Here is a 43,181-nt window from a genome sequence, read left to right as displayed (position 1 = left end):
GCCCCGACGAGGTCGCCGCTCTCGGCGACGCGGTCCTGACCAGCGCGTTCACCGGCGACTTCGCGGTGGCGCTGGAACGGGCGGCCGCGTTCTGCCGGGTCGTCGCCGCCGGCCGGGCCCACGCCGCGGACGACCTCCCGCACGAGGACGGCCAGCGGCAGACCCGGCTGGCGAAAGGCAATCTGCGCATGGCAGAGGAGCTCGAACGCGCCGCCGCGCTCTGGCGCCGCAACGAGCTCCACTGAACCCTGCCGCACCCCTGCCGGCCCGCGATCCTCCCGCCTGCCGCGGTCATCTCGCGTGTGGTCGAGTGGCCGCGAACGCCTGCATCGCGGTCGCAGCGTCCCGAAGCCGTTGCGCCAGGTGCAGGGCGTGCTCCACGGTCAGCTCGTACTCGTCGATCGCCCCGCCGATGTCGGTCAGGTGGACCCGCAGCAGGCCGTTGTGGTGCAGGCCATGGACGGTGGCGGGCGTATGTGGATCGGTCGAGTGGGATCGCAGCAGCGGGGACGGGTTCGGGTCCATTCCGCGCGCCACACCAGGTCGGTGGTCGCCGGAGCGAGTCCGGGTCGACGCTTGCACGCGAGTATCGTGAAGCCAGGGGTCAGCCCTTGGGGGTTCCGGCCTCCGGCCCAGCGCCACGACGTTCTCGGGGTGCTCCGCGCGCCCGGGAAGCACAGGCATCGAATCGAGCGAACTCGCGGCCGCGAAAACTTCGACAACCGCGGGTTCGGTCGCGCTCGAACTGCTCATCACCGGCCTCCAGTGGGCACCCGGACTACAGCTACCCGACATCCTCGTGAAGGGACGGCGGCGTGACATCGCCGTCAGCAGCCATCTCCACCCGTGGCCAGCAGCAGTCTGATGATTCCAGCTAGCAGGTAGACGGATCGGGGGTCTGCCAGGACGACACCGCGGGTCGCCGGGCCCGATCATGCAAGCAGCGCCATGGCGTTCGTTCGCCAGTGCGGCGGGGAAGGAGCGGCCGGCATGAGTGCTCGGTGCAGACCCGAGGATTCGGGCGTCACCGCGACCGGTGACGCGTTCGAGCGGCAGGCGCTCACTCTGCTGCCCTGCGTCTATTCGACGGCGCTGATCCTCACCGGCGATCGCGGTGCCGCCGAAGACCTCGCGCTGCGCGGCTACTGGCTTGCGACGGATCGGTTCCGCACTCGGGCGACCCACGGCTTGCGAACTCGGCTGCTGCAAGCGGTGGTCGACGTGTCCGGGTGGGTGTTCCAGGGGGCCGCCGAGGCAGCCGCCGCGGTCGATCCCACGACGATGCGGCTGGTGGACTCGCCGACCCCGGATCACGTCAGCGCGGCGGTAGCGGCTCTGCCGCCTGGCTTGCGGCTGCCGATCTGGCTGGCCGATCACGAACGCGTACCGCGGGCACAGCTCGCGCAGATCCTGCGCGTGCCGCCGAATGCGTTACCGGCGGTGTTGCGAGCCGCACGGATGTTGCTGCTCCGCCGCCTGACGACTGCGGTCAGTCGGCGGCCATGATGCCATCGGTGAGTGGGAGCTCGGCCCGCACCGATGTGCCGGCGCCGCGTGGGCTCTCGACGACGAGGCGGCCCCCGAGCGCCTCGACCCGGTCCCTGAGACCGAGGAGGCCCGATCCGGACGTGGCATCGGCACCTCCGACGCCGTCGTCGCGGACGGATACGCGCAGGTATTCATCGGCCGTCTCGACGTCGACGGCAACGGTGGTCGCGTTCGCGTACTTGACCGCATTGGCGAGCGCCTCCGAGACGACGTAGTACGCCGCTACCTCCACCGGCCCCCGCGGGCGGCCCTCCAGACGCAGGTCGAGGTGCACCACCATCGGGCAGCGTCGGGTCAGCATCCTCACCGCAGGTCCCAGACCGCTCTCGGTGAGGAGCGCTGGGTGGATGCCGCGGGCGAACTCGCGGAGCTCGTCGAGCGCATTCGTCAGACCTGCGGCCAGCGCGTCGAGTTCGGCGGCCAGCTCACCGAGCTCAGGCGGCACCGTCTCCTGTAACGCGCGCAGCTGCAGCGCGAGCGTGACCAGCCGTTGCTGGGCGCCGTCATGGAGGTCGCGCTCGATTCTGCGCCTGGTTTCGTCAGCAGTGGCGACGATGCGTGCCCGCGACGCGGTCAGCTCGGCACGTGCCTCGGCGTTCGCGATCGCGGCCGCCACGAGTTCGGCGAATGCCGAGAGACGCTCCTCGGTACCCGAAGGCAGACCGGTCTCCCGTGAACTCGCCACCTGCAAGGACCCCCAAAGGCGTCGCTCGACGGTGATCGGCGCGCCGACCACGGACAGCAAGCTGATGTCATGAGTGTCGTCCGTGGTAGCGACGGAGTCGCCGGTCGGTCGCCCGTCCAGGCGTGCCGGACGCCCGGTCTGGAAGACGATGGTGGTCACGTGCTGACCGACAAGAGCCCTCCGGAGCCCCACCCGGGATCGCTGTCCCGTGGCGCTCCATGAGCCGACCCACGTGGCGGCGCCGTCGGCGTCGAACCGGACGACGCTGGTCGCATCGGCGGCGAACAACCGGCCGACCTCCTCGGCGACGACAGCGAAGACTCCTGTCGGTGGCACCCCACGAGCAACCAGGGTGGCCACATGACGCAATGCTGCCTGCTCGCGAGCCAGTCGCTCGAGTTCCTCGCGCGTCGCACGTTCATCGGCGAGGACACGCCGCATTCTCATGGTCGTCGACGCGACGCGTGCCATCCCGTGAAGCAGGCCCGTCTCCTGACGCGTCAGGGCATCGGTCCTGGCGACGAGCAGCGTCGCACCGATTGGATACTCGAGCGTCGCCGTCGCCGTCATGCACACGCCGACCCCTGGAACGACGAGCTGGGTCTCCGCAGCGCCGGGCTGCACCCGAGCGAGCTCGGCGACGGGCACGTCACCTTGCGCGTACCCGACCGCGGCGACGAGATCGTCCCCGCTGACGATGGCCGCCACGTCCGCGTCGAGTGCCTCGGCCGCTCTCTCGACGGATATCCGCGCGGCCGTTGCCTCGCTGCCGGCGATGGAGATCGCAGCTGCGAACTCCGCGAGGTACTGAGCGGACCACTGCGACACGTCCATCTCATGCGACCGCGAGAACGACCAGGGTCTGGTTGTGGAATCCATGCAAGCCGCGGACCCGCGCGATCTCGCCGTAGGTGTAGAACCCGGCCACCGGCGCCCCGGAGGCGATCGTGGCGATCCTCTCGATCTCGGTCCGGATCCCGGCGGAGCCCAGGACGCCACGCCGGGCGATGCAGTCGAATGCGAGCATGCCCAGCGGCGCCTGCCCGTCGAGTGCCGCCAGCGAACCACGACACGCCGTGTCAGTCGCTTCCAGGACCGACTTGGCATCCCCCTCCATGATCCATACCAGCGCGCCGTTCGACACCTCGGCGGCGCAGGAGAGCGAGCGCTCTGAGAAGTCGCCACCTGTGATGAATCGGACGTGATCTTCGCCGCTCGCCCGCCGGAGCCCGAGTGGATGCGTGAGGGCGATCCGCGCAAGCCACTCCTGATCGGAGCCGGTGGGCTCGTCGAGGCCCAGGTGATCGAGGTAGACGTCGATGGCCGGGCGGTCATCGAGTGTGAAGACGCGGTTACCGGCACTGGCCGTGACGAGCATCGGTTCGCCGACCCGCCGCCAGCCGTGGTGGACACCGATCCCTAGCGGTGCATCGGACGCGATGCCTGCGGCAACGACCGCATCGGTGAGCACGCGGTCGCCGTAGAGCTGGAAGGTCGTCGCCATCTTGAGATCGTCGCCGGCACAACCGCCCACGAGTGGCACGGCGGCTCCCAGGACGCCGTAGGCGCCGCGGACCAGTTCCTGCTGATCGCCCGCAAGACCGTCGCTCAGGAGCAGCAGCACACGGTGAGGAAGATCCGGCCGATCGGGAACACACTGCGCCACGAGTGCACCGGCCCTTCGCAGGTCTTGCGACGCATGGGTCGCGACGGCCGTCTGTATCGCGAACCCGGGTCCACCGAACACGGCGACGACGACGCTCGCATCGTGCGGGCCCGCTGTCGCGATCTCGCCCCCGGTCGTGCATCCGATCAGTGGCGCGCCCGCCGACCGCGACCGGATCTCGCGCAGCAGCTCCGGGAGATTCTGCGACGGGGAGCAGAACACGAGGACCAGCTTCGGGTCGCCAGATTGCAACGCATCATCGAGCGCTCGTGCTCCGGAACCCCGTCCGGTACCTTGAGCCGAGCCCACTGCGAACCAGCGATCAGGTTGCATCCGCAACCCCCCAAGACGTGCGTATGCAACGCTACTCCGAGCTCGATCGACCGCCAACCAGCGGGTTTGGGACGGTGCCGACCGCGGCGACGACGGGGCGTTCGGGGTCGTCGGCGTAGCCGCGTTCGAACAGCCGCAGCCGGTTGAGGCAGAGCTTCGGGAACGTCGGCGATTCGAGGTCGAACATGGTGAAGCGCTCGGCCAGTTCGTCGCGGAAGCGGTCCTGGTAGGCCGTCAGTACTGCTCGTGCCGAGTCCCAGAATTCATGTTCTGGTACGCCGAGTCGATCGGCCGTGATCTCTGACAGGTAGCGATAGACGCAGATGAGTAGGCCGTTCTGCAGATACTTGCGCAGCGTCTTGCCGTCGAGGATGACGTCGGCCAGGGCGGCCCGGACCGGGGGCGTCAGGCCGGCGTGTTCGGGGATGGACTCGGAGCAGATCGCGAGGTCATCGACGAAGTCCTTGACGACCAGTCGCGTTGGGATGCCGTCGCGGTGGACGATCAGGCAGTTCTGGCCATGCGGCGAGAACATCGCGCCGTACTTGTACAGGACGTGGAGTAGTGGCGGCAGGATCGCCTCGTGCAGCCGCCGCACCCAGTCCGCCGGCGACAGTCCGCTGCGTTCCACCAATGCGCCGGCGAAGGTGCCGCCGGAGGGGTCGACGTGCAGCAGCGCGGCCAGCGAGACCGCCTGCTCGCCGTCGCGCAGGTACGGCTGCACCGGCTCGCGCCAGATCGCGCCCAGCAGCTCGGTGTATTGGTACGGCACTCCGGGCAGCCCCGAGTACACCGGGTGGGCGACGCTCACCCCGGCCACCTCGCCGAGCAGGATCAGCCCGGTCTCGCGCAGGAACTCGTCGCCGTCGACGACCGAGGAGAGCCACGACGTCAACGCCGGCGCGGCCAGCGTCCGCTCCCGCGGCAGCCCGCGATAGACCGACGTGTTGAGGATCGACAGCGGCAGCTTGAGGTAGCGCCGTGCGGGGTCGTCGAGGTCGGTCATCGTGCGGATCGCCAGCTGCGGCCGATACCGCGCCGGCCCCTCGCCGAGGAACACCAGCTCGCCCCGCGCCAGTTGCGGCGCGTGCAGCGGAAGGATCCGGTGCGCCCACTGCCACGGGTGCACGGGCAGGTAGACGCAGGTGTCCGGGTCCAGCCCGCCCAGCTGCGCCCCGGCCCTCAAGGCCTCGAACCCCGCCTCACCGACCTGGTCCCGCACCACCGCGTGATGGTCGAGCCCGACGGCGTCAGCGATGACCGGCGACGCGGCCAGCCAGAGCAGCCGGACGTCGGCCCGCGCCTCCGGCGGGTAGGCGAGCAGGTCGTCGGCGCCGAACCCCACCCGGCCCTTGTTCGCGACGATCCACGGGTGTCCGGTCAGCTCGGCCTCGACCAGCACCGGCTCGAGGTCGACGAGCTCGGCCGCCGGCCGGGCGGCCGCCAGCTGCCGTGCGTCGGTGAGCAGCGTCGACGAGAGCTCCGACACGGCCCCCGCGACGGTGGACGCCTCGGCTCCCGCCGCACCCAGCACCGCGGTGAAGATTTCGACGGCGTCGGGCAGCGGTCCGCCGCCCTCCATCGCCAGCGACGACGGATCCACCCGCCACCAGCCGAGCGCCCGCCGCACCGCCCGGCCGGTCAGCGTCCCGCCAGGCTGCGGCACCGTCAGCACGCCGTCATCCGCGACGTCCAGCGCGATGATCTCCTCGTAGCCGAACTCGGTGAGCAGCTTCGCGATCAGCTCGCGGTTCGCCCGCTCCCACTGCTCCAGGTCAGGTGCGGTCATGCGGACGGGCCTCCTCGGGGACGCCGAAGCTCTGGTAGACGGTGCGGTCGCGGACGGCGTAGACCTCGCGGCCGGCGAGCGCGTTGACGATGACGGAGTTGCGGTGCGCGCCCAGGCCCAGGTCCGGTGCGCCGACGCCGTGGGTGTGCAGTTCGGCGTTCTGCGCGAACAGCGTCGACGGCGCGCCGGACGTCAGCGCCAGCCGGTAGTCCAGCGACACCTCCGGCCGGCCGAGCGCGTCGACGGCCACGACTCCGGACGCCACCGGCAGCGGCGCCGGCTCGTGACCGGTCCCCAGCACGACGACGTCGGTGTCGCGGGTGAACCTGCGGTCCTGGTCGCGGTGGTGCCAGGTGAGCCGCCACCGACGTCCCGGCACCGGCGACGGCTCGATCGCCCGCAGCTCGCAGCCGCCCCCGTACACCACCGGCGGGTCGGCGCGGTCCACCGTCGCGGCGTACAACAGGTCGTAGATCCGCTCGCTGGTCTCGGCCGACAGCCCTTTGTAGAGCAGGTCCTGACCGGCCCGGATCTCGTCGCGGGTCGACGGCGGCAGCCCGTGGAAGTACGCGGTGTACTCGGGCGTGAAGTGCTCCAGCCCGAGCTTGGAGTACTCCATCGGCAGGAACCCGCGCGACCGCGTGAACCAGTCGACGGTCAGGCCGCCGGGCAGCCCGGCCTCGAGCAGGTCGGCGACCACCTCGCCCGCGCTCTGCCCGGAACCGACGACCGTGACGGCGGACGCGGTCACCGCCTTCTCGCGGTACGTGAGGTAGTCCTCGGTGTGGAAGACGTCCGCACCCAGGACGTCGCGGGTCACCGGCGGCACGGACGGCCGGGTGCCGACGCCGAACACCACCGAGCGCGCCTTGTGCTCCTCGACGGCACCGTCGGCGGTCTCGACGCCGACCCGCCAGCCCCCGCCGGCCGCAGGTGCCACCGTCGTCACCCGCGTCCCGAACCGGCAGGACGGCAGCGACTCGGCGACCCAGCGGGCGTACGCGTCGAACTCCGCTCGCGGCACGTGGAACCGCTCGTAGAAGTAGAACCGGTACAGCCGGCCGCGCTCGTGCAGGTACTTGAGGAACGACCAGCGGCTGGTGGGGTCGGCCAGCGTCACCAGGTCGGCGAGGAACGGCACCTGCAGCGTCGTGCCGGGCAGCATGAGGCCGGGGTGCCAGGCGAACCGCGGCGCGGCCTCGAAGAACACCGCGTCCACGTCGGACACCGGCTCGAGCAACGCCGCCAGCCCCAGGTTGAACGGCCCCAGCCCCACGCCGACGACGTCGTACTCGCTCATGCTGCTGACATCAGTCGGTCGGCTCATGCGGCGCCGCCTCCTTCGCTCCAGTCGGCGAGCGGTCTCGACCGACGACTCGGCGGGACCTCCGGCCCCGCGTCGCCGGAGGTGCCGCATGAGCCTCCCTGGTCACCCCCACGGCAGCGGAGACGGCCGCGCGGTCGCCCGGCCAGCGCGCGTCGAACGTCGTCCGCTCGCAGGCCAGCACCGCCGCCCGCTTCTCCGGCAGGTCGGCCTCGCCCAGCGGCGTCAGCCCGAGCCGGTCGCAGTAGGCGAGCATCCGGCCGTTGCGGACGTCCGGCTCGCAGACGGCGCGGTCGCCGTGGTTCAGCAGCCAGGCGAGCACCGCCCGGCCCATCAGCCGCGGCACCCCGGTCCCGAGCATCGACAGCGGCCCGACCAGCAGGTGGAACCCCTGGTCGTCGGCGCGCGCCGGGTAGTAGCCGGCCAGCGGGTCTGCCGCGACGACGTATGTCTCGACGTAGCCGAACGGAACCCCGTGCGCCGACACCAGCCACGGCCGCAGGTGCGTCAGCCCGGCCAGGTAGGCACGGATCTCCGCCAGCGACACCCCGAGCTGCCACCATGGCACGACGTGCGACCGGTTCATCCAGTCGTGGATCAGCTCCGCGTCCGCGTCGACGCGGACCGGCGCGAACGTCAGCTCGGCGGTCGCATCCGGCAACGTGACGGACCAGGCCGCGCTCACGCGCCCACCCCCAGCAGCGGGTTCGGCAGCGTCACGTACACCGACTGCGTCGCGATGTCGCCGACCAGCTCGTCCATGTCGTGCGCCCGGGTCAGCAGGTTCGCCTTGCACGGCCAGCGATCGTCGTCGAGCAGCCGGTCCAGCAGAGTCGCCGGGTACCGCCCGCCGCGCGACCGCTCCTCCGTCAGCACCCGGCGCAGGTCGCCGAGCAGGACGGTTTCGTCCACGCACGGGCCGAGCGCATTGATCACGCCGAGCGTGAGGTTGACGAACAGGTAGTAGACCAGCCGCTCGTCGGCCAGCTCCTCCGGGAAGATCGACTCGGTGACCTCGCCCAGCCCGGGCACGACGGCGACGAGGTCACCGTGCGCGGCCTCGCGGTGGAAGTAGCCCTGGCTGTCGCGGTACACGCCGCGCACCGGCCAGCCGTCCTCGAGCTCGACCAGCGTGTTCTGCTGGTGCGCCTCGAAGCACAGCCCGACGTCGAGGTAGAGCCGGACCAGCGCGCGCACGACGACGTCGCAGAACCGGCCGAACCACTCGCGGGCGACGGCGTCCTCGGTGCGGCCGTGCCGCGCGGCCAGCGCCGCGACCAGCGCGACCAGCCGGCTGCTGCCGCCGTAGGGGTGGTCCTGGCAGAGGGTGGTCAGCGCGCTGACGTCGCGCGGGCCGCCGTCGGCCCACCGATTCTCCCGCAGCAGCACCGAGAAGCCGTCGAGCACCTCGCCGTCGCGGGCCACCGTCAGGTAGGCGGGGTCCTGGACGAGAACGAAGTGCGGCGCGGCCTCGCGGGTGCGGGCGCCGACGACAGTGCGCGCCAGCGCCGCCGACTCCACCGCGCGGTCCAGCTCCTTCGGCAGCGTCACGCGCATCGAGTTCGTCACTCGCACATGCAGCGAGAACTTCAGCTGCCACGGCGCGTCCGCCCGGTACACCGTGCGCACGGACGTCGTCGGCAGGAACGGCGCGCCCCACGCACCGAGGTCGACGACGGCGCCGGTGTCGAACAGGTCCGCGGTCAGCGGGTCCGCGGCGAGCCGGTCCGCCTCGTACGGGTGCGCCGGCAGCAGGATCCGGTCGCCGCCAACGGCGTCGCGGGTCGCCCGAAGCGCCGCCTGGTCGACGGCGGGATCGTCGCGCAGCAGCGCCTCGGCCAGCTCGGGCGCCGACGTGTCCAGGGCGCTGCCGTGCCGCACGACGTCGCGGTCGACGGCCAGCCAGCGCACCGCGAACCGGCCGCCGGTCTCGGGGGAGAACCGCTGCCGCTCGACAGCGCCCAGCTCGCCGCGGCTCTTCGGCGTCGGGTGGACCGGGTGGCCGAGCAGCAGCGCCTGCTCGGTCTCGGCGAACGTCAGCGGCGCGGCGGACCAGAGCCGGTCGATGTCCCGCGCTCGCCCGTCGAGATAGCCGGCGACCGCTGCGGCACTGTCCAGGACGCGGGTGAGCAGCGGTTCCGTGCGCAGGCCGGTCCCGGGAAGGGCGTCGGCCAGCAGCACGGCCAGCTGCGCCAGCCCGACAGGGCGCGGCGAACCGCCGGCGATCTGGACCAGCGGCGGCAGCTCCAGCTGGTGCCGGAAGGTCGCCGACGCCCGGCGGACGCCGACCAGCAGGCGGGCGTTCCAGTGCGGCAGCGGTATGACGATGCGGCCGGCGCCCTCGTCCAGCGTCCAGCCGGGCACCTCGCGCAGCCAGCACGACAGCAGCGCGTGCGCGGTCGCGTCGTCCGCCGCCTCCGTCGGCGTCGTCGCGGTGGTCTCGAGCAGGCCCGTCATGACATCAGTCGATCGGCCCATGCAGCGATGCCTCCCTCGCACCATTCGGCTTTCGGTCTCGACCGACGACTCGGCGGGACCTCCGGCCCCGCGTCGCCGTCGGTGCTGCATGAGCCTCCTCGGCCGCCTCCTCGAGTCCGGCGGACGCCTCGGCGGCGACCGCGGCGAGCAGCGCGGCAACGTCGTCGTGGTTGGTCAGCGGGTTGGTGAAGGTGAGCTTCAGGGCCACCCGGCCGCGGTACCGGGTCCGGCCGACGACCGCCCGCCCGGACGCCAGCAGCCGCCGCTGCACGTCGACGTTCAGCCCGTCCAGCCGGTCCTCGTCGACGCCGTCGGGACGGCAGCGGAACAGCACGGTGACCGTCTGCGGCGGCGCCAGCAGCTCCAGGTCGGGGTGGCGGCGGACCGCCTCGCCGGCCTTCGCGGCGAGGTCGACCAGGTGCTCGACCAGCCCGGCCAGCCGACGCCGGCCGGTGGCCCGCAGCGAGACCAGGATCTTCAGCGCGTCGAACCGGCGCGACGTGTCCAGCGACCGGTCGACCAGGTTGAGCACGTCGTCGTCGGTCCGGTTGAGGTAGTCGGCCGGCTCACGGACGCTCCGCAGCGCGGCGGCGTCGCGGACCAGCAGCGCGCTCGCGCCGATCGGCTGCCACCACAGCTTGTGCAGGTCGGCGGTGATGGAGTCGGCCCGCTCCAGGCCGGCGACCAGCGGTCGCAGCCGGTCGCTGAGCACCAGCGCCGACCCCACGGCCGCGTCGACGTGGAACCACGCCCCGACGGCGGCGGCCCGGTCGGCCAGCGCGGCGAGCGGGTCGACGGCGCCGGTGTCGGTGGTGCCGGCGGTCCCGACGACGGCGATCGGCACCGCCCCGGTCTGTGTCAGCTGGCCCAGCGTCCGGTCCAGTGCGGCGACGTCCATGCGGCCGTCATCGTCGGTGGTGACGGCGACGACGGCGTCGCGGCCCAGCCCGAGCACGGCGGCGGCCTGCCGGACGCTGACGTGCGCCCCGGCCGACGCCAGGATCCGCCAGCGGCCCGCGCCGGCCGGCAGCCCGCTGAGGTTCGCCCCGCCGGCGGCGTGGTCGCGGGCGAGCAGCAGCCCGAGCAGGTTGGACGCCGTCCCGCCGGAGGTCAGCACGCCGGAGCCGGTGGCCGGCAGCCCGATCAGCTGGTTGAGGCGGCCGATCAGCCGGTCCTCGACGTACGTCGCCATCGGCGCCTGGTCGTAGGAGTCCATCGACTGGTTCGTCGCGGCGATGGCCAGCTCGGCCGCGGCCGCGGTCACCAGCGTCGGCGGGTGCAGGTGGGCGGCGCACCACGGGTCGGTGACCCGCGCGCCGTGCGCCAGCACCGTCCGGCCGACGTCCGCGAGCACCTCGCCGAGCGGCTCGGCATCGTCGGGCAGCGGTTCGATCGCGGTCGCCGTCTCGCGCAGCCGGGCCGCGCCGGCGGACGGGAACGGGCCGCGGTCGTCGGTGGCGGCCAGGACGGCGAGCACCTCGGCGACGGCGGCCCGCAACGCCTCGTGCGCGGCCGGGCTGCCGTCGAGGAACAGCGGTCCGGGCGCCGGGGTCATCGGTCGTCCCCTTCGTCGGCCTCGGCGTGCACGCCCCGCAGCGCCGCGCCGAACGCGTCGACCACCCGGTCGATCTCCTTGTCGGTGATGACCAGCGGCGGCAGGAACCGGACCACGGCGTCATGCGTGCCGCCGACCTCGACGATGACGCCACGGCGCAGCATCTCGCCCTGCACCTTGCCGGCCAGCCAGCCGTCCGGCACCGGGACGCCGTCGGCGTCGACCACGCCTGGGTCGACCAGCTCGGCGCCGGTCATGAGCCCGCGGCCGCGGACGTGCCCGACCCGCGGGTCGTCGGCCGCCACCGCGAGCAGCCCTTCGGTGAGCCGGCGGCCGGCCTCGCGCGCCCGCTGCGCCAGTCCGGCGCGGACGACCTCACGGATCGTCGCCGCCCCCGCGGCCAGCGCCAGTGTCTGGCCGCGGAACGTGCCCGCGTGCGCGCCCGGCTGCCAGCCGTCCAGCTCGCCGCGGTGGATGATCACCGCGAGCGGCAGCCCGCCGCCGACCGCCTTCGACAGCACCAGCACGTCCGGATCCAGCCCGATCGCCTCGCTGGCCCACAGGTCGCCGGTGCGGCCGAGGCCGGTCTGCACCTCGTCGGCGATGAGCACGGTGCCGGCGGCTTTGGTGGCGCGCCGGAGAGTGGCGGCGAACGCGGCGGGCATGGGCTGCACGCCGCCCTCTCCCTGCACCGGCTCGGCGATGACGGCGGCCGGCGTCGCGATGCCGCTGAGGTCGTCCGTCAGTGCCCACTCGACCAGCCGCCCGGCCATCGCGGCGCCGTCGTCCAGGCCGAACGGCGATCGGAACGCCGTCGGGAATGGCAGATGGTGGACGTCGGGGAGGAGCGTGCCCAGCGGCTCCTTGACCGCCTTGCGGCCGGTGAGCGCGAGCGCGCCCTGCGTCATGCCGTGGTAGGCGCCGCCGAACGCGATCGATCCCGACCGGCCGGTGGCGGTGCGGGCCAGCTTGACGGCCGCCTCGACGGCGTCGGCGCCGGTCGGCCCGCAGAACAGGATGCGCCCCTCGCGCAGCGGCTCCGGCATGACGGCGAACAGCTGCTCGACGAACCGGTCCCGGATCGGCGTCGGCAGATCCAGCGTCGACAGCGGCGTGCCCTCGTCGAGCACGTCGCGCAACGCCTGTACGACGACGGGGTGGTGGTGGCCGAGCGCCAGCGCACCGGCGCCGGCCAGGCAGTCGATGTACTCGCGGCCCTGGCGGTCGCGGACGGTGGAGCCGCGGCCCTCGACCAGCGCGATCGGCAGGCGGCGGGGGTAGGAGCGGGCCGAGGATTCTCGGAGGCGCTGGCGTTCGAGCAGGTCGTCGGCGGTTTCAGCGGATCCGGTTGCCGGCGGTTCGGCGAGCCTGACACCCTCGTGGTACGCCACGGGCGCGGTCCTTTCACGGAGAATGATCTGCAGTCAACTAGGTTTGCCTAACCTAACTCAGACCGCAAGTGACTCCGTCAGGTACCCGGTCGCTCCGTGAGACTCCCGGTGAGCGTGCCCTCCAAGGCGACGGCGATGCAGACCATCGTGCGGTCCTGCGGCCAGCCGAGTTCGTCCGGGTAGAGATAGAAGAGGCCGACGTTCTGGTCCTCGTACGCCCGCGTGGAGTACGTGAGCAGCGCCTCGGCGCAGCGTTCGTCCCCCTGGGCGACGATGCCGTCGACGCCGGGGTAGTCGTCCCCGGTCAGCTCGAACGACGCGTAGACCTCGCCCTCGTGCGGCTCGGTGCACGGGACGGCGGGCAGCGATGTGATCGCGGCGTCAGCCTCGACGTCGCGCAGCCCGTTGAGGCAGTCGCCGATCTCGACGTCGTAGGTCGACAGCTCGCCCTCCTCGGTGATCCGGCCGCTGTCGTCGCGATCGGGCTCGGCGACCGCGGCGTAGACGCCGGCCGCCACCATCCCCGTCAGCCAGAGGCCGGCGCAGACGAGCCCGGCGACGGCCATGCCGCGGCCCTGCTGCCGGCCGTTCGCCGTCCGGCCGAGGGCGATGACACCGAAGATGATCGCCAGCGGGATGCCGCCGATGATGCCGAACACCAGCGTCGCGACGGCGAAGCCGTTCGTGCCCTGTATGCGCTCCGGCTGTGGTGTCACCGGCCACGGGTTCGGCGGGCCGTACGGCTGCTGCGGCTGGCCGCCGTACTGCGCGTAGGCGCCGAACTGCGGGTACGGCTGCTGTGCGGTCGCGGCCCGGTGCTCGTCGTACGAGGGCGGCGGCATGGCCGGCGTGGTGGCCGGCGTCGCGTACGGGTTGGGCTCGGCCGGCGGGGTGGGCGCCTCGGGCTCGGACATGGCGGGAAGCTATCGCGACGCCCGGACTCAAGTTTCCTTTCCCTTGTCGGGCTCGCCGCCGCCTGGGACCTCGCGGTCGGCCTTTGGCCGCGTAGCAACGTGACATGCCATACCTCTCGTGCGAAACGTAACGAAGCGATAACCTCGGCGCGGCTCGGCCGATCTTGACTTGGTCCTGCCCTGCCCCTGCCGGTACTGCGGAGAGGAACGCGTTCATGAGGCGTACTGATCGCTCCCGTCCGAGTCGTCGCACCGTCCTGCTGGCCGCGGCCGCCGTCCTGGCGGTGCCCGCGGTCGCCGTCCCGGCCGCCGTGGGCGCGGCCGAGCCGTCCCCGTCGGCCGCGGCCGCCGGGCTGCCCAGCGGCAACACCGCCTACCGGACGCTGGCCGACTACGAGGCCGACCTGGCGGAGCTGGTCGCCGACCACCCGGACCTGGTCAAGCCGATCACGCTGCCCTACCCGACGACGTCGGGGCGCACCGTCCGCGGCGTCGAGATCAGTACGAACGTCGACGCCGACGACGGCAAGCCGGTCTTCGTCGACGTCGGCATGCACCACGGCAACGAGTTCCCCAGCGGCGAGCTGACCATGGAGTTCGCCATCGACCTGGTCGAGCGTGCCGCGGCCGGCGACCCGTACGTCACCGGCCTGCTCGGCCGCGCCCGCGTCGTCGTCGTGCCCGTCGTGAACGTCGACGGGTTCGTGCGCGCGCGCCGGCAGACCGACACCAACACCGACATGAACCGCAACTACGGCATGGGCTGGCTGCCCATCACCACCGGCGGTGCCGCGCCGTGGTCGGAGCCGGAGACGCGGAACATGGAGTGGCTGCTGTCGACCCGCCAGGCGGTCGTGTTCAACACCCAGCACACGTGCATCCAGGTCGTGCTGTACCCGCCGCTGCAGCTCGAGGCCGGCCCCGCCCAGGACGTCGACCGGCTGCACGCGCTCGCTTCCGAGGTCGCGTCGATCTATGGGCCCGGCTACGACGCGCTGCCGTCGGCCGAGGACTACGAGACCACGGGCGAGGCGATCGACTGGGCCTACTACGCGACCCGCGGCCTCGCCCTCACCACCGAGACCTGCCCCGACGCCGGTGTCGAGCGCACCTACCAGACCCAGGTCCTCGACGTGTACGACGAGCACCGTGAGGCGATGCTGACGATGCTCGAGACGGCCGCCGACCCGGCCCAATACGCCGTCATCGCGGGCAAGGGGCCGAAGGGCGCCGTTCTGCGGATCACCAAGGCGTTCGACATGTACACCAGCCCCTACCTCCAGCCCGACGGCAGCACCCGGCCGTCGTCGTTCACCTCCACGCTGACGTCGGACCTCGACGTCGACAGCCGCAACGGCAAGTTCGAGTGGGCGGTGAACCCGTCGTACCGGCCGATCCCGGCGTACCAGGAGGACGGGATCCACGGTTTCCAGACCGGGTTCTACGAGGAGCCGTGGATCCTCACCTGCGAGCGCCCCGACGGCACCGTCCTCCAGACCGTCCCCGTGAACGTCGACCTCGGCGAGCGGGTGACCGTCGACCTCGAGGAGTGCCGCCGCGAGTTCCACCAGGCCCGCCCGTGACCCTCGCCCGATAGGTCAGCAGGTTTCGACCCTCCGCGGTCATGGGCCGGCGTGGCACCGTCGGCCCATGACCACCGGATCGACGACCTTCCCGGTCGTGTTCGAGAGCAACGGCGCGCTGCTCACCGGGCGCGTGCACCGTGTCGCGGACGACCTCGTCGAACGGCAGCCCACCGTGCTGATCACTGGCTCATGGCTGACCGTCAAGGAGCAGATGGCCGACCGCTACGCCGCTGAGCTCGTCGCTCGCGGCTACACCGCCATCACGTTCGACTTCGCCGGCTTCGGCGAGAGCGGCGGCGAACCCCGTCAGTTCGAGCTGCCCAGCCGCAAGATCGCCGACATCGTCGCGGCCGCCCGGTTCGCCTCGTCGCTGTCGTTCGTCCGGCCGGGCGCCCTCGGCTACGTCGGCGTGTGCGCGAGCGCCCAGTACGCGCTGGCGGCGATCGCGGCCGGTGCGCCGATCGCCTCGTTCGGTAGCGTCGCCGGCTGGTTCCACGACACCGAGTCGGCCGCCCCGTTCTACGGCGGTCTCGACGGTGTCCGTGGCCGGCTGGAGCGGGGAGCGGCGGCCCTGGAGGCCTTTCACGGGGACGGGACGGTGGTGACGGTGCCCGCATACGAGCCCGGGAACGACCGCGCCGGCATGTTCTTCGAGATGGATTACTACGCGAACCCGGCGCGCGGCGCGGTGCCGGCCTGGCGCAACGAGATGGCCGAGGCGAGCTGGCTGCCATGGCTGACGTTCGACGGGCTGTCGGCGGCGGACGCGGTGTCGGTGCCGACGGTGTTCGTCCACTCGGACGGCTGCGTCTTCCCCTCGCACGTCGAGGCGCTGCGGTCGCGGCTGCGCGGGCCGGTGGAGATCGCGTGGGGCGAGGGAACCCAGACCGACTTCTACGACCAGCCGGCCCAGGTCTCCTTCGCCGTCGAGGCGCTGGACGCGCATTTCACCAAGACGTTGCGGGCCTGATCACGACGGGCTACGCGACTCGTAGTAGCGGCGGGCCTTGTCGCGGCTGCCGCAGGTGGCCATGCTGCACCAGCGGCGCCGCCCGTTCTTGCTGGTGTCGAGGAACAGCCAGTGGCAGGACGGGCAGTCGCCCAGCCGGTTCAGCGGGCCGTGGGTGAGCAGCCCGACAGCCGACGCCGCGACTTCCCAGAGCAGCACCCGGAGCGTCTGCGGCTCCCCCCAGGACAGCCGGAACGTCGCGCCGTCCTCGACGAATCGGCCGCACGCGACCCCCTCGGCGTGCACCGCGTGGATGCTGTCGAGGTCGTCGGGCGAGGGGCGCTCGCCGTGCGCCAGCGGTTGGAACACCCGGAACACGGTCTCGCGCAGGTCGCGAGCGACCGGGAGCGTGAACCGCAGGCTCGGATCGTCATCGACGGGGTGCCCGGCGGCCCGCGCCCAGATCACCGCCTCCTCCGGCGTCGCCAGCCAATCGCGCTGGGCGACCGGCCGAGCGTTGACGGTGTTGGCGAAGTCGAGGCAGAGCGCGTTGCCGACAAGTTCGACGTCGGTCATGCTCTCGAGAATATCTCACCGTTCATCGAGCGTTGACAGGTGAGACGGTTGTGTGCCAGAACTACAACCAGCAAAACGCCGATGAAGGGTGAGAATCCGATGCGCGTGCTGCCGGTGTCGCTGGGCCGGTCGTTCAACGGGTTGTGGTTCGGGACGGGGGCCGCCAACCTCGGCGACGGCATGGCGCTGTTCGTGCTGCCGCTGCTGGCCATCGCCGTCGATGCGTCCGCGGGCGGCGTCGCGGCGGTGACGGCGGCGCTCACCCTGGCGTGGCCGCTGTTCGGGCTGCACGCCGGCTGGATCGTCGACCGCGTGGATCGGCGGACGTTGCTGAGCGCCGTGAATGCGGCGCGCGGCCTGGTGCTGGGCGGGGTCACGGCCGCCTTCCTGGCCGATGTGCTGTCGCTGCCGCTGATCCTGGTCGCGGCGGTGCTGCTCGGCGTCGCCGAGACACTGGTCGACACCGCCCTGACCTCGACCATCCCGCTGGTCGTCGACCCGGTCGGGCGCAGCCGGGCCAACGCGCGCATCGAGGCGACCATCAACGTGGCGAACCAGCTGGCCGGTCCGCCGCTCGCCGGTCTGCTCGCCGGGGCGACGCTGGCGCTCGCGACCGGCGCCAGCGCGGCGCTCTACGTCCTCGCGGTCGGCGGGGTGCTCGTGATGACGGTGCGCCGGCCGGCGGCTGCCTCAGCCGATCCGCCCGCGGCGGGCCGACGACGCGGCGAGCTGGTCGCCGGGTTCCGGTTCCTCTGGCGGCAACGGGTCGTGCGGACGTTGACGCTGTTCACCGCCGCGATGAACGTCGTCTGGGCCGTGGCGGTGTCGCTGCTCGTCGTCTACGCCGTCGACCCCGGGCCGCTGGGGCTGACGGCCGCGCAGTACGGCCTGCTGCTGACGGGGATGGCGGTCGGCGGTCTCATCGCGTCGGTCCTCGTCGAGCCGCTGCGCCGGTGGATCGGCACGACCCGCCTGATGATCGCCGATGCGGTCGGGACGGTGCTGTTCGTGGCGCCGGTGGCCCTCGACGCCGGGATCTGGGTGGTCGCGGCCGGCGCCGTCGTCGCGGGGGCGGGGTCGAGCATCTGGCGCATCCTCGCGGGGACGATCCGGCAGAACCTGTCGCCGCCGGAGCTGCTCGGCCGCCTCTACTCCGCGTCGCGGATGATCAGCTGGGGCGTCATCCCGGCGAGCGCCGCGCTGGGCGGCATCGTCGCCGAGCTGTGGGGGCTGCGGACGGCGTTCGTCGCGGCGACGGTGCTCGCGGTGCTGGTGCTGGCCGCGTTCGTGCCGTTCGCGCTGCGCACCGACCTCGAAGCCGCCGTCCGCGGCCCCGCCGACGACGAGGCGCCGGTCGTGGCCTGAACCGCGCGGGTGTCGGACCCGCGTGCCAACATGACTGCCATGAGCGACGACACCGCGCCGCGGCGGTTGCGCCGGCCGGAGGCGTCGGCCGCCGTCGAGCACCTGGGCTGGCGCTACCTCCTGGCGCGGTTCCACACCGGCGTCGCGGTGGGGTCGCCGGCCGAGGCGGCCGACGTGACGGCGACGGCGGTGCGGGCGGCCGGTCCGGCCGACGGTCACCTGCGCGCCGACCTGCGGCCGGGGCGGGTGCTGCTCAGCCTGCAGGACCCCGCGCTGGCCGACGTGACGAGCGAGGACGTCGAGGCGGCGGCCCGCATCACGACGGTATTGCGCGCGACCGCGCACACCACCTCATCGGGGCTGACGTCAGACCGTGCGGTCGGCCCCCAAGCGACTGACCCGGCTGTCGCGACGGCTGTGCCGCGGGCCGAGCAGTCCCTCGAGATCGCCATCGACGCGCTTGACATCCCGGCGGTGCGCCCGTTCTGGAAGGCCGTTCTCGCCTACACCGACGAGCCCGGCCAAGACGGCCCGGCCGACCCGCTGGTCGACCCGCTCGGGCAGGGGCCGGCGGTCTGGTTCCAGCAGATGGAAGCGCCGCGGCCGCAGCGCAACCGCATCCACTTCGACATCAGCGTCCCGCACGACGAAGCGCAGCGGCGGCTGGCGGCGGCGCTCTACGCCGGCGGACGGCTGGTGAACGACGGACGCGCGCCTGCGTTCTGGGTGCTCGCCGATCCGGAGGGCAACGAGATCTGCATCTGCACCTGGCAGGGGCGGGACTGACGCCATGACGACGCTCGGCTTGCTCGGCGTGCCGTCCAGCGCGGCCGCGCACTGGCCCGGCCAGGAGCGGGCGCCGGCCGTGCTCCGGGCCGCCGGCCTGGTCGAGCTGCTGCGGCGGGCCGGCCGCGACGTCGCCGAGCACGGTGACCGTCCGGTGCGGCGCTGGGCGGCGTCGCCCAGCGGCACGCTCGACGGAGGGCCGAACAACCTCGACGCCGTGCTCGACGTGCTCGGCGACACCCGCGACGCCGTCGCCGGCATCCTGGCCGCCGGCGAGACCCCGTTCGTCGTCGGCGGCGAGTGCACCCTGACCATCGCCGTGGTCAGCGCGTTCGCCGCCGCAGGCCAGGACGTCGGCCTCATGTACGTCGACGGCGGGCAGGACCTCATGACGCCGGCCGACCACCCGCACGAACCGATCGCCGACGGCATGGGCGTCGCGCACCTGCTCGACCTGCCCGGCACCGCGCCCGCCCTGAGCGGCTTCGGGCCGCGCCGCCCGCTGATCACCGCCGACCACGTCTGCTTCTTCGGCTACGCCGACGACGAGGAGGACGTCCACGGCCGCGTGCCCAGCTGGCGCTTCCCCGCGTCGTCCGTCGCGCCCGACCCGGCCGCCGCGGCCGAGCTGGCGCTGTCCGCCCTCACCTCCGTCACCGAACGGTTCGTCGTCCACCTCGACGTCGACGTCGTGAACTTCCTCGACCTCCCGGCCGCCGACGTGCCGCAGTATCGCGGGCTCACGCTCGACCAGGTCATGCGCGCGGTGACGGTGCTGACCCAGCACCCCGGCTTCGCCGGCCTCGTGCTCACGGAGTTCAACCCCGACCACGGCGAGCCTGACGGCTCCACCGCCCGCCGGCTCGCCGAAGCGGTCGCCACGGCGCTGGCTCAGGAGACACTGGGTCCGTGACAGCCGATCCCACGCCTGGCGACCTGATGCGGCGCATCGCGTTCCTGCTGGAGCGCGCCCGCGAACCCACGTACCGGGTACGGGCCTTCCGCACGGCCGCGAAGACCGTCGACTCCATCGGCATCGCCGAGCTGGCCGACCGGGTCGAGGCCGGCACGCTGACCGAGCTGCCCGGCATCGGCAAGGTGACCGCCACCGTCATCACCGAGGCGCTGGCCGGCGAGGTCCCGGTGTACCTGCGCCGGCTCGAGGCGACGGGCGGCCGGCCGGTCGCCGAGGGCGGCGCGGAGATCCGGGCCGCCCTCCGTGGCGACCTGCACATGCACTCCGACTGGTCCGACGGCGGCAGCCCGATCCCCGAGATGGTCCAGGCCGCCGCCGAGCTCGGTCACGAGTACATCGCGCTGACCGACCACTCGCCGCGGCTCACCGTCGCCAACGGGCTGTCGCCGGAGCGGTTGCGCCAGCAGCTCGACATCGTGGCCGAGCTCAACGAGAAGGACCCCGGCATCCGGATCCTCACCGGCATCGAGGTCGACATCAACGAGGACGGCTCGCTCGACCAGTCCGACGAGCTGCTCGGCCGCCTCGACGTCGTCGTGGCGAGCGTGCACTCGAAGCTGCGGATGGCGTCGGACGAGATGACCGAGCGCATGGTCACCGCCATCGCCAACCCGCACGTCGACGTGCTCGGGCACTGCACCGGCCGGCTGATCACCGGCGGCCGCGGCACCCGGCCCGAGTCGACGTTCGACCCGGAGATCGTCTTCGCCGCGTGCGAGCGGTTCGGTGTCGCCGTCGAGATCAACTCGCGGCCGGAGCGGCTCGACCCGCCCAAGCGGCTGCTGCGACTGGCGGTCGAGGCCGGCTGCTCGTTCGCGCTCGACACCGACGCGCACGCGCCCGGCCAGCTGGACTGGCAGCCGTACGGGTGCGAGCGGGCGGCCGCCTGCGGGGTGCCGGTGCAGAAGATCGTCAACACCTGGCCGGTCGACGACCTGCTGGCCTGGACGCGCCGCGGCTCCTAGGCCAGCATGCCACCCATGCCGCGTCCCGCCGCCCTCGCCCTGCTGCTCGCGCTCTGCCTGACCGGCTGCTCCGGCGACGGCTCCGACGACCGTGGCAGCTCGCCGTCCGCGGCGCCGTCGGCGACCACGCCCGCCGGGCCGTACCAGGAGATCGAGTTCACCGGCGGCGACGGCCAGCCGCGGCAGGGCCGGCTGTTCGGTCCCGACGATGCGCCGGTCGCCGTCGTGCTGTCGCACATGGGCCGCGACGGCGACAGCCAGGACGACTGGACGGCGACCGCGGAGGCGCTCGCCGAGCGCGGCCACCAGGTGCTGACGTACCAGCGGCTCCGGCCGCGGTTCCAGATCTGGCAGGACGTCGTCGGCGCCGTCGAGTACCTCCGCGACCACGGCGCCGAGCGCGTGGTCGTCGCCGGCGCGAGTCTCGGCGCCATGGCGTCGCTGCGCGTCGCGCTGCAGCCGTCGCCGCCAACGGACGCTGTCGTGTGGGTCGCCGGCGGCCTGCACTCGGAGGGCATGGACTTCGACCAGGCCGCGGTCACGGGGCTGAGCTGCCCGGTGCTGCTGATCACCGGCGACGGCGACAGCTACGGCGCCACCGAGGACACCCAGCAGCTGCACGCGTGGCTGCCGGGGAGCGAGCTGCTCGTCCTGCCCACTCCCCGGCATGGCACCGACATCCTTGCCGATGGTGGCGCCCCGGCCGAGCAGCTCCAGACCGCGATGCTCGACTTCGTCGACGGCGTCGCGGCGGCCCCCGCGTCCCCATGTTGATCTTGGAGTTGTTCGGCAATCGTGGGGTGAAATGTCCGATAGATGGCCGAACAACTCCAAGATCAACATTCTCGTCCGCCGGCTGGCCCGTCCGCGGCGTCAGTGCGGACGGCGGACGGCGAGAGCGCCGGCGCCGAGCGCGACCACCGCCATGACGGCGCAGCCCCAGAGGGCGGCGACCGGGCCGTTCGCGTCGACGAGGACGCCGAGCAGGCTGGTGGTCGCGGCCGCGATGCCGACGCTGAGGCCGAGCGCCATGCCGGCGGCCAGCCCGGCGTGCCGCGGCAGGCCGTCCTGGGCGACGATGACCAGCGGGTAGAAGATGCCCTCCAGCACCAGCCCGATCACGATCAGCAGCGCCACCGCCAGCAGCGGCCCGGCCAGCGGAAGCACGGCCGACAAGGGGACCAGCGCGAGCACCGACACCAGCACGACCGGCCGCCGTCCGTGGCGGTCGCCGAGCGCGCCGGCCGCGTACGTCCCCACCGCGCCGGCCAGCAGCATGCCGGTGACCGCCGCACTACCCAGGCCGACGCCGGCGCCGAGCGTCTCGTCGAACCAGACCGGCGCGAACGCCATCAGCCCGAACAGCACGCCGGCGGCCGCCGTCGCGCCGAGGGTCGCGAAGCCGAACGTGCGCCAGTCGCTCGGCACCGGCACCGCGCCGGGCTCGTCCGGCACGGGCTCGGCGAGGCCCGAGTCGATCCCGCGGCCGAGCAACAACGCGCCGGCCAGCGGGATGACAGCGACCGCGCCGGCCGCCTCGATGCCGTACGCCGCGCCGAGCGGCACCACCAGAGAAGGACCCAACGCGAAGCCGATGTTGCCGCCGAGCGCGAAGACGCCCAGCGCGGCGCCCGGGCTGGCGGCGGCCGCGGCCCGGGTCGCGCGGAAGGCCTCCGGGTGGAAGATCGCGACGCCGAGGCCGCCGAGCAGCAGCGCGGCGGCGATGGCGGCGAACGAGTCGAGCATGGTCGCCGCCAGTAGCCCGCCACCGGCCAGCGCCAGCCCGAGCGGCTGCAGCCAGGCGGCCCGGACGCGGTCGCCGACCACGCCCGCCAGCGGCTGCATGACCGACGACGCGAGACTGCCGGCCAGCACGAGCAGGCCGGCGTCGGCGTAGGTCATGCCGCGTTCGGCGACGAAGAACGGGATGAGCGCGGGCACGGCGGCCTGGAACAGGTCAGCGCCGGCGTGCGCGATGGTCAGCCGGGCCACCCGGCCGCGGTCGACGTCCTCGCCGGGGATCACTCGCTCGAGTACGGTCGCCACGGGGCTCATGGCAGTAGCCCGTGCAGCGTCAGGTCGAGGACGGCGTCTGTCGCGCGTTTCGCCGACCAGCGGTGTTCGCGGCGCAGGTGCCGGTAGGTCTCGCAGATCTGGACGTACAGCACGGTGGCGGTCTCCTCGGGATCGGCGAGCTCGCGCAGCGAGCCGTCCAGCGCGCCGTCGCGCAACAGCCGGACGATGGGCGCGGTGAACTCGGCGCGCGTGAGCGACTCGTCGCCAGGGTCGTGGTAGATCGCGTTCAGCGTCGGGTCGTCGAGCCCGGTGAGCAGGTCGGCCCGCTCGTCGGTGAGTGCGCAGAGCACCTCGAACGTCGCGGTGAGCCGGGTGCGCGCGTCGCCCGCGGCGGTCAGGACGGGAAGCAGCCGCTCGCGCTCCTCGCGGGCCAGCTCGTCGCGCAGCGCGACCAGGATGGCGGCGCGCGTCTCGCCGCGCCGGTACAGCGTGACGCGGGTGATCCCGGCCTCCTTGGCGATGTCGGCCATCGACGCGCCGCCGAGCTCCTGCCGCTCGGCCAGCCGCTTGGCCGCGGCGAGTACGTCGTGAGACACCTTTGCTTCACGCACGATACAAGGTGTATCACGATGTGGCTGACGACGTCTAGGTCGTGGGCAGCCTCCGCCGAGTTGATCAAGGAGAAATCGGGGTTCCTGGCGCCAGGAACCCCGATTTCTCCATGATCAACGTGTGTAGCGGCGTCAGTCCAGCGGGTAGGCGCGGATCACCTTCTGCTCCAGCCGCGTCCCATCGCCCTCGGCGTCGATCCGCAGCGACACGTGGTCGGCGTCCCCGGGGTGCTTGACGGTGACGGTGTATCGTCCCGCGGCGCCCGCCGCTGGCCGGACCACCGCGGGCCGCCAGCTGGCGCCGTCGTCGTACGAGACCTCGACCCGCACCCGGCGAACGGACGGCGACGGCGCGCCCACCGGCCCGCCCACGGCGAGGCCGAAGTGGAACGTGCGGCCGGCCGGCGCCCGGTTGAGCGGATCGAGCGGCACGTCGTACGACGCGAACAGCAGCGGCAGGAACGCGCAGTCGCGGTGGCCGCCGTCCGTACAGCGGTACCACGACGGCAGGTCGCCCACGCCGGACGACGGGGCCGCGGACCGGAACGTCCACGCCGTCGACGACCGCGTGCCCCAGCTCCACGGCGCGTCGGACCACGCGTCGATCTCCAGCCGGTACTCCGCGTCCCCCGCGACCGCCGCGAGCACCCCGCGTCCCGTGCGCCGGCTGACCACCAGCTGGTCGTCGCGGTACAGCCGCGTGGCCGAGTTCTCCCAGCGGGTGTCCCAGACGCCGTAGTGGCCGTCGCCGGAGTCGGCGTAGTCCTCGATCCAGAAGAACAGCTCGTCGGCGTCGCGGCAGGCCGGGCACGGGATGCCCACGCGATCCTGGTCGAGCACCTCGCGGCGCGGCGACGGCACGAACGGCCCGCCGAACCAGCTGTCCTCGAGCTCCTCGCCGGCGGAGAGCGTCCGCAGCCGGTCGCGCGCGTGGCGGGCCAGGACGACGTCGGCCGTCTCGTAGCCGGCGAGCTGCTTCAGCCACAGCATCCCGGGCGACGCCGTCACGTACTCCGTCCGCTCGGCCGGGGCCCGGAAGTAGCGGAACGAGTCGAACGACCAGTCCTGCCACGGGGCGAACGACGCGTTCACGTCGGCGACCGTGCGTTCAGGCGCGTCCGCGTGGTAGCTGCTCGAGACGGTCGCGAGGTCGTCGGCGTCGACGACGTAGGAGAGGTCCGTCCCCACACCGCCGTCCTGGTCGAAGCGCAGGTCGTAGAGGAAGGGGCTGTCCGGCGTCGAGTGGACGGTGACGGCGCCGCCGCGGGCCAGCAGCGTCTCGGCCTCGCTGAGGTCCAGCGCGGCTGCCGGGATGGGCAGCCCGTGCTCGACGGCGCCGGCGAAGGGGTAGCCGGACCGGCTGTAGAGGAGCGCCAGCTCGGCACCGGCCGCCGCGACCGCCCGGATCTGCTCACTCCACTGCCCGCCGGTCGCCTCGACCAGCGCGATCCTCCCGTCCAGGTCGACCTCGGCCAGCTCCGCCGGCGTTCCTGCGCCGGCGTCGACGACGTCCCACCGGGACCGGCCGGCCGGCAGTTCCGGCGCGTAGACGAAGTACTCCGGCTCGAAGGCGGCCAGCCCGGCGCCGTCGACGACGATGTCCGGCTCGGCCAGCGAGAGCTGCGACACCAGGTGGAAGCCGCCCTCGGTGACCTGTTCGGTCGGCGTCGCGTACAGGTCGGTGAACGGCTCACCGAGCAGGTACCGGTAGTGCATCGACTCGCCGGCAACCGGGAACCGCCAGAACTCCAGCTTCGCCGAGACACCCTCGACGGTCCGGCCGACGTCGGCCGTGATGGGGACCGCGGTGCGGCCGTCGAGCACGACGCTCGCGCCGCCCGGCCCGACCTCGACCTGCGGGTCGCCGGCGAACGTGTACGTGTACCGCTCGCCGTCGATCTCGGCCATGATGCTCAGCACGCTGTACGTGCCCGGTGCGACGCGCACGGTCGCCTGCCCGCGCGCGTCCAGGTTCGGGAACGAGACGTGCTTGGAGGAATCGTCGACGTTGCCCACCTGGAGGGTCGCGCCGCGGTTCGGGGCACCGTCGCGGTCCAGGACGGTGACGGTGAGCTCATAGACCTCCGGCTCCTTGTTCAGCCCGAGCGGCAGCGAGACGCTCGTCCCGTTCGGGCCGGTCCCGATGACGAAGCCGCTGTACAGGCCGGCGGCGCCGAGCGACGGGTCGAGCGTGACGTCGACGGCGGCGGTGCCGTTCGCGGGGACGGTGACCGTCGGCGCGCCGAGCGTGAGCATGCCGGCCGGCGCCGGTGCGCCGCCGCTGGTGGCGGTCGCGGTGAGGTCCAGAGTGACGGGGCTCGCCGTGACGTTGGTGAACGTGACGGTGCGGACGATCGGCTCCAGCTCGGTCTGCGGGTACGGCAGGTAGCCGAAGTTCAGCGGCGCCGGGCCGGCGTAGACACCCTGGCCGACGGCGGTCGCGACGTCGAGGCGCCCGCCGCCCTGCTGGTAGACGTTGAGCCCGTCGCGCGGGACGGCGGTCGACACGAGCGCGGCCTTGACCTGCTCGGGCGTCCAGTCGGGGTGCTGCTGACGGACGATCGCGGCGGCGCCGGCGACGTGCGGCGTGGCCATCGAGGTGCCGGACGCGCTGGTGTAGAGCTGGTCGACGGGAGTTCCCATCGCCGTGCCCGCGGCCCGGGCGGCGACGATGTTCGTGCCGGGCGCGGTGATGTCGGGCTTGACGGCGTGGTCGCCGACCCGCGGCCCGCGGCCGGACGTCGCCGCCAGGTCATCGGTCTTCGTGACGTTGCCGACGGTGAGCGCGGCGTCGGCGGCGCCCGGGTTGGTCAGCGAGTAGTCGCCCGGGCCGTAGTTGCCGCCGGCGATGACGAACAACGCGCCGGTCTCCGCGGTCAGCTCGTTCACCGCCTGGCTGAGCGGGTCGGTGCCGTCGCTGGCGTACCCGCCGAGGCTCATGCTGACGACGTCGGCGCCGCCCCGCGCGGCCCACTCCATGCCGGCGATCACCCAGGAGTCCAGGCCGCTGCCGCCGTCGTCGAGGACCTTGCCGATCATCAGGTCGGCGCCGGGCGCGACGCCGCGGCGGGCGCCGCCGGAGCCCGCGCCGGTGCCGGCGACGGTGGCCGCGACGTGGGTGCCGTGGCCATGCCGGTCGATCGGGCCGGTCCCACCAGTGAAGTCCTGTTGAACGGTGATCTGACCGGCGACGTCCGGGTGGCTCGGGTCGATCCCGGTGTCCAGGACGGCGACGGTGGTGCCGGTGCCGTCGAGGCCGCTCGCCCACGCCTCGGGCGCACCGACCAGCGGCACGCTGACGTCCAGCGCCGCGGTGACGCTGCCGTCGAGCCAGACGCCCTCGACGGTTCGGTCGGCCTGGACGGCGGCCCAGAAGCTGCCGGCGTCGGCCTTGGCGACCTCGACAGCGGCGCCGTTGATGCTGAGCAGCGGGAGAGTGGCGTCGCTCGCCGGGAGGTTCTCGGCCCGGCTCGCGACGGCGGACGCGGACCGGGCGGCGGCGCCGTCGTAGGTGACGATGACCGGCAGCTCGGCGGCCGCGTCGTCGGCGTAACCCTCCGCGATGAGGCGGGTGACGTTGAACAGCTGGTCGTCGACGGTGCCGGCGCGGACCAGCGGCGCGACCCGGGCCGGGACGACGTACGTGTCGCCGTCCAGCTCGTACGCCTCGACCGCGCCCCCGTCCACCGGCTCGACCGCGACCGACGTCTTCCCGTCCACCGTGGTCACGTCGACGACGTCGCCGGTGACCAACGTGACCCGGGTGACGGACTCGCCGGCGGCGGCGGTCTCGGCCGGCGTGGTGACGGGGGCGGCCGGTGCCGACATCGCGGGGCTGGCCGCGCCGGCGGTGGCGGTCAGCGCGACGGCCAGCACGGTGGCGGACCAGCCGGCGAGTCGTCGTCGGCGGGATCGGGACACGGGCGCGGACGGGGGCATCGCGTTGTCCTCTCTCGGCGGGATGGGGCCGGTGCTGCGGTGGGATCAGCCGGTGAGCCGGTAGGCGCGTTCGATCGTCTGGGTGACGGAGTCGCCGGCGGCCGTCGACGCCTCGGTGCGCAGCCAGACGTGGCCGTGCGTGGCGTCGAGGCCGGGATGCGGGACGGTGACCCGGAAGTCGCCGCTGCCCGGGCGGCCGTCGGCCCGGACCTGCGCGGGCCGCCAGCTGACCCCGTCGTCGACGGAGAACCAGACCCGCAGCCGGTCGGCGACAGGGCCGCCGCCAGGCGCCGCGGCATGCACCTCGACGGTGTGCCGGCGGCCGGCGGGTGCGGTGTTGAGCAGGTCGAGCCCCAGGTCCCACCGCATCTGCAGCAGTGGCTGGAACGCGCACGGGTCGGTGAGCGCGGCGACCGGGCACGAGTACGCCTCGGGCAGCCGGCCCGGCGACGGCGGCGCAGAGGTGAACTCCCACTCCGTCGCGACCCGGGTGGCCAGCCCGTAGGGCGGGCCGGGCTGGACGTAGTCCATGGTCAGGCGGTAGTCGCCGGTGCCGGGCGGCAGCTGGAACCACTGGTTCACCGAGCCGCGGACCGGGATCTCCTCGGTGCCGTGGAACAGCAGCGTCACCGGCTGGTCGAACCAGGCGTGCTGGTAGTGGTCGGCCTGGCCGTCGAGGCGGTACTGGCCGGTGACGAACCGGTCGCCCTGACGGCAGAACGTGCAGCGCAGCGTCGTCGGGTAGGCGCCGGCGACGTCGAGGGCGCCGTAGTGCACCGGCGACTCGAACCAGCGCTCGGCCGGCAGCCGGTCGCCGGGCTCGAACTCGTTCCAGGTGCGTAACGTGGCGCCCTCCATCGCGACCTCACGCAGCCAGCGCAGGTGCGGGCCGGTGCTGGCGACGAGCTCGGTCTGCTCGGTGCCGCCGTAGACGCCGATCGCGATCTGGGCGCTGTCGGCCATGTTGGCGCTGAACGCGAACCAGGCCAGCGTGCCTTCGTGCCCGGCGGTGTCGGTGTGGTAGCGGGACGGGACGGTGGCCAGGTCGTCGCGGGTGAAGCGGTGCTCGCCGGTCGCCGGGAAGCCGCCGTCGTGGCCGACCCGCAGGTGGTAGACGCGCTCGGGTGAGCGGCGGCCGTCGACGTCGAGCCGCAGCCGCGGCCGGATCTCCAGCGCCCGGCGCAGCGCCTCGCCCTCGTCGTGGCTCAGGCCGAGCTGGAACAGCCGGTCGGCGCGGATCTGGATGCCCAGCGAACCGGGCACATCGGTGTAGAACAGCAGCCCGGCCACGCCGGTGGCGACGGCGGCGTCGGTGGCCCGCTGGATCGCGTTCAGCGCATACGCGTAGTCGAACGGCTCGTCGGCGGGGATGCGGATGCGGACCAGCGCGAGCTTGCCGCGGGCCGGCCGCAGCTCGGCTTCGGTGCCGTCGCCGGCGAAGACGAGCGGCAGCGTGCGGCTTCCGGCCAGCCCGGGCCCGGCCAGATGCGGCCAGTACTCCGGTCGCACCCGGATGCCCCCGGCCTGCACGTCGGCCAGGGCCGAGCCGTAGATCCACTTGGTGAACGACTCCGCCTCGCCGAGCCGCGGCTCGGGCGTCGGCGTCGTGTGGAGCCGCCATTCGCTGGACTGGTCGAACAGCGCCCCGAGGACGAACGTGCGCCCGTCCGGCGTCTTCCGGATCACGCCCACCTCGCCGAACAGCAGGTCCACGGGCTCGCCGACGTCGGGGTTGCGCAGGATCGCGTCGCGGGCGTCGAGGCTGACGGCGGTGTCGGCGCCGACCTCCACTTCGCCGGCGATCGCGATGGTCGACTCGGTGGCGCGCAGGTCCCACGTGGTGATCTGGGCGTAGACGTCGTACACACCGGCGGCGACCTCGAACGAGGCGCGGCCGTCGCCGTCGGTCCACGCGAAGTGGCTCCAGGTGCGGAACGGGTCGTTCTCGTCGAAGCCGGGGTCGGCCTTGACCACCCAGATCGGCAGGCCGGGGTCCGCCGGCTCGCCGCGCCGGTCGGTCGCCTGCACGTCGATGGTGTGCGTGACGTCGCCCTCGTACAGGCTCCACGGGGTACGGACGATGACGCCGTCGGCCGTCGCCGTCACGATGCCGCTGTAGACACCGGCTTCGAGGGCGGTCGGGTCGACGGTGAACCGCGCGGTCGCGGTGCCGTGCGCCGGGACGGTGAGGGTCGCGGTGTCGAGCGCGGCCGCCGCGGCCGGGACGGTACGGCCGTCCCAGCCGGTGCCGGTGACGCTGAGCTCGAGGGTCACCTCGGCGTCGGTCTCGTTGCGGTAGGTGAACGTCGTCGTGGCCGGCTCCGTGGCCGGGTTCGGGATGCGGCCGAAGTCCACGCTGACCGGGCCGTACACCCGCTGGCCGATCGCGCGGGTCACGTCCATGCGGCCGGCGCCCTGCTGGAACGGCGTGTACTCGCCGGGCGTGGCGGTGGAGGCCAGGGCGTCCCTGAGCTCGCGCTGACCCCAGTCCGGGTGGGCCTGCGCCAGCAGCGCGGCGGCGCCGGCGACGTGCGGCGTGGCCATCGAGGTGCCGTTGGCGCTGGTGTGCAGGTCGCTGACCGGCGTGCCCATGCTGGTCCCGGCCGCGCGGGCGGCGACGACCCCGACACCGGGGGCGGTGATGTTCGGCTTGATCGCGGCGTCGCCGCGGCGCGGACCTCGGTTGGAGAAGTCGGCGAGGGTGTCGCTGTCATCGACGGCGCCGACGGTGAGCGCGCTGCCGGCGGCGCCGGGCGTCCCCACGGCGAGGTTCCGGCCGTCGTTGCCGGCGGCGATGACGAACAGCGTGCCGGTCTGTTCCGAGAGCGCATCCACGGCGAGACTGCCGGGGTCGGTGCCGTCGGTCGCAGGCGCGCTGAGGCTGAGGTTGACGACGTCGGCGCCGTTGTGCGCGGCCCACTCCATGCCGTCGATCACCCAGGACAGCAGGCCCTCGCCGCCGTCGGTGAGCACCTTGCCGATCATCAGGTCGGCGCCGGGAGCGACTCCGGGGTGACCACCGGCCGCGTTCCCGGTGCCCGCCACCGTGGCGGCGACGTGAGTGCCATGGCCGTGGCCGTCGGTGACGACGGCCGGGTCCGCCGCCGTGTCGGTGAAGTTCCGCGTCGCCGTCACCTGGCCGGCAAGGTCTGGATGGCCGGCGTCGACCCCGGTGTCCAGGACCGCGACGGTGACGCCGTCGCCGTCGTACCCCGCCGCCCACGCGTCGGGCGCGCCGATGTGTGGAACGCTGACGTCGAGGCTGGCCGTGGTGGTGGCGTCCAGCCAGACCTGCGTGACGCTCGCGCTCAGCCGCGCGGTGGCGTCGGCCGGACCCTGCTCGGTGAGGGCGGCCCAGAGCGCGGCGCCGTCGTCCGGGTCCGCGGGGTCGAGCGCGACGGCGTCGATGCTCTCCAGGGTGCGGCGTGGTTCCTCGGGCAGGCCGGCGACGGCGGTTCGGGCGGCGCGGGCACCGGCGTAGCGGACGATGACCGGTGGCGGCCCGTCGCCGGCCGCCTGGCCGGCGAGCGCCGCGACGTCGAACAGCCGCTGGTCCACGCTGCCGGCGGCCACGGGTCCGAACGCGTCGGACGGCAGCACGTAGTAGCTCTCGCCGTCCGAGACGGTGGTGAACGTGACCGCGTGGCCGCTCTCCCGCGGCGCCGGCGTGACGGCGTAGGTGCGCTCGCCGGTCGGCTCCTCGGTGACCGTGACGACGTCGCCGGTGAGGAGCGTGATGGTGCCGTTGCTGGCGGCCGGTTCGGTCGCGGCCGGTTCGGCGGCGGGTGGGCTGATGGCGGGAGCACTGGTGGCCGGGGCGGTCGCCGCCGGCAGGAGGGCGGCGACCACCGCGGCGACGGCGGTTCCGGTCACGATTGGGCGGCTCGGGCGGCTCGGGCGGCGAGATCGCACGGCTCCTCCTGCAGGGCGAGACGTGGTCGGTACCAGATGTGCCGGATGTCCGGTCCGGACAAGATGGCACCGCCGCCGCCCGTGGCGGAAGGACTCTGCGTGGCCGGTAGGCGCCAATGGCGCAAAGATGCCGCTGGTCAGGCCCGGCTACTGGTGCCGGGCCCGGCCGCCGGCGGTCACACCCGGCTGCCGGTGACCTCCCGCTCGGCGAGCGCCGCGGCGCCCCGAACCTTGATGACCATGGGGAAACACCCCTTTCGAGGCGCGGGAAAGGGGTGTTTCTCCGTGATCGACGTCGTCGCGCGGGCCCGATCTTGTCGCGGAGCTCGGCCTCGATCCGGTCGCCGGGCGGGCGACAGCACACCCGCCCCGGCGCTACCCTCCCACCGTCAGCTCGCCGGCGGGATGTTGACGTTGCGGTGGAACAGGTTGTCCGGGTCGTACTGCCGCTTCACCTGCGTGAGCCGCTCCCACGTAGCGCCCGGATAAGCCTCCCGCGCCCGCGCGGGCCCGTCGTCGCCGAGGAAGTTGACGTAGGCGCCCGGTGCGCCGTTCTCGGCGATCGCGGCGGTGTCGAGCACCCACTGTTCCCGCTCGGCCCTGGTGTCGGGGCCGTCGAGGAACGAGGCGACGTTCACCATGAACGCCCGCCCGCGGTGGGCGTAGGCCGTCGCGTCGTCGGCGACCCGGGAGATGGCGCCGCCGAGCGGCCGGAACTGCGTCACCCGCATGGGCGCCGGCGCGGTGCGCAGGCGCTCGAGGATCTGTGTGATCCGGGGGAGGTCGAGCTCGTCGGCGAACAGGGTGCGGGATGCGGCGGTGGGGTGGAACTCCTCGCCGCCCTCGCCCTCCGGGAACATCTCGGGGTAGGTGATGGGCCGGACGAAGTCGGCGATCGGCTCGGCCAGGGCGCGGATGGGCGCCAGCACCTTCGCGCCCTCCTCGGCCGGGCCGGCGTAGCAGACCAGGCCGAGCACGACCAATGATCCGCGCACGTGCTCAGGCACGAACGGCATCGGCGGCGCCGGCATGACGTTGACGATGACCGACAGCTCCTCGGGCGCCGCGGCCGCCTCGCGGATGAATCCGTGCACCACCTCGGGCGTGGCCGGGAGCAGGAGCATGCCGCCCACGACCTCCGGCAGCTCGTGCAGCTGGTACTTGAACCGGGTGACCACGCCGAAGTTGCCGCCGCCGCCCCGGACGGCCCAGAAGAGGTCGGGATGACTGTCGGCGTCGACCTGCAGGATCTGGCCGTCGGCGGTGACGACCTCGGCGGCCAGCACGTTGTCGATCGTCATGCCGTACTTGCGGGAGAGGTAGCCGACGCCCCCGCCGGTGGTGATGCCGCCGATGCCGACGGTGCCGGTGTCGCCGAAACCGATCGCGAGCCCGCGCTCGGCGACGGCCTTGGTGACGTCGCCCGCCGTAAGGCCGGTCTGTGCCCACACGGTGCGTTCGTCGACGTCGACGGCGATGGCGCGCAGGTGGGCGAGGTCGAGGACGATGCCGCCGTCGACGACGCTGTGGCCGGCGATGCTGTGCCCGCCGCAGCGGACAGCGAGGTCGAGACCGGTCTCGCGGGCCAGCGCGATGACGCCGGCCACTTCGGCGGGATCGGACGGGCGGATGACGACGGCCGGCTTGGGGTCGAAGCCACCGTAGAAGAGGGTGCGAGCGCGGTCGTAGCCGTCGTCGCCCGGGGCGACGATCTGGCCGGTGAATCGGGTGCGGACAGCGGAGACGTCGATCGTGGTCATCGGGCAGGGTTCTCCTTCGAGGTCGCCACGCCGGACCGGATGGGTGTGCCGCCCGGCGTGGAGACCATTGAACCCCTGCGCACTGACAGAGTCCGCACGATTTTCCGCCAGGTTCTGTCAGCGTTCTGTCAGTGTGTCCGGATAATCAGCCGGCCGGGACGGCGAGGTCGTCGATGAGCCGGTCGAAGACCTGCACACGGTCGAACCGCATCGCGTACTCCCGTGCCCGCAACGCCGCCGCCCGCCGGTCCTCGGGCGTCAATTCCAGCACCGCGCGGTCGAGCGCCGCCGCGAGCCCGGCCGGGTCGGCGGTCGCGATCTCGATGGCGGTGTCGCCGACGGACTCCGGGATGCCGCCCGTCGTCGTCGTGATGACCGGGCCGCCGCCGGCCAGCATCGCCTCGACCAGCGCGATGCCGAACGTCTCGACGAACTCCGGCCGCGGCTTGCTGGGCAGCGCGAAGGCGGCGCTCCCGTTCATGAGCAGCGACTTCTCTTCGTCACCGACGTCGGTGAGGAAGACGATGCGGTCGTCGCCGGCGGCCAGCGCGCGCATCTGCGGCAGCTCCGGCCCGGTCCCGGCGACGACCAGCGCGACGTGGTCGCGTGCGGCCGACGCCTGGTAGGCCGCGATGAGGTCGTCGACCCCCTTCGCCAACGTGACCCGCGACAGGAACAGCACGTACCCGTCGCGGCGGAGGCCGCGGCGGGCCAGCACCTCGTCGACGGCGGCGGGGTCGAGGTCGACGTACGCGCCGGTGTCGATGGGCGGGTAGCTGACGCTGACCCGGGCCGCGCACTCCTCGGCGAACCGGGTCCCGCAGGCGGCGTCGACCTGCCGCGCCGACTCGATGATGAGGTCGCGCGTGTACTCCGACACCGCGACGCATCCGTCGTTGGCCAGGAACGTCGTGAGCAGGAAGGCCGCGGCGCCGGCCCGGCCCTCAGCGATGCTGGTGCGGACGATGTTCGTGATGTCGGAGCCGACCGCCTTGGCGATGGTCGTGACGTCGAACCCGGCGCCGCTGGCCCGGGCGCCGCGCAGCGCCTCGAGGACGGCGTTCGTGTGCGGCGTCAGGTACATCGAGATGCACATCGTCGGGACACCGTCGCTGAACAGCTCATACAACCGGCTGGTCAGGCCCAGCACGTACCGGCCGTCGGGGACGCGATAGTCGCCGACCGGCTCGGGACGTTCGACGGTGATGCCAGCGCTGTACGGGAGGATCGAGTCCAGCGGCTTGAGCGGGAGGCCCGCGGCCTGCAGCGCGGGGATCGGCCAAGTCACGATGCGGACGTCGTCGAACCCCCGGGTGAGGGCGACCTCGGCGAGGTTGCGAGCCTCGCCCGAATGGCCGCAGATCACTGGATCGGCGCGTACGACGATCACCAGTCGGCGGGTGGGTCGGCTCATGGCAACACCTCCGAGTCTTCTAACCGTCTGTACGGTCCGAGACCGACGGCGGACGCACCTTCGTCGCCCAGGCCGAGGGTTCCGGGCCCAGTTCGATCTGCAGGCGGCCCCCGCCGTGCAGCTCGTTCCCTGTGATGAATCCGCCGTCGAGCGGCTTGCCGTTGAAAGTTGCCGATTGGACGAACTGCGGTGCCGATGGGGTTCCCGTCTCGCTGCTGATCGGGGTCTCGCGGTGCCCGATCGTCTCGATGAGGAACTCGTTGCCGCCGATCTCCAGGCTCGCCGTGGCGAACGCCGGCGTGTTCACCAGGAACAGGTTCTGCCCGGCGACGGGGAACAGACCCAGCGACGCCCACACGTACCACGAGCTCAGCGCGCCGGAGTCGTCGTTGCCCGGCAGCCCGCCGGGGGTCGGCGCGAACTGGTACGTGAGCGCCGCGTGGACGATCTCGGCCGTCCGGTCCGGCCGGCCCGCGTAGTGGTAGGCCCACGGCGCCTCCATGTCCGGCTCGTTGTTCAGCCCCTCGAACCGGTGCAGCGCAGCGCCCGCGCTGTACTCGTCCGCGAACGGCGGCGTGCCGAGCTGCCGGACCGGCGGCTGCCCGTAGCCGAAGAACCCGTCGAGCATGTGCACGAACCGGTCGTCACCGCCGGCCAGTGCGATCCGCGCGGCCATGTCGTGCAGGAGGCGGAACGAGTAGTTCCACCGGCCGCCCTCGTAGTACGTCGACTTCTTCAGCAGCCCGGTCTCCCGGTCGAACGCGTTGACCCAGTACCGGGCCCGCTGTTCCAGCTCGTCGCCGAGCCGGCGGTCGCCGAGGCCGCGAGCGATGACCGCGGTGCAGTGGTAGCCGTAGGCGAGATCCAGCGTGTGCGTGATCGGGTGGGCGATGTCCTTCTCCAGGAAGTCCTCGCCGTACACCCGCCGCAGGTCGTCCTGCATGTGCACCAGGGCCCAGTCCCAGTCGATGCCATCCAGGCCGAGCAGGTATCCGTCGGCGAGCGCCGTATGCGCCAGCGCGCTGCCCTGACGGAAGAACCGGTCCGCGCCCTTGGCCATGCGGTAGCCGATCGGGAAGTTGCCCTCCTCCTCGCAGACCCGGATCAGCGACTCCAGCAGCGCCGAGCCCTTCCTCGGCTCGAGCGCGGTGATCAGCGGGATCTGCGTCTTGTAGATGTCCCACATCGTGCAGATGTCGAACACGAACGGCCCAGACGTCGGCCAGAACGGGCTCTCGTCGTCGGCGAAGCACGGCTTGATGAGCGAGTGGTACAGGCTGGTGGCGAACACCGTCCGCCGCGCGGGCGTCCCGCCGTCGACCTTCACCTGGTCGAAGGAGGACGACCACTTCTTGCGGGTGCGCGACCGGCACTTGTCGAACCGGGTTCGGCCCAGGCCGAGCTCCTCCGCCAGGTTCGCCCGCGCCTGCTCCGTCCCGCGCAGCGAGAAGCCCATCTTCAGCTCGACCGTCTGCCCGGCGACCGCCGGCCCCATGAGGATCAGGCCGAACGGCCGCAGCGTCGTCCGCCGGATGTAGTCGAAGTCCAGCCGCGTCCCGCCGTCGACCAGCCGACGGTCGTACCAGAGGAGCTGCCGCCAGTCCGGGGTGTCGGCCTCGATGAAGACCGACAGCGGCACGCCCTCCATGACGAGGGTGCCCTCGGCCTGGCCGCGCCCGAGGCTCTGCATGTGGGCGCGCAGCGGCACGGTGCGGCCGTGCTCGATGGCCAGCCCGCCGTACGAGAAGTCGACGACGACGCGGGCGCTGCGGCTCTCGGGAAACGTGTACCGATGGACGGCCGTCTTCGCCCCGACGGTCACCTCGCAGCGAACGCCGGTGTCAAGCGTCGCCGCGTAGTACCCCGGCTCCGCGACCTCGTCATGCAGCTGCCAGAGCGTGCCGAGCGCGTCGAGCGGTTCGATCATCGGGGTGACGCGGAAGTAGTTGTAGTACTTGCGGATCGCGCCGGTGCCGGACTGCTGGAAATGCGTGAACCCGGACGCCTGGTTCCGCTCGTACAGCTGCGTCGGCTGGCCCTCGGTGCTGATGCGGTAGACCCCGTAGCCGGTCGGGTACGCGCCGGAGTAGGCGCACGCCGACACCATGCCCAGCGGGTAGCTCGCGCCGGGGTGGGTGTTGCCGACCTGCGCCTTCGGCCACCACCACGTCGCGGCCAGCCCCTGAGCGGGCGGCAGGTCGGTGGCCATGGTGCCGATGAAGGGATCAACGCTGTCCAGTATGTTCTGCATTCTGCCTGTCCCGAGGTGACCGATCCGTAGCGACGATATGAACTCCCCGTGACCCGGCCGTCAAGAGCATTGGCGCAGGTGTAGCCGATCGGAGTGGCAGGCGGTCGGCGGTCGGCGTCGGGACTGGGTAGCCTGTCCGCGGGGCCTCTAGCTCAATTGGCAGAGCAGCGGACTTTTAATCCGCGGGTTCAGGGTTCGATCCCCTGGGGGCCCACCCCTCTGCCGGGCCATCACCCATCGGACCATCGACGACGCCAGTGGCCTGCGCCGCGCCGCCGACGACTACCGCCGGACCGGGTACGCCATCGGCGCGCGTCCTCGCCACCGCCCGGACGATCTCCGCCGAACTCGGCGCCCGGCACGCAGGGGAGGGGGAAACGCGGAGCGGAGGAACGCGGAGGGGAGGAACGCCCACGCTTGACACCCCAGGGCGCGTATCGGACGTTGGGGGACCGTTGGCTAGATCAATTGGCGAAAGGTATGCGCCATGGGACGTGCCGTCCGCACCCGTCGATCCGTCCGCTCCCGATTGGCCGTGGGAATCGCCGCCGTCGTCGGGCTGAGCTTCTGATGTCGCGCGTCCGACGCCTTCGCCGGAGCACGGCGGCAGCGGTGGCTGCCGCTCTGACCTGCGGGCTCGCGCTGGCAGCACCAAGCATGCCCGCCCAGGCCGAGCCCGACCCCACGCTGGTGCCGCCGAACGCCTGCCGAGGTGTCGCGGCGTCGCTCGTCGCCCGGATGACGCCGCGCGAACGCATCGGGCAACTGCTCATGGGTCAGCCCGCCCGGTCCGGTGCGCTGCCGGACGAGGCGGCCCGCGCGCAGATCCAGGACTACGGCATCGGCTCCTTCATCACGCAGAACAGCGTGCCCCGCACGCCCGACGGCGCCGCGGTCTTCCACAACCGGATGCAGGCCTGGGCGCAGGAGTCCCGGTCCGGCGTGCCCCTGTTCATCGGCATGGACCTGGAGAACGGCACGGTCCAGCAGATCCCGGTCGCGGCCGGGCACCCGTTTCCGATGGGGCTGGGCGCGACCCGGGACCCGGCGGCCACCTCGGCGGCCGCGCGGGTCGCCGGAACCGAGGCGGAGGCGATCGGGATCAACTGGAGCTTCGGCCCGGTCGCCGACCTCAACACCAACCCGGAGAACCCTGTCATCGGGGTGCGGAGCTTCGGCGCGGACGACACCGCCGTCGCCCCACATACCGCGGCCTACGCGGTGGCGCTGCAGGAGGCCGGTGTGCTCTCCGCCGCCAAACACTTCCCCGGCCACGGCGACACCAGCGTCGACTCGCACACCGGGCTGCCGACGGTCGAATACGAGGGCGCCACGCTCGATCGGCACCTGACGCCGTTCCGGTCGGCATTCGACGCCGGCAGCAAGGGCGCGATGACGGCGCACGTCGTCGTCGAGGCCGTCGACCCGGATCTCCCGGCGACGCTGTCGCCTAAGGTGCTCACCGGCCTGCTGCGCGGGGAGCTGGGCTTCGACGGCGTCGTCGTCACCGACTCCATGGCCATGGACGCCATCAGGGACACCTGGGGTCTCCACGAGGCCGCCGCAATGGCCATCGAGGCCGGAGCCGACATCGTCATGGTGCAGGGTGACGCCCGGCCGGTGTCCGATTTCCTCGTGGAGGCGCTCGACTCGCGTCAGCTCTCCGCCGCCCGGGTGCGGGAGTCGGCGACCCGGGTGGTGCGGACCAAGTGCGAGATGGGTCTGTGGGGCAACCGCTACGCCGACCCGCAGCACGCGCTGACCGTCGTCGGCACTCCGGAGGCGCACCAGCAGGGCCTCGACCAGGCGGTCGACAGCATGACGCTGCTAGACGACGACGGCGTCGCACTGCCCGTCGAACGCGACGCGCGCATCCTGGTCGCCGGACGGGACGCCAACCGAGTGGCCGGCGAGCTGACGGCACTCGGCGCTACGGCGGTCACCCCGCTGACGACACCCCAGTCACCGTCTGCCGCCGTGCGGGCGCAGGCAGTGGCACTGGCCGCCGACCACGACGTCGCCGTGGTGACGACCTTCACCTCAGGGGCGCCCAACGCCGCCCAGGCGCAGCTGCTGAACGACGTCGCGGCCACCGGCACCCCGACCGTCGCGGTCTCCCTCGGACTGCCCTACGACCTGGCCGGCCTGGACACGGCGAACGCCAGGCTGGCGACCTACGCGCAGAACGTCAACCGGGTGGGATCGCCCGAGGTCTACACGGGCATCGCGACGGTGCTCCTCGGCGACCGCCCCGCGACCGGCCGGCTTCCGGTGCCTGTGGGTGGGTTCCCCATCGGTCACGGCTCGGGGTAGTGCTGGCGGCTCGAGACCTGCCGCCCGGCTGCCGACCCCGCTTCTCCTCGCCCGCCTGGCCGCCACTGATGCGATGGTCGCGTGGCATCCTTCGCGGCGTGAACTGGAGGCACCTGCTGTGATCTCAGTGCTCCTGAGGGGCGCCGGACGAGCCTTCAACCTGACCGGACACCAGCCCGTACGCAGCAGCGCCCGGCGCCGGGGTCGAGCAGCATGACGTGGTCGGTGTCTCCGGCGCCGTGGGCGACTCCACGCAGCAGGTCGAGGTTCATGGCGCACACAATCTCGGTGTGCCGCCGGGCGAGCCGGTGGAACGGGCAGTTGCCGAGCACGATGCCGCCGTCGGCCTCCGTGCGCGGTTCGAAGCCATTGTCCTCCAGCGCCTGCTCGAGCGAGCCGGCCACCTCGCCCATGGCCCGGCCGGTCTCGGCCGCGAGCCGGGCGAGCGCGGCGGACACCGGTTCGCCGCTGCGACCGGCCTGCTCGACCGCGGCCGCCAGCAGCTCGGCGGCCAGCTCGTAATGCCGTTCCGGAACGCTCACCGCGACCTCGCCCTCGGCACGCCGGTAGAGCTTGGCCGGTCGTCCAGCGCCAGGCCCGGTCTTCCCGCTGAGGCGCTGGTACTCCACCTCCACGAGGCCCGCGTCGGCGAGCCGGTCGAGGTGGAACGCGACGGTGCTGCGGGGGAGCCGCATGGCCGCGGCGGCTTGGTCGCGGCTCACCAGCTCGGGGCTGCGTGACACCAGCTCGAGCAGCGCGCGGCGGACCGGGTCGTCGAGGGCGGTCACCGCCGCGGCGATCCGCTCGGAGGTCGACCGCTCGTCCATGTCGGACATTCTAAAACACACAGGTCTTGACGGAAGAGTGTGGACGGATCTCTAATAGCAATATCTTCTTCTTTTAGAAAGGCGGCCCACCATGTCTCCTGCATCCGTGTCGCGCGATTCCGCCGTCGCTCGTGGCTTGGGTGACCCGTCCTGGCAGGCGTTCATGCTGCTGCGCACGGTGTTCGCCGTGGCGCCGATCGTCTTCGGGCTGGACAAGTTCGCCAACGTGCTGGTCGACTGGCCGATCTACCTCTCGCCTTGGATCGACGACATCGTTCCCGGAACCGCCCAGCAGGCGATGTATGCCGTCGGAGCGATCGAGATCGTCGCCGGTGTCGTCGTCGCGCTCGCCCCTCGGTGGGGCGGACTGCTGGTGGCGGCCTGGCTGGCCGGCATCATCGTCAACCTGCTCACCATTCCCGGGTACTACGACATCGCGTTGCGCGACTTCGGCCTGCTCATCGCAGCCGTGGCGCTCTTTCGCCTCGCGGTCAGCGCGGACCGAGCCGCCGGAGAGGCCCGGTGAGCGCACCGGACTCGGAATTGGCCGCGATGCCGGCGCCTCTCGCGGCCGTGCCGGCCAGGCTCCGAGTGGTTCATGGTCGAGGCGAGCCGGATCTGGGCGCGGCCGCACGCGCGGTCGCCGACCTGCTGGCCGCGTTCGGCAAGGACACGACCGACCCGCACCTGGCCGACACGCCCCGACGCGTCGCCGAGGCCTACGCCGAGCTGCTGACGCCGCGCGACTTCGAGCTGACGACCTTCCCCAACCACGAGGGGTACGACGAGCTCGTGCTGGCCCGAGACATCCCGGTCCACTCGCTGTGCGAGCACCACCTGCTTCCCTTCCACGGTGTCGCCCACGTCGGGTACCTGCCGGGCGAGCGGATCCTCGGGCTCTCGAAACTGGCCCGCGTGGTCGAGTTGTTCGCCCGCGACCTGCAAGTCCAGGAGCGGTTGACACAGCAGGTCGCCGGCTGGCTCCAGGACCACCTCGGCTCCAGGGGGGTCGGCGTCGTCATCCAAGCCGAGCACCAGTGCATGTCCCTGCGCGGCGTGGCGGCCACCGGCTCGCGGACGGTCACCTCCGCACTGATGGGCCGCCTGCGCAGCGACGAGCGATCACGGCGCGAGTTCATGTCGCTCGCCATCGGCACGTCCTGAGCTCGCGCTGTGTCGCGCAGCCTTACAAACCAGGTCGCAGGTTCGAACCCTGCTGCGCCAGGACGCTGCTGCGCTCACCAGGAAGCGGTTGGCTCGGGGCAACGAGCGGCATAGGGTTGTCGGGCATCGTCCTGTCAGGCCTTTTCCGCCGGTGCGTCAGGGGAGAACGGGTGGCAACGGTACTCATCGTGGAGGATGATCCGCTGATTGCGTCTTTCATCCAGAAGGCCCTCGTTCGGCATGGCCACGACGTCGAATGGGTCCAGACCGGGAAGGCGGCGCTGGATCGCATCGACAGGACGGGTGTGGATCTCCAGCTACTCGATCTCGGGCTGCCCGACATCGACGGTCTCGACGTGCTGCGACAACTCAAGGAGCGCGGCGATCAGACTCCGGTCATCATCATCACGTCCCGAAGTGACCCCGTGGACCGAACCATAGCCGAGGGCTTGGGCGTCAGGGCCTACCTGACCAAGCCATTCCCTCTCGCCGACCTGTTCGCCATGGTCGATGCCGCCCTCTGACTCCCGTCAATCCACTCGCAGCGCGGAAGCCGTCGAACTCACCTTGGTGTGCTCGCGTACGAGATTCCTCGAGATGAATATCTCGAACAGAGCGCCGGGTCCGGCGTGAGGATTCAGCCGGGCATATCCGCCGTGGGCCTCGGCTATCGCGGCTACGATCGACAGGCCCAGCCCGCTGCCGGTCCGACGACCGGAGGACCTGACGAAGCGCTCGAAGATGCGCTCCGCGTCCTCGGCCGCTACACCGGGACCATCGTCGTGAACCCACAGGCGAACAAAGCCTCCATCGACCTCGGACCCGATGCGGACCGTCGCCGTGGCCTCGGTGTGCTGGCAGGCGTTCTCCGCCAGTTGCATGATCGCCTGCGTGAGCCGTTGGCTGTCCGCCCAAAGCACTCCCGAGGCGCACGCTTCGAGCTCCCACGTCCTGGAGCAGAGCATCGACGCTTTGCGAAACATGTCGTGGGTCCACATCTCCAGGTCGACCGGTTCTGGCGTCAGGAAGTCGGGCCGCTCCGCCCTGGCCAGCGTGAGCAGATCCTCCACCATCCGGTTCATGCGGTCGATCTCGTTCGTGATGAGCAGCGTGGTCGAGGCTCGCTCCTGCGGGTCATCTTCCAGGTCGAGCAGCTCGACATGACCGCGAATGACGGTCAGCGGTGCCCGTAGCTCGTGGCTGACCTCGTCGAGGAAGTCACGTTGCGTGGCGAACGCCCGCTCCAGCCGGGCCAGCATGTCATTGAACGCGGTGGCGATCCGGGACGCCTCGTCGTCGCCGCGTCCTGGGATACGCCGCGTCAGGTCGGTCTCGGAGATCACCCGAGCCGTGTCGGCGAGCGTGTTCAGTGGTCGCAACACGCGCCCCGCCAGGAACCATCCGACAACCGAGGCCAGCACTATCGTCCCGAAGTGGATCAAGGCCTGGGCGCCGATGGCGGCGGTGAGTTCCTGCTGTTCACCGGCCGGGAAGTTGGCGATCACGAACAGTCCGTCGGTGCTACCTTCGCGCAGCGGTAGCGCGATGAACCGGGCCGTACCTCCGCTCGTGTCGATCTCGTCCTCGGTGTCCTCGTCGAGACTCAACCAGAATCGGATGGCATCGCCGAGCTCACTCGCCGGTACGGCGTTGGCCGCACTCTCGGTGATGTAGATGTCAGGGCCGATGAACGAGATCAGCGTCTCGCCCTCGTCGGGCACCTCGCGTGCGAAGTACGCGTCGTACACCGCGGTCAGATCGGCTTCGGTCGGCGCCCGATCCGGTGGAAGCAGACGTTCCGCCGCGGTCCGGAACTCATCCGTCTCACGGTGCATGTTGCCCTCGATCTCCTCATCGAGGCGTTCCAGCAGTGCGCCGCGCAGAAGCAGGATGGAGACGACTGACGACCCGGCAAGCAGCACGATGACCGCAGCGAGGATGCGGACCCGCATCCCGCCGAGCAAGTTTCTCGACCGGCTCAGCTCTGCCATGCTGCCCATCATGGCGTCGCGTTGGCCGGCCAGGTAGCCCTGCATGAGGACGTCTTTTCATGACGATCTTGAATGAGGCGCGTGGTGCGGCCGACTT

At 72.3% G+C, this 43,181-nt stretch carries 32 protein-coding genes, 1 tRNA gene and 1 pseudogene; 14 read left to right on the top strand and 20 right to left on the bottom strand.

Translation table 11 applies throughout. The features are described from left to right. Positions 1-245, top strand: a pseudogene (locus tag E1262_RS30365) (hypothetical protein); the annotation flags it as partial. A 46-nt stretch (positions 246-291) separates the two neighbouring features. Here the strand turns inward: E1262_RS30365 and E1262_RS15515 are convergent. Then, positions 292-525 (bottom strand): hypothetical protein, encoded by a 234-nt coding sequence (locus E1262_RS15515; protein ID WP_132104044.1) that lies wholly within the window; start codon positions 523-525, stop codon positions 292-294. Between the two features lie 423 nt (positions 526-948). On the opposite strand from E1262_RS15515, the gene E1262_RS15510 reads away from it, so the two are divergent. After that, on the top strand, positions 949-1,506 hold the full coding sequence (locus E1262_RS15510; RefSeq protein WP_162605924.1) for an RNA polymerase sigma factor: 558 nt from the start codon (positions 949-951) through the stop codon (positions 1,504-1,506). Here E1262_RS15510 and E1262_RS15505 read toward each other — a convergent pair. The 9 genes from E1262_RS15505 to E1262_RS15465 all read right to left on the bottom strand — a co-directional run bounded on the left by E1262_RS15505 (position 1,490) and on the right by E1262_RS15465 (position 13,683). Then, positions 1,490-3,067, bottom strand: a complete 1,578-nt coding sequence (locus E1262_RS15505; protein WP_132104042.1) for a GAF domain-containing sensor histidine kinase — start codon at positions 3,065-3,067, stop codon at positions 1,490-1,492. The two genes, E1262_RS15510 and E1262_RS15505, sit on opposite strands and share 17 nt — an antisense overlap. 1 nt (position 3,068) lies before the next feature. Further along, positions 3,069-4,151: an FIST signal transduction protein gene (locus E1262_RS15500; RefSeq protein ID WP_162605923.1), complete on the bottom strand. Its 1,083-nt coding sequence runs from the start codon at positions 4,149-4,151 to the stop codon at positions 3,069-3,071. A 112-nt stretch (positions 4,152-4,263) separates the two neighbouring features. Next, entirely contained in the window at positions 4,264-6,021 is a 1,758-nt protein-coding gene (locus E1262_RS15495; protein WP_132104040.1) for an IucA/IucC family protein, read from the bottom strand. After that, positions 6,008-7,348 (bottom strand): lysine N(6)-hydroxylase/L-ornithine N(5)-oxygenase family protein, encoded by a 1,341-nt coding sequence (locus E1262_RS15490; RefSeq protein WP_203453903.1) that lies wholly within the window; start codon positions 7,346-7,348, stop codon positions 6,008-6,010. The genes E1262_RS15495 and E1262_RS15490 overlap by 14 nt, the downstream gene beginning before the upstream one ends. Next, complete coding sequence (locus E1262_RS15485) at positions 7,332-8,030, bottom strand: GNAT family N-acetyltransferase (protein ID WP_132104039.1); 699 nt, start codon at positions 8,028-8,030, stop codon at positions 7,332-7,334. The genes E1262_RS15490 and E1262_RS15485 overlap by 17 nt, the downstream gene beginning before the upstream one ends. Next, positions 8,027-9,802: an IucA/IucC family protein gene (locus E1262_RS15480; RefSeq protein WP_162605922.1), complete on the bottom strand. Its 1,776-nt coding sequence runs from the start codon at positions 9,800-9,802 to the stop codon at positions 8,027-8,029. Before E1262_RS15480 ends, E1262_RS15485 begins: the two co-directional genes overlap by 4 nt. A 4-nt stretch (positions 9,803-9,806) precedes the next feature. Then, a complete protein-coding gene (locus tag E1262_RS15475; protein ID WP_132104037.1) occupies positions 9,807-11,378 on the bottom strand; it encodes a pyridoxal phosphate-dependent decarboxylase family protein in 1,572 nt (523 codons plus the stop codon). Continuing rightward, a complete protein-coding gene (locus tag E1262_RS15470) occupies positions 11,375-12,769 on the bottom strand; it encodes a diaminobutyrate--2-oxoglutarate transaminase family protein (protein ID WP_132104036.1) in 1,395 nt (464 codons plus the stop codon). The genes E1262_RS15475 and E1262_RS15470 overlap by 4 nt, the downstream gene beginning before the upstream one ends. A 77-nt stretch (positions 12,770-12,846) precedes the next feature. After that, positions 12,847-13,683: a DUF4190 domain-containing protein gene (locus E1262_RS15465; protein WP_132104035.1), complete on the bottom strand. Its 837-nt coding sequence runs from the start codon at positions 13,681-13,683 to the stop codon at positions 12,847-12,849. Between the two features lie 215 nt (positions 13,684-13,898). Here E1262_RS15465 and E1262_RS15460 point away from each other — a divergent pair, with 215 nt between their 5' ends. Together E1262_RS15460 and E1262_RS15455 are read left to right on the top strand one after the other, a co-directional pair. After that, entirely contained in the window at positions 13,899-15,266 is a 1,368-nt protein-coding gene (locus E1262_RS15460; protein ID WP_132104034.1) for a M14 family zinc carboxypeptidase, read from the top strand. Between the two features lie 67 nt (positions 15,267-15,333). Continuing rightward, positions 15,334-16,239, top strand: a complete 906-nt coding sequence (locus E1262_RS15455; RefSeq protein WP_132104033.1) for an alpha/beta hydrolase — start codon at positions 15,334-15,336, stop codon at positions 16,237-16,239. Here E1262_RS15455 and E1262_RS15450 read toward each other — a convergent pair whose 3' ends face one another. Then, positions 16,240-16,794, bottom strand: a complete 555-nt coding sequence (locus E1262_RS15450) for a CGNR zinc finger domain-containing protein (protein ID WP_132104032.1) — start codon at positions 16,792-16,794, stop codon at positions 16,240-16,242. A gap of 99 nt (positions 16,795-16,893) precedes the next feature. Between E1262_RS15450 and E1262_RS15445 the strand changes: the two genes are divergently transcribed. Genes E1262_RS15445 through E1262_RS15425 form a run of 5 tightly spaced genes read left to right on the top strand, consistent with a single transcriptional unit; the run spans position 16,894 to position 21,660 of the window. Continuing rightward, positions 16,894-18,159, top strand: coding sequence for an MFS transporter (locus E1262_RS15445; RefSeq protein ID WP_162605921.1), 1,266 nt, complete (start codon positions 16,894-16,896; stop codon positions 18,157-18,159). 39 nt (positions 18,160-18,198) lie between these two features. Continuing rightward, entirely contained in the window at positions 18,199-18,945 is a 747-nt protein-coding gene (locus E1262_RS15440; RefSeq protein WP_132104030.1) for a VOC family protein, read from the top strand. Between the two features lie 4 nt (positions 18,946-18,949). After that, positions 18,950-19,858: an arginase family protein gene (locus E1262_RS15435; protein WP_132104029.1), complete on the top strand. Its 909-nt coding sequence runs from the start codon at positions 18,950-18,952 to the stop codon at positions 19,856-19,858. Positions 19,859-19,884: 26 nt separating this feature from the next. Beyond that, positions 19,885-20,886, top strand: coding sequence for a PHP domain-containing protein (locus E1262_RS15430; RefSeq protein WP_132104049.1), 1,002 nt, complete (start codon positions 19,885-19,887; stop codon positions 20,884-20,886). 15 nt (positions 20,887-20,901) lie between these two features. Continuing rightward, entirely contained in the window at positions 20,902-21,660 is a 759-nt protein-coding gene (locus E1262_RS15425) for an alpha/beta hydrolase (protein WP_132104028.1), read from the top strand. A gap of 99 nt (positions 21,661-21,759) precedes the next feature. Here the strand turns inward: E1262_RS15425 and E1262_RS15420 are convergent, their stop codons facing one another. From E1262_RS15420 to E1262_RS15390, 7 genes are all read right to left on the bottom strand, one after another. Beyond that, positions 21,760-22,932, bottom strand: coding sequence for an MFS transporter (locus tag E1262_RS15420; RefSeq protein ID WP_162605920.1), 1,173 nt, complete (start codon positions 22,930-22,932; stop codon positions 21,760-21,762). A gap of 5 nt (positions 22,933-22,937) precedes the next feature. Continuing rightward, positions 22,938-23,498 carry a TetR/AcrR family transcriptional regulator gene (locus E1262_RS15415; protein WP_203453902.1) on the bottom strand — a complete coding sequence of 187 codons (561 nt, stop codon included), beginning with the start codon at positions 23,496-23,498 and terminating at the stop codon, positions 22,938-22,940. A 147-nt stretch (positions 23,499-23,645) separates the two neighbouring features. Beyond that, positions 23,646-27,434 carry a S8 family serine peptidase gene (locus E1262_RS15410; RefSeq protein WP_132104025.1) on the bottom strand — a complete coding sequence of 1,263 codons (3,789 nt, stop codon included), beginning with the start codon at positions 27,432-27,434 and terminating at the stop codon, positions 23,646-23,648. Positions 27,435-27,497: 63 nt separating this feature from the next. Continuing rightward, the gene (locus E1262_RS15405; protein ID WP_132104024.1) at positions 27,498-31,325 is read right to left on the bottom strand and encodes a S8 family serine peptidase; all 3,828 of its coding nucleotides are present in this window, start codon (positions 31,323-31,325) and stop codon (positions 27,498-27,500) included. 428 nt (positions 31,326-31,753) lie between these two features. Further along, on the bottom strand, positions 31,754-33,124 hold the full coding sequence (locus tag E1262_RS15400) for an FAD-binding oxidoreductase (RefSeq protein WP_132104023.1): 1,371 nt from the start codon (positions 33,122-33,124) through the stop codon (positions 31,754-31,756). Between the two features lie 145 nt (positions 33,125-33,269). Beyond that, on the bottom strand, positions 33,270-34,538 hold the full coding sequence (locus E1262_RS15395) for a glycosyltransferase (RefSeq protein ID WP_132104022.1): 1,269 nt from the start codon (positions 34,536-34,538) through the stop codon (positions 33,270-33,272). A gap of 19 nt (positions 34,539-34,557) precedes the next feature. Further along, positions 34,558-36,789, bottom strand: a complete 2,232-nt coding sequence (locus E1262_RS15390; RefSeq protein WP_132104021.1) for a glycoside hydrolase domain-containing protein — start codon at positions 36,787-36,789, stop codon at positions 34,558-34,560. 141 nt (positions 36,790-36,930) lie between these two features. On the opposite strand from E1262_RS15390, the gene E1262_RS15385 reads away from it, so the two are divergent. Together E1262_RS15385 and E1262_RS15380 are read left to right on the top strand one after the other, a co-directional pair. Further along, a tRNA-Lys gene (locus E1262_RS15385) sits at positions 36,931-37,003 on the top strand. 398 nt (positions 37,004-37,401) lie between these two features. Then, a complete protein-coding gene (locus E1262_RS15380) occupies positions 37,402-39,102 on the top strand; it encodes a glycoside hydrolase family 3 protein (RefSeq protein ID WP_162605919.1) in 1,701 nt (566 codons plus the stop codon). Positions 39,103-39,257: 155 nt separating this feature from the next. On the opposite strand, the gene E1262_RS15375 is transcribed toward E1262_RS15380, so the two are convergent. Beyond that, positions 39,258-39,929: a helix-turn-helix transcriptional regulator gene (locus E1262_RS15375; protein WP_132104019.1), complete on the bottom strand. Its 672-nt coding sequence runs from the start codon at positions 39,927-39,929 to the stop codon at positions 39,258-39,260. 91 nt (positions 39,930-40,020) lie between these two features. Between E1262_RS15375 and E1262_RS15370 the strand changes: the two genes are divergently transcribed. From E1262_RS15370 to E1262_RS30360, 3 genes are all read left to right on the top strand, one after another. Further along, the gene (locus E1262_RS15370; protein ID WP_132104018.1) at positions 40,021-40,455 is read left to right on the top strand and encodes a DoxX family membrane protein; all 435 of its coding nucleotides are present in this window, start codon (positions 40,021-40,023) and stop codon (positions 40,453-40,455) included. Between the two features lie 26 nt (positions 40,456-40,481). Next, positions 40,482-41,093: a GTP cyclohydrolase I FolE gene (gene folE, locus E1262_RS15365; RefSeq protein ID WP_132104048.1), complete on the top strand. Its 612-nt coding sequence runs from the start codon at positions 40,482-40,484 to the stop codon at positions 41,091-41,093. A 170-nt stretch (positions 41,094-41,263) separates the two neighbouring features. Further along, positions 41,264-41,617 carry a response regulator transcription factor gene (locus E1262_RS30360; RefSeq protein WP_162605918.1) on the top strand — a complete coding sequence of 118 codons (354 nt, stop codon included), beginning with the start codon at positions 41,264-41,266 and terminating at the stop codon, positions 41,615-41,617. 6 nt (positions 41,618-41,623) lie between these two features. Here E1262_RS30360 and E1262_RS15355 read toward each other — a convergent pair whose 3' ends face one another. Beyond that, on the bottom strand, positions 41,624-43,129 hold the full coding sequence (locus E1262_RS15355) for a sensor histidine kinase (protein WP_132104016.1): 1,506 nt from the start codon (positions 43,127-43,129) through the stop codon (positions 41,624-41,626). Positions 43,130-43,181 lie beyond the last annotated feature (52 nt).

The sequence above is a fragment of the Jiangella aurantiaca genome (assembly GCF_004349105.1).
GTDB lineage: Bacteria > Actinomycetota > Actinomycetes > Jiangellales > Jiangellaceae > Jiangella > Jiangella aurantiaca.
This window is presented reverse-complemented; position numbering and strand designations above follow the sequence as displayed.

What these genes read in the sequence shown, in the direction of transcription:
- E1262_RS15455 (WP_132104033.1), top strand. Translation starts at nt 15,334, where the DNA reads ATGACCACCGGATCGACGACCTTCCCGGTCGTGTTCGAGAGCAACGGC.
- E1262_RS15460 (WP_132104034.1), top strand. Translation starts at nt 13,899, where the DNA reads ATGAGGCGTACTGATCGCTCCCGTCCGAGTCGTCGCACCGTCCTGCTG.
- E1262_RS15440 (WP_132104030.1), top strand. Translation starts at nt 18,199, where the DNA reads ATGAGCGACGACACCGCGCCGCGGCGGTTGCGCCGGCCGGAGGCGTCG.
- E1262_RS15505 (WP_132104042.1), bottom strand. Translation starts at nt 3,067, where the DNA reads ATGGACGTGTCGCAGTGGTCCGCTCAGTACCTCGCGGAGTTCGCAGCT.
- E1262_RS15515 (WP_132104044.1), bottom strand. Translation starts at nt 525, where the DNA reads ATGGACCCGAACCCGTCCCCGCTGCTGCGATCCCACTCGACCGATCCA.
- E1262_RS15475 (WP_132104037.1), bottom strand. Translation starts at nt 11,378, where the DNA reads ATGACCCCGGCGCCCGGACCGCTGTTCCTCGACGGCAGCCCGGCCGCG.
- E1262_RS15400 (WP_132104023.1), bottom strand. Translation starts at nt 33,124, where the DNA reads ATGACCACGATCGACGTCTCCGCTGTCCGCACCCGATTCACCGGCCAG.
- E1262_RS15490 (WP_203453903.1), bottom strand. Translation starts at nt 7,348, where the DNA reads ATGAGCCGACCGACTGATGTCAGCAGCATGAGCGAGTACGACGTCGTC.
- E1262_RS15375 (WP_132104019.1), bottom strand. Translation starts at nt 39,929, where the DNA reads ATGGACGAGCGGTCGACCTCCGAGCGGATCGCCGCGGCGGTGACCGCC.
- E1262_RS15510 (WP_162605924.1), top strand. Translation starts at nt 949, where the DNA reads ATGGCGTTCGTTCGCCAGTGCGGCGGGGAAGGAGCGGCCGGCATGAGT.
- E1262_RS15480 (WP_162605922.1), bottom strand. Translation starts at nt 9,802, where the DNA reads ATGACGGGCCTGCTCGAGACCACCGCGACGACGCCGACGGAGGCGGCG.
- E1262_RS15430 (WP_132104049.1), top strand. Translation starts at nt 19,885, where the DNA reads ATGCGGCGCATCGCGTTCCTGCTGGAGCGCGCCCGCGAACCCACGTAC.
- E1262_RS15495 (WP_132104040.1), bottom strand. Translation starts at nt 6,021, where the DNA reads ATGACCGCACCTGACCTGGAGCAGTGGGAGCGGGCGAACCGCGAGCTG.
- E1262_RS15445 (WP_162605921.1), top strand. Translation starts at nt 16,894, where the DNA reads ATGCGCGTGCTGCCGGTGTCGCTGGGCCGGTCGTTCAACGGGTTGTGG.
- folE (WP_132104048.1), top strand. Translation starts at nt 40,482, where the DNA reads ATGCCGGCGCCTCTCGCGGCCGTGCCGGCCAGGCTCCGAGTGGTTCAT.
- E1262_RS15465 (WP_132104035.1), bottom strand. Translation starts at nt 13,683, where the DNA reads ATGTCCGAGCCCGAGGCGCCCACCCCGCCGGCCGAGCCCAACCCGTAC.
- E1262_RS15355 (WP_132104016.1), bottom strand. Translation starts at nt 43,129, where the DNA reads ATGCAGGGCTACCTGGCCGGCCAACGCGACGCCATGATGGGCAGCATG.
- E1262_RS15395 (WP_132104022.1), bottom strand. Translation starts at nt 34,538, where the DNA reads ATGAGCCGACCCACCCGCCGACTGGTGATCGTCGTACGCGCCGATCCA.
- E1262_RS15435 (WP_132104029.1), top strand. Translation starts at nt 18,950, where the DNA reads ATGACGACGCTCGGCTTGCTCGGCGTGCCGTCCAGCGCGGCCGCGCAC.
- E1262_RS15425 (WP_132104028.1), top strand. Translation starts at nt 20,902, where the DNA reads ATGCCGCGTCCCGCCGCCCTCGCCCTGCTGCTCGCGCTCTGCCTGACC.
- E1262_RS15450 (WP_132104032.1), bottom strand. Translation starts at nt 16,794, where the DNA reads ATGACCGACGTCGAACTTGTCGGCAACGCGCTCTGCCTCGACTTCGCC.
- E1262_RS15370 (WP_132104018.1), top strand. Translation starts at nt 40,021, where the DNA reads ATGTCTCCTGCATCCGTGTCGCGCGATTCCGCCGTCGCTCGTGGCTTG.
- E1262_RS15390 (WP_132104021.1), bottom strand. Translation starts at nt 36,789, where the DNA reads ATGCAGAACATACTGGACAGCGTTGATCCCTTCATCGGCACCATGGCC.